This is a genomic window from Bradyrhizobium sp. LB14.3, assembly GCF_040547985.1.
Taxonomy (GTDB): domain Bacteria; phylum Pseudomonadota; class Alphaproteobacteria; order Rhizobiales; family Xanthobacteraceae; genus Bradyrhizobium.
Window position 1 is genome coordinate 56,706 of the sequence record NZ_JBEPQT010000024.1, and the last position, 42,094, is coordinate 98,799.

The 42,094-nt window shown below is 64.7% G+C and carries 39 protein-coding genes and 2 pseudogenes (1 of these 41 running past the window's edge); 15 read left to right on the top strand and 26 right to left on the bottom strand.

Going from position 1 to position 42,094, the window contains the following annotated elements:
• On the top strand, window positions 1-422 hold the 3' portion of the coding sequence (locus ABIB00_RS30705) for an LLM class flavin-dependent oxidoreductase (RefSeq protein ID WP_354106940.1). 559 nt of this gene lie to the left of the window's left edge; the window shows 422 of its 981 coding nt (coding positions 560-981); its start codon lies off the left edge, out of view; the stop codon is at window positions 420-422.
• Between the two features lie 2 nt (window positions 423-424).
• On the opposite strand, the gene ABIB00_RS30710 is transcribed toward ABIB00_RS30705, so the two are convergent.
• Genes ABIB00_RS30710 through ABIB00_RS30720 form a run of 3 tightly spaced genes read right to left on the bottom strand, consistent with a single transcriptional unit; the run spans window position 425 to window position 3,474 of the window.
• A complete protein-coding gene (locus tag ABIB00_RS30710; RefSeq protein ID WP_354106941.1) occupies window positions 425-1,258 on the bottom strand; it encodes an ABC transporter ATP-binding protein in 834 nt (277 codons plus the stop codon).
• A gap of 13 nt (window positions 1,259-1,271) precedes the next feature.
• On the bottom strand, window positions 1,272-2,072 hold the full coding sequence (locus tag ABIB00_RS30715) for an ABC transporter permease (protein ID WP_354106942.1): 801 nt from the start codon (window positions 2,070-2,072) through the stop codon (window positions 1,272-1,274).
• A 4-nt stretch (window positions 2,073-2,076) separates the two neighbouring features.
• Complete coding sequence (locus ABIB00_RS30720) at window positions 2,077-3,474, bottom strand: ABC transporter substrate-binding protein (protein WP_354106943.1); 1,398 nt, start codon at window positions 3,472-3,474, stop codon at window positions 2,077-2,079.
• A gap of 327 nt (window positions 3,475-3,801) precedes the next feature.
• On the opposite strand from ABIB00_RS30720, the gene ABIB00_RS30725 reads away from it, so the two are divergent.
• The gene (locus ABIB00_RS30725) at window positions 3,802-4,641 is read left to right on the top strand and encodes a Crp/Fnr family transcriptional regulator (protein WP_354106944.1); all 840 of its coding nucleotides are present in this window, start codon (window positions 3,802-3,804) and stop codon (window positions 4,639-4,641) included.
• 12 nt (window positions 4,642-4,653) lie between these two features.
• On the opposite strand, the gene ABIB00_RS30730 is transcribed toward ABIB00_RS30725, so the two are convergent.
• The 3 genes and pseudogenes from ABIB00_RS30730 to ABIB00_RS30740 form a co-directional block, all read right to left on the bottom strand.
• Complete coding sequence (locus ABIB00_RS30730) at window positions 4,654-5,679, bottom strand: histone deacetylase family protein (RefSeq protein WP_247348938.1); 1,026 nt, start codon at window positions 5,677-5,679, stop codon at window positions 4,654-4,656.
• Between the two features lie 126 nt (window positions 5,680-5,805).
• The gene (locus ABIB00_RS30735; RefSeq protein ID WP_354106945.1) at window positions 5,806-6,747 is read right to left on the bottom strand and encodes an SMP-30/gluconolactonase/LRE family protein; all 942 of its coding nucleotides are present in this window, start codon (window positions 6,745-6,747) and stop codon (window positions 5,806-5,808) included.
• Window positions 6,704-8,775: pseudogene (locus tag ABIB00_RS30740) on the bottom strand (PQQ-dependent sugar dehydrogenase). Before ABIB00_RS30740 ends, ABIB00_RS30735 begins: the two are co-directional and overlap by 44 nt.
• A gap of 205 nt (window positions 8,776-8,980) precedes the next feature.
• On the opposite strand from ABIB00_RS30740, the gene ABIB00_RS30745 reads away from it, so the two are divergent.
• The 3 genes from ABIB00_RS30745 to ABIB00_RS30755 all read left to right on the top strand — a co-directional run bounded on the left by ABIB00_RS30745 (window position 8,981) and on the right by ABIB00_RS30755 (window position 11,258).
• Window positions 8,981-9,214 (top strand): DUF6894 family protein, encoded by a 234-nt coding sequence (locus ABIB00_RS30745; RefSeq protein ID WP_354106946.1) that lies wholly within the window; start codon window positions 8,981-8,983, stop codon window positions 9,212-9,214.
• Window positions 9,215-9,223: 9 nt separating this feature from the next.
• Window positions 9,224-9,400: a hypothetical protein gene (locus ABIB00_RS30750; RefSeq protein ID WP_354047521.1), complete on the top strand. Its 177-nt coding sequence runs from the start codon at window positions 9,224-9,226 to the stop codon at window positions 9,398-9,400.
• 268 nt (window positions 9,401-9,668) lie between these two features.
• On the top strand, window positions 9,669-11,258 hold the full coding sequence (locus tag ABIB00_RS30755; RefSeq protein WP_354106947.1) for a gamma-glutamyltransferase: 1,590 nt from the start codon (window positions 9,669-9,671) through the stop codon (window positions 11,256-11,258).
• A 2-nt stretch (window positions 11,259-11,260) separates the two neighbouring features.
• On the opposite strand, the gene ABIB00_RS30760 is transcribed toward ABIB00_RS30755, so the two are convergent.
• The 4 genes from ABIB00_RS30760 to ABIB00_RS30775 are packed head-to-tail and all read right to left on the bottom strand — an operon-like array spanning window position 11,261 to window position 14,740.
• Window positions 11,261-12,547 carry an NAD(P)/FAD-dependent oxidoreductase gene (locus tag ABIB00_RS30760; RefSeq protein WP_354106948.1) on the bottom strand — a complete coding sequence of 429 codons (1,287 nt, stop codon included), beginning with the start codon at window positions 12,545-12,547 and terminating at the stop codon, window positions 11,261-11,263.
• Window positions 12,548-12,559: 12 nt separating this feature from the next.
• Window positions 12,560-13,291, bottom strand: a complete 732-nt coding sequence (locus ABIB00_RS30765) for an amino acid ABC transporter ATP-binding protein (protein ID WP_247441149.1) — start codon at window positions 13,289-13,291, stop codon at window positions 12,560-12,562.
• Complete coding sequence (locus tag ABIB00_RS30770) at window positions 13,288-13,941, bottom strand: amino acid ABC transporter permease (protein WP_247348947.1); 654 nt, start codon at window positions 13,939-13,941, stop codon at window positions 13,288-13,290. The genes ABIB00_RS30765 and ABIB00_RS30770 overlap by 4 nt, the downstream gene beginning before the upstream one ends.
• Before the next feature lie 40 nt (window positions 13,942-13,981).
• Window positions 13,982-14,740: an ABC transporter substrate-binding protein gene (locus ABIB00_RS30775; protein ID WP_247348948.1), complete on the bottom strand. Its 759-nt coding sequence runs from the start codon at window positions 14,738-14,740 to the stop codon at window positions 13,982-13,984.
• A gap of 181 nt (window positions 14,741-14,921) precedes the next feature.
• Here ABIB00_RS30775 and ABIB00_RS30780 point away from each other — a divergent pair, with 181 nt between their 5' ends.
• Window positions 14,922-15,578, top strand: a complete 657-nt coding sequence (locus ABIB00_RS30780) for a helix-turn-helix domain-containing protein (protein WP_354047529.1) — start codon at window positions 14,922-14,924, stop codon at window positions 15,576-15,578.
• Between the two features lie 271 nt (window positions 15,579-15,849).
• Here the strand turns inward: ABIB00_RS30780 and ABIB00_RS30785 are convergent, their stop codons facing one another.
• Window positions 15,850-17,115, bottom strand: coding sequence for a D-amino acid dehydrogenase (locus tag ABIB00_RS30785; RefSeq protein ID WP_354106949.1), 1,266 nt, complete (start codon window positions 17,113-17,115; stop codon window positions 15,850-15,852).
• A gap of 70 nt (window positions 17,116-17,185) precedes the next feature.
• Window positions 17,186-18,514: an omega-aminotransferase AptA gene (aptA, locus tag ABIB00_RS30790; RefSeq protein ID WP_354106950.1), complete on the bottom strand. Its 1,329-nt coding sequence runs from the start codon at window positions 18,512-18,514 to the stop codon at window positions 17,186-17,188.
• A 161-nt stretch (window positions 18,515-18,675) separates the two neighbouring features.
• On the opposite strand from aptA, the gene ABIB00_RS30795 reads away from it, so the two are divergent.
• Window positions 18,676-19,224, top strand: coding sequence for a cupin domain-containing protein (locus tag ABIB00_RS30795; RefSeq protein WP_247348952.1), 549 nt, complete (start codon window positions 18,676-18,678; stop codon window positions 19,222-19,224).
• A gap of 22 nt (window positions 19,225-19,246) precedes the next feature.
• Here ABIB00_RS30795 and ABIB00_RS30800 read toward each other — a convergent pair whose 3' ends face one another.
• From ABIB00_RS30800 to ABIB00_RS30810, 3 genes are read right to left on the bottom strand one after another with little or no spacing between them, the layout of a single operon-like run.
• Window positions 19,247-21,508 (bottom strand): xanthine dehydrogenase family protein molybdopterin-binding subunit, encoded by a 2,262-nt coding sequence (locus tag ABIB00_RS30800; protein WP_354106951.1) that lies wholly within the window; start codon window positions 21,506-21,508, stop codon window positions 19,247-19,249.
• Window positions 21,501-22,556, bottom strand: a complete 1,056-nt coding sequence (locus ABIB00_RS30805) for an FAD binding domain-containing protein (protein WP_354106952.1) — start codon at window positions 22,554-22,556, stop codon at window positions 21,501-21,503. The genes ABIB00_RS30800 and ABIB00_RS30805 overlap by 8 nt, the downstream gene beginning before the upstream one ends.
• The gene (locus ABIB00_RS30810) at window positions 22,553-23,050 is read right to left on the bottom strand and encodes a (2Fe-2S)-binding protein (protein WP_354106953.1); all 498 of its coding nucleotides are present in this window, start codon (window positions 23,048-23,050) and stop codon (window positions 22,553-22,555) included. Before ABIB00_RS30810 ends, ABIB00_RS30805 begins: the two co-directional genes overlap by 4 nt.
• 240 nt (window positions 23,051-23,290) lie before the next feature.
• Here ABIB00_RS30810 and ABIB00_RS30815 point away from each other — a divergent pair, with 240 nt between their 5' ends.
• Together ABIB00_RS30815 and ABIB00_RS30820 are read left to right on the top strand one after the other, a co-directional pair.
• Entirely contained in the window at window positions 23,291-23,929 is a 639-nt protein-coding gene (locus ABIB00_RS30815; RefSeq protein WP_354106961.1) for a TetR/AcrR family transcriptional regulator, read from the top strand.
• Between the two features lie 52 nt (window positions 23,930-23,981).
• Entirely contained in the window at window positions 23,982-24,389 is a 408-nt protein-coding gene (locus ABIB00_RS30820) for a DUF4864 domain-containing protein (protein WP_354106954.1), read from the top strand.
• Here the strand turns inward: ABIB00_RS30820 and ABIB00_RS30825 are convergent.
• Window positions 24,386-25,651, bottom strand: coding sequence for an MFS transporter (locus ABIB00_RS30825; RefSeq protein ID WP_354106955.1), 1,266 nt, complete (start codon window positions 25,649-25,651; stop codon window positions 24,386-24,388). The two genes, ABIB00_RS30820 and ABIB00_RS30825, sit on opposite strands and share 4 nt — an antisense overlap.
• Window positions 25,652-26,235: 584 nt before the next feature.
• On the opposite strand from ABIB00_RS30825, the gene flhA reads away from it, so the two are divergent.
• Window positions 26,236-28,377, top strand: coding sequence for a flagellar biosynthesis protein FlhA (gene flhA / locus ABIB00_RS30830; protein WP_247441161.1), 2,142 nt, complete (start codon window positions 26,236-26,238; stop codon window positions 28,375-28,377).
• Between the two features lie 294 nt (window positions 28,378-28,671).
• Window positions 28,672-28,872 carry a hypothetical protein gene (locus tag ABIB00_RS30835; RefSeq protein ID WP_247348961.1) on the top strand — a complete coding sequence of 67 codons (201 nt, stop codon included), beginning with the start codon at window positions 28,672-28,674 and terminating at the stop codon, window positions 28,870-28,872.
• Window positions 28,873-29,852: 980 nt separating this feature from the next.
• On the opposite strand, the gene ABIB00_RS30840 is transcribed toward ABIB00_RS30835, so the two are convergent.
• The 6 genes from ABIB00_RS30840 to fliI all read right to left on the bottom strand — a co-directional run bounded on the left by ABIB00_RS30840 (window position 29,853) and on the right by fliI (window position 36,055).
• Window positions 29,853-31,073: an NAD(P)/FAD-dependent oxidoreductase gene (locus ABIB00_RS30840; RefSeq protein ID WP_354047544.1), complete on the bottom strand. Its 1,221-nt coding sequence runs from the start codon at window positions 31,071-31,073 to the stop codon at window positions 29,853-29,855.
• 141 nt (window positions 31,074-31,214) lie between these two features.
• The gene (locus tag ABIB00_RS30845; protein ID WP_354106956.1) at window positions 31,215-32,174 is read right to left on the bottom strand and encodes a helix-turn-helix transcriptional regulator; all 960 of its coding nucleotides are present in this window, start codon (window positions 32,172-32,174) and stop codon (window positions 31,215-31,217) included.
• Window positions 32,175-32,331: 157 nt separating this feature from the next.
• Window positions 32,332-33,396, bottom strand: a complete 1,065-nt coding sequence (locus ABIB00_RS30850) for an anti-sigma factor (protein ID WP_354106957.1) — start codon at window positions 33,394-33,396, stop codon at window positions 32,332-32,334.
• A 66-nt stretch (window positions 33,397-33,462) separates the two neighbouring features.
• Window positions 33,463-34,008, bottom strand: a complete 546-nt coding sequence (locus ABIB00_RS30855) for a sigma-70 family RNA polymerase sigma factor (protein WP_247348965.1) — start codon at window positions 34,006-34,008, stop codon at window positions 33,463-33,465.
• A gap of 180 nt (window positions 34,009-34,188) precedes the next feature.
• Window positions 34,189-34,608 carry a flagellar export protein FliJ gene (gene fliJ / locus ABIB00_RS30860; protein WP_007606301.1) on the bottom strand — a complete coding sequence of 140 codons (420 nt, stop codon included), beginning with the start codon at window positions 34,606-34,608 and terminating at the stop codon, window positions 34,189-34,191.
• A gap of 121 nt (window positions 34,609-34,729) precedes the next feature.
• Window positions 34,730-36,055, bottom strand: a complete 1,326-nt coding sequence (gene fliI / locus ABIB00_RS30865) for a flagellar protein export ATPase FliI (RefSeq protein WP_247348966.1) — start codon at window positions 36,053-36,055, stop codon at window positions 34,730-34,732.
• A gap of 451 nt (window positions 36,056-36,506) precedes the next feature.
• Between fliI and ctrA the strand changes: the two genes are divergently transcribed.
• The 4 genes from ctrA to ABIB00_RS30885 all read left to right on the top strand — a co-directional run bounded on the left by ctrA (window position 36,507) and on the right by ABIB00_RS30885 (window position 39,347).
• Window positions 36,507-37,208: a response regulator transcription factor CtrA gene (gene ctrA / locus ABIB00_RS30870; protein ID WP_007600544.1), complete on the top strand. Its 702-nt coding sequence runs from the start codon at window positions 36,507-36,509 to the stop codon at window positions 37,206-37,208.
• Between the two features lie 167 nt (window positions 37,209-37,375).
• Window positions 37,376-37,780 carry a DUF350 domain-containing protein gene (locus ABIB00_RS30875; protein WP_247348967.1) on the top strand — a complete coding sequence of 135 codons (405 nt, stop codon included), beginning with the start codon at window positions 37,376-37,378 and terminating at the stop codon, window positions 37,778-37,780.
• 1 nt (window position 37,781) lies between these two features.
• Window positions 37,782-38,183 (top strand): hypothetical protein, encoded by a 402-nt coding sequence (locus tag ABIB00_RS30880; RefSeq protein ID WP_354106958.1) that lies wholly within the window; start codon window positions 37,782-37,784, stop codon window positions 38,181-38,183.
• A 3-nt stretch (window positions 38,184-38,186) separates the two neighbouring features.
• Window positions 38,187-39,347, top strand: a complete 1,161-nt coding sequence (locus ABIB00_RS30885; RefSeq protein WP_354106959.1) for a glutathionylspermidine synthase family protein — start codon at window positions 38,187-38,189, stop codon at window positions 39,345-39,347.
• Window positions 39,348-39,390: 43 nt separating this feature from the next.
• Here ABIB00_RS30885 and ABIB00_RS30890 read toward each other — a convergent pair whose 3' ends face one another.
• The 4 genes and pseudogenes from ABIB00_RS30890 to ABIB00_RS30905 all read right to left on the bottom strand — a co-directional run.
• Window positions 39,391-40,263, bottom strand: coding sequence for a CheR family methyltransferase (locus ABIB00_RS30890; protein ID WP_247348971.1), 873 nt, complete (start codon window positions 40,261-40,263; stop codon window positions 39,391-39,393).
• Entirely contained in the window at window positions 40,260-41,459 is a 1,200-nt protein-coding gene (locus ABIB00_RS30895) for a protein-glutamate methylesterase/protein-glutamine glutaminase (RefSeq protein ID WP_354106960.1), read from the bottom strand. Before ABIB00_RS30895 ends, ABIB00_RS30890 begins: the two co-directional genes overlap by 4 nt.
• 75 nt (window positions 41,460-41,534) lie before the next feature.
• Window positions 41,535-41,900 (bottom strand): response regulator, encoded by a 366-nt coding sequence (locus ABIB00_RS30900; protein ID WP_007600538.1) that lies wholly within the window; start codon window positions 41,898-41,900, stop codon window positions 41,535-41,537.
• 71 nt (window positions 41,901-41,971) lie between these two features.
• A pseudogene (locus ABIB00_RS30905) lies at window positions 41,972-42,094 on the bottom strand (chemotaxis protein CheW); the annotation flags it as partial.

Genomic DNA, 42,094 nt, shown 5'->3' on the forward strand with positions numbered 1-42,094 from the left:
GCATCAAGATGCAGATGCTGCCGCCCGATCTCGAAGGCGGCCTCGATGTATCAGGCATGAATTTTGGAATTTTTGCGCGCGAGGGACGCGACGAAGCCCGGCAAGCGGCGAAGGTGCGTTTCCGCGACAACCCCGACGATCGTGAGTTGCTCGCGCTCACCGTGGAGAACAGCGATTCCGTGTGGAAGCGGCGCCTCTTCGAGGGCCAGAGCGGCGAGCTCGCGGACAATGGTTACTGGCTGCTGCCGTTCCTGACCTTCCAGGCCGATTGCCCCTACCTCGTAGGCAGCTACGCCGAGGTCGGCGCGAAGCTGAAGGAGTTTGCGGCGAAGGGGCTGACCACGATCATGCTCGACATGGTCGCAGACGAGACCGAGATGCAGCACGTCTGCAAGGCGCTCGCGGCGAGCGGGATGTTTTGAGGTCAGACGCCGAGCGGACTGAGCCGTGCCAACGGCTCGCTGCCTTCCGGCCGCCGTAGAAGCTGCATGACATGCCGCTTCAGGCGCACGAACTCGGGCTCGGTCACAAGATCGTGGCTGCGTGGCCGCCCGAAAGGCAGCACGACATCCTCAATCACCCGGCCGGGCCTCGCACTCATCACAACGATGCGATCGGCGAGGAACAATGCCTCGTCGATATCATGGGTGACGAAGACCGTGGTGGTCGGGATCTTGCCCCAGATGTCGAGCAGGACCTCCTGCATCATGGCGCGCGTCTGCGCGTCCAGCGCACTGAAAGGTTCGTCCATCAGCAGCACCCGCGGCTGGTTGATCAGGACCCGCGCGATTTCGACGCGCTGCTGCATGCCGCCCGACAGTTGCGCCGGATAGAACGCCTCGAAGCCGGAAAGGCCGACCAGCTTCAGGATGGTGTCGGCGGCGCGGTCGCGCTCTCTTCTCGCCAGGCCCCGCATCTTCGGGCCGAAGGCGACATTGTCGCGCACCCGCTTCCAGGGAAACAGCGTGTGCTGTTGAAACACCATGCCACGGTCCGGACTCGGTCCCTGGACCTTCTGTCCATCGATCTCGAGTCGGCCGGCCGTAATCGGCAGATGTCCGGCCAGTGCGCCGAGCAGCGTGGACTTGCCGCAGCCGGAGGGACCGAGGATGCAGACGAGCTCGCCCGGCGCGATGGCAAAGTCGAGACCACTCACCGCCTCGAACGCATCGCTGCCTTCGCCGAGCGAGATCGAGACATCAGCAATGTCGATGCGACCGACGCTCTTCGCGTCGACATCCGCGACCCGAATATTCATCGCGCCGCGCCTTTCATCGTCTAACTCTTGAGCTGCGCCAGGGCATCAGAAGCCGCCCGGCGGTCGTCAGCAGCCAGCTGGAGCCCATGCCGAGCAGGCCAATGATCAGCATGCCGACGATGATGTCGGCATAATTCTGCAGCGTGTAAGCCTCCCAGGTATAATAGCCGATCCCGAACTGACCGGAGATCATCTCCGCGGTGACGAGACAGAACCACGACGTCCCCATACCGATCGCAAGCCCGGTGACGATGCTCGGCGCGGCGTCCGGCAGCACCACTTGCGTGAGAATCGCGAAACCGCCTGCACCGAGGCTGCGGGCGGAGGCGACCAGCCGGCGGTCGACATTCGCAACACCATGGACCGTGTTCAGCACGATCGGAAACAGGGCACCGATGAAGGTAATGTAGATCATCGACAGTTCGGACGACGGGAACATCAGGATCGACAGCGGTATCCACGCCACCGCCGGTATCGGCCGCAGCAATTCGAGCGGCGGCAGCAACAGGTCGCTCGCGGCGCGCGACCGGCCAATCGCAAAACCCAGGATGACGCCGATCACCACCGCCGCACCGTAGCCCGCTAACACGCGCCAGAGACTACTGGTGATATGCGCTGTCAGTTTTGGCGACCGAAACAAGGCGACGGCGGATCGAACGACCTCGACCGGCGGCGGCACGTTGCGGAAGGTGACGATCCCCAGATTGAGGTGCGTCGTCGAGGCGACCTGCCACAGGGCAATGCAGGCAAGGATCGACAGGCCGCGGATCACCCATCGGATGCCAGCGGGCCGCGCCTGGATTACGATGGCCATCGCTTTACCGGCTCGCAATGAGCGACTCACGCGCCGCCGTGAAGTCGAGCACCGCGCCGCCATGCTGCTTCGACCAGCGTTCGGCCGCGTCCTTGAGCAGGAACGCGCTCAGCTCGCCGCTGGACGATCGCACGAACCAGGCCTGGTTTGCGAACAGTTTGATGCCGCTCTCACGATCCTGAGCGTAGACGACGCGGATGATCTTGCCGTCCTTCTCAAGGCCGGCGAGCGCCTTGAGCGCGTTCTCGGGCGACGCGTAATGGCGCACATGAGCCTCGTCCCTGACCCAGATCTGCGCAACGCGGGTGACGTCGCCGATCTCGGCGCCCGTCGCCGCGTCCTTGGCCCGAAGCGGAAGCTGCGCATAGTTCGTCAGCTCGGAGTCGTAATCCCGCCCCGCTTGAGCGGCCGCCACGCGGATGAACTTGTCCGTGACGAACTGGTCGATATCGAGATCGCTATCCGCCCGCTTGAGCAGCTTCAGCGTCTTGATCGAGGTTGCGACTGCCTGGCGGTATTCCGGCTTCCAGGTCACGTCGCGGGTCTGAAGACCGAGCGGGCCGTGGAAGAGATAGTCGACCTCGGCGTCAATGCCGGTCACCTTCGCGATCAGCTCACTGTACTTTTCTGGTTCCTCCGCGATCAGGCGATCCGCCTCGAGCGCAGCGCGTAAATAGGCGACGACGATCTCCGGGTATTTTTCGGCATAGTCGGCGTCGACCAGTCCGCCGTGGAACGTCGGCGCGTTTGCCTGCGCGCCGTCAAAAATCTTGCGCGCAAAACCGCGCCACGGAAACAGTTCGGCGAACGGGACGAAATCGGCATGCGCCTCGATCTTGCCGGTCTGCAAGGCCGGCCCTGCAACTTCGGGCGCCTGCGTGATGATGTTGACATCGGTCTCGGGATTCCAGCCCTTGGCCTCGATGGCGCGGAGCAACATGCCGTGCGAGGTCGAGGCAAAGGGTACGGAGATGGTCTTGCCTTTGAGCTCGTCGAGCGACTGCACCGGCGAATTTAACGGCACCACGATTCCGTTGCCGCTGCCCTTGGTGCTGCCGGACAGCACGCTGATGAAGAGGCTGCGGCGCCCCGCCTTCTGGAACGCAACGCCGTTCAGCGATCCTGGAAAATCCGCCATCGCGCCGAAATCAAGCTTGCCTGCGACCATCTCGTTGGTGAGCGGCGCGCCGCTGGTAAAGTTCTTCCACTGGATGTCGTAGGCCACATCCTTGTACTTGCCGTCACGGGGTAGGAATTTCTCCAGCAGCTTCAGCTCGCGAATGAGCAGCCCGCCGGTCGCGCAGTTGATGGTCGTATCCTGCGTGCCGACCGCCACCCGGATCGTCTCGGCCTGCGACGGACCCAACATGGCGACGGTGATGGCCATGACGGCTGCACTCATTCTCACAGAGCTCAAATCGATCATCAAACTGTCCTCGGAGGCCGGCCCATGCCGGCGGCGACGCGAGCTGGGACTATCGAAGGCGTGGCGCCAGGGTTGAAGCAATTACTTGCATCGCTGTCGCAGACCGCTCACGTCGTGATTTCGTCATGCAGCGGCGCAAAGGATTTTCTCAAGACAAAGCCATCGGCAGAGGAAACGTTTCGCGGTCGATCGTCGCGCGTATCAAGCTTTGCTAAGTGATTTGGAACGATCGCAAAGAGATGGACATCGCACCACCGCCGCTCTTACCTGTTCGCAAGACCTCTGAGACCTAAACGGATTGCGATGACCATACTCAAGGAAGCTGCCGCGATCGAGCCTGCCGCTTTCACCGACCAGCCTCACCCAGGCGTTCAGTTCGACTGGACCGACCGCGAGAAGACGCATGCCGTCCGCGGCACACGTGCGAAGACGGCGAGCTCGGCGCTGTTCATGAGCGAGACAATCGACGGATTGAATGCTGGTGCGCATTTCCTCGGCCGTTTGTCGCCGCTCGAGCAATCGCGCGTTCACGCGGCCGGCCGCACGATCACGGTGCCCCAGGGCGGGATGGTATTCAGCCAGGGCGACGGCCACGACGGCATCTTCATCATCCGCGGCGGTCAGGTGCGGGTCTACTATACAGCGCCCTCGGGGCGCGAAATCACACTCGCCTACTGGACGCCTGGACATTTCATCGGCGGTCCGGAGATTTCTGGCGGCGGCATTCACATGTGGTCCGGCATTGCGATCGAGGCCTGTGAGATCACGGCACTCTCCGGCCCTGCGCTCGAGAAGTTGTTGACCGCCATGCCGAGCTTCGCGCTGGCGCTGATCGACGGCCTGATTGCCAAGGGCAAGTGCTACTCCTCGATGGCGCAGATCCTCGGCACGCGCTCGGTGATCGAACGGCTGGCGCAGTTCCTGCTCACTTTGTCGGAGCTTCATGGCGTTGCCGATGGCGACAGCATCGTCATCAACCGCAAGATCACCCATGACCAGATCGCGGCCATGGTCGGCTCGACCCGGCAATGGGTCACGATGATGCTGAAGCGCTTCCAGAACCGCCGCATCATCGCCATCGACGGCAGCAGCATCCGGATCAAGCGGATCGATCTGCTGGAGCAGATTTTGTTCAGGGATTAGAGGGCTGCCCCCTCACCGCGCCTCTTCGAATCCCGCCAATACCGAAGTCAGATTGGCGCCCAGAATATCCGAGAGATAGCCGCCCTCCTGCACGAACACGGTCGGCAGGCCCATCTTCGCGATGGCCTGGCCGATGCGGCGGAAGCCGGGCGTGGTGACGGCCAATCCCTTCAGCGGATCGTGCTCGGAGGCATCGAGGCCAAGCGCGATGACGAGGGCGCCGGGCGCAAAGGATTCGATCGCCTTGCGCGCGACGTCCATGGCCTGGATGTAACCGTCGTCGCCGGTGCCGATCGCCAGGGGGATATTGAGGTTGGTACCGAGGCCGGGACCTTCACCGCGCTCATGGGCGTAGCCCCACACGTAAGGATAATACGCGACGGGATCGGCATGGATCGAGACCGTGTAGACATCGGGCCGCGCGTAGAAGATGCCTTGCGTGCCGTTGCCGTGATGGACGTCGACGTCGAGGATCACGACACGCTCGTGCCTCTGCCGCAGATGCGCCGCCGCGATCGCGCTGTTGTTGAGGAAGCAGAAGCCGCCGGCCATGTCGCGATAGGCGTGATGGCCGGGCGGACGGCAGAGAGCATAGGTCGCATCCTCGCCGTCCAGCACCATCTGTGCCGCGGTGACCGCGACGTCGGTGGCTGCGCAGGCCGCAGCCCATGTGCCCGCCCCGATTGGCGCCGCGGTGTCGGCGGTGTGCCAGCCGAGCCGGCCTATGATGTGAGTGGGATAAGTCGCGGCATGGCGCACCGGATGGATGTTGCCGATCATCTCCGGACCGGAATCGCCAAGCGCGGTCCAGGCCTCCCAGGCTTCGCTCAGGAACGACAGATATTCCGGGCTGTGAATGCGCGCGCGGGGCCCCTGCCCGAATGTGGTCGGTTCGACCAGCTGATGCTTGCCGTCCTTCAGCCCCTTGAGCAGGCGGTCGGCACGTTCAGGCTGCTCGGTGGTGCGCTTGACGACACCGCGAACCAGGAAGAATTGCGGATCGTGGCTGCGATGCAGTTCGGTATGGACGGCTTTCACTCAGACACTCCGTGGTCGCTTTGATGGTGCCACAGTGGTCTAAATCCCTGCGGCGGCCAGACGCAAGCAAGAAGAATGCCGCCCCCGTCGCACCGCCCTGCGCCGGAAGCAGATCGCCTCTGATGCTCAGCAGCGCCCGCGCTGAAGACAGTGCTCGCGGCCCTGCTGGTCGGTGCGGAAGGACTCGACGAAGCCGCCCTGACGCTGGGTGACGAAGACGGTCTTCCCGTCGCTGCCGCCGAAGGCGAGGTTGGTCGGCTCCTTGGCCCTCAACGCGATCTCCCGCTCGACCGCGCCGTTGGCCTTCATCAACGTGATCGTGCCCTTGAGAATACGCGCGACATAGAGGCGGCCGGCCATGTCGGTGCGCAAACCATCGACGGTGTCGGGCTGAAACGCCTTGACGAGTTTTGCGCCTGTCAGCTCGTTGCCGCTGATGGTGTAGGACCAGATTTGGCCGTTGCTGGATTCGCCGACATAGAGCGTCTTGCCATCAGGGCTGAGATCGATGCCGTTGGTGGTGCCCATCGCGCGCGGCGCCGACATGACCTGTCCCTGCACTGTTCCGTCGGCAGCTTTCGCAATACGCCAGATGTGACCTTCCCTGCCCTTCCAGTTCGGATCGCTCGCATAGATCGTGCCGTCGCGGGCGATCGTGATGTCGTTGGGCTGGTTCATCTCGTCGGAATGAAACCAGATCGCGGGGTTGGTTGATCCCTTCGGGATCGCGAAGATGTTGTGCTTCTTGTAGTCGGCGATGAACATGGTGCCGTCGCGCGCGAAGCGGATGGCGTTGCCGACACTGCCCTCGGGCAGCACCGTGAACGGCTCCGACGTCGCCCTGCCCGCGGGCAGCTTGCCGATGGTGCCGGGCTTGCCAAAATTGACGACGAAGAGATTGCCGTCGAGGTCGGCGGCCGGCCCTTCGATGCCGAAGGTGTATTCGCCCGGTGGCGTCACCTGCACGCTTTCGAACAGCTTTGTTTCCGCTCGGGCCGGTGCCGTCGCAAGGACGAGAAGAACGCTACTGCACAGGCACCAGAAATTCCTGCCGGATGTAATAGCCATCGTCGTCGCTGCACTCGCCATTCAGATAGGGATCGGCCGGCCGAAAGAAGCGGCTGAAGCCGGTTTGTCTACAACGTTCCTTTGTGTCACGACGACGACCTTGGCGGCCGGTATTTCGCCGCATTCCTTGTTCGTTTTCCCAAAGAACTTGCGCTGCGGCGGGCCGGACTTGATCCGCATCCGGGTGCCCGGAACCATTTTCGCCACCAGCAGATCCGCCGTGTCGCGCAGGCCCGCATAGCCGGGCTCGGTCTTCGGCAATTTTTCCCCGCCCGGGGGCATCAGCTTCTCCGCGCCTAACCCACGAAGCCGCGTGCGCAGCTTGCCGGAATCGGGATCACCAGGATAGATCCAGCCGTCCTGCGACAGCATGAAGCGAAGCACCGTCGCGTCCTTCTGTGCGTCCGATTGGCCGGGCTTCAGCCCGAAATCCGAGTGACAGCCAACGCAGTGCTTCTCGACGAGGCCCTTACGCAACGTCGTGAGGCGGACACCGTTCTGCGCGTCCCCGGCAACGAAGTTCGCGAGTTGATCGATCAGCGCCTGGCTGCGCATGTGGCAGGGCAGCGGCGGCGTCGCATCACCCGCGGCACGGTCGATCCGGATCACGGTCTGGTTCTTGTCCTCGACCAGCCAGATTGCGCCGTCTTCCGCGACCGTCATGCCGACCGGAGCGCCCTGCGGCCGCGCGCCATTGACGCGGTGCCAGCCGGCGATCAGTTCCTCGAACGGCGCGGCGGCGACGTCGCCGGCGTCGGTCTGAAAGCTGTGGGTCGGATCGGCCGCACAGCTGACGTGGTAACGCACCGGCGCCGGGGCGGGCTTCGGGAAGCCGTGGTCGTCAACGTCGTAGACGAGGACACGGCTGCCGGTCGGACGATAGCCATGCAGGCCGACCAGCAGCTTGCCCTCGAGCTCCGGAAATTTCGCGCCGTGATAATAGAGCATCGCGAGCGGCGCGCCGTGCGGCGGCAGCAGCGAGAACGGCGCCTTGTAGAGAGCGTTGGCGGTGCACAGCGATCTGTAGACCCCCGACTGCAATACGATCCTGAACTCGGGGCTCGGCGTCGACAAATCGTAGCAATAGGGCCAGCCATAGTGCCGGCCCTGCTCGATCGCGTTGATCTCCTCGTTCGGCTTGAAGACGTCAGGCAGGTCGCGGCCGTTCTCGGCTTGCAGGAAGGCATAGCCGGCATCGGGAAAGTTCGGGTGCAGTGCCAGCGCCATCGAGTTGCGCAGGCCACGCGCATAGACGCTGTGCGGCGGGTCGGTATCGCCAGGCTTCAACGCCGGGAAGACGCCGCCCGGGGGCGGCGTGAACAGCCAGATCGATGCCATCGCGGAAGCACCCTCGGCCGCTGCGCAAGGCTTTGTGATCGGCGCCAGCGTGATGCAGTCGTCGCTGTGCGAGCCGACATTGACGAACAACCGGCCGTTCCTGTCGAACACAAACTGCTTGAGCGGATGCGCGCTCTCGTCGAGCCTGGTGCCGTCGGGCAATGTGATCCGGCGGCCCGGCATGTGACGGATGACGGTCTCGACCGTGTCGCGCGGATTGTCGGCGAGCGGATCGAACCGGAAGATCGTCTCGGCGGTCGAGGCATAGAGCTTCTTGTCCGGGCCGATCACGAGGCCGAACGGATACTCAACACCGGTCAGCAATTTCCTGAACCGCTGGCCTTGGGGGGCATGCGGGTCGAGCAGCAGCAGCCGGCCATCGGTGTGGCCCCAGCCGGCCATGTCGGCGACCACGAACAGGTCACGGCCGGGCACCTGGATGATCGAGCGCGGGAATTTCAGCCGATCCTCCTCGCTGGCGACGAGACCGGCGCAAAATCCCGCTTTCATGTCGATCTGGATTTTTGGAAAGGCGAGATCGGCGCTGCCGCAGGTCTCCGGACCGATCGCATAGCCGCTCTTGCGGACCGGTTCTGATGAGCCTACCGAGGCGAGGGTCAGGAGGACCACCAAGGCGCCCGCGCATGCGCGCAGGCTTCGGCGTTGACGCCAGAATGTGAGGTCGTTCACGGCGCCTCCCGGACTTTCCGTTCAAAGTTGTTCCATGCCGCGGCAACGCCGTCCAGTTGATCAACACCCCCTTGTGATCAAACCCGCAGGGGTCTTCGTCCCGACCAATCTCCGTAGATTCCCTTACCGGGCTCGGCCCGAATGTTTCGCGAATGCTTCGGGTGGTATTGCTTTGCCGTCCCAATCGCTTTCCGAGGAGGCGTGTATGGTTCAGATGTATTTCCATTGTTCCAATGCCGAAGGCACGCTGGTCGATCGGTACGGCACCCCCGTCGCCAATCTGAACGAGGCCCGCGACCGTGCCGCTCAGATCATGCGCTCGATGATCCTGACGCCCGGCACTGAGGACTGGCGTGACTGGGTGATCCATATCAGCGGCGACGACGGCGAGGAGATCTTCGACCTCCCCTTCGCTGCCATGCTCGGCAAGCCGCACTGAGGTGATGCCATGTTGCTCCCGTCATTGAGCCTGCTCCGCCAGCCCCTGAACTTCGTCGCCGCCAAATGGCAGACGTTGATCCGGGTCGCGGGCAATCCCTACCGCCCCGAGCTTCACTACATGCGCGGGCCCGGCCCGAAATGGCACGCCAAGTATCAGGCCAGCCGGCTGGATCGCGCCCGCTGAGCGCTGCGGCTTCTGCTCCCCACTGACCGGTCTCTCAATTGGTCATGCCCGGGCATAGCCGTCCGAAGGACGGCGTCGCTTCCGCTCGCCTATGCCCCGGCCATTCGCGTCTTGGCGTCTCCCCCGCCTGCTTCACACCAGCCATGTCGCGCCTCCCTTTCGATGTTCTCGTTGGGGGTGATGTGTCATTGTCCACGCACTCCGCCAAGTTGCGGAGCTCAGCGCAACGAAGCCCAGACAATTCAAGCCAAGACACACAGACATCATCATGCCCCACCAGTTCAGCCGCGCCCAAACCGTCCGCAAGCCCGCCGTCACATCCAAAGGCGGCATCGTCGCCTCGCAATCCCGGCGGGCGGCCGAAGTGGGGGCACAAGTGCTGGCCGCGGGCGGAGATTGCGTGGACGCGATCGTCGCGACCACCTTCGCGCTCAACGTGCTGGAGCCCTGGAACAGCGGCATGGGCGGCGGCGGCGCGATGGTGCTCTACCGCGCCGCGGAAAATCGCTATGAGGTGATCGACTACGGCATGTGCGCGCCGCAAAGCCTGCGCGCCGCCGACTATTCGCTCAGCGGCGAAGGCGCGGCCTCCGATCTGTTCCCTTGGCAGCGGGTGAAGGACGACCGCAACATCCATGGTCCCGGCGCGATTGCCGTGCCCGGCGTCGTCGCCGGCATGGAGGAGGCGCATCGCCGCCACGCCACGCTGCCGTGGAAAGATCTGGTCGCGCCGGCAGCGGCCCTCGCCGGCGAAGGCCTACTGGTCGATTGGTGGACCACGCTGATGATCACGGCATCGGCGGCGGACCTTCGACGCTATCCCGCGAGCGCAGCAACATTTCTGAAGGACGGCCTGCCACCGAGCGCGCCGTGGGGCATCAAGTCCGAGACGCGACTGCCGCTGGACACGCTGAAGGCGACGTTATCGCATCTCGCAGCCGCCGGTCCGCGCGACTTCTACCAGGGCGACCTCGCCAAAAGCATCGCTTCCGACATCAATACCGACGGTGGCTCGCTGTCGGTAGAGGACCTCGCCGCGTTCCGGGCCCATCTGCGCGAGCCGCTGGCGGTTCCTTATCGCGGCGGCAAGGTCTTTGCGACGCCCGAGCTCACGGCCGGACCGACGATGGCGCATGCGCTGCGCCTGTTGCAACAGAATTTGGAGCCGGCGAGCGCGCCGGATGCGGCCGCCTATGCCGAATATGCCGTGGCCCTGCAATCGGCCTATCGCGAGCGCCTCAAGGACATGGGCGATGCCGACGGCAAGCGCTCGCTCGGCGCGGAATATCTGGCGCCCGCCTGCACCACCCATTTCTCCGTGGTCGACCGCCACGGCAACATGGCGGCGGTGACGCAGACGCTGCTGTCATCCTTCGGCTCGAAATACGTGACGCCGCACAGTGGCATCGCCATGAACAACGGCATCATGTGGTTCGACCCGACGCCCGGCACCACCAACTCGCTCGTATCAGGCAAGCGCTGCCTCACCAACTACACGCCCGTCATCGCCGAGACCAAAGACGGCAAGCGGCTCGCGGTCGGCGCTTCCGGCGGTCGCCGCATTCTGCCCTCGGTGATGCAGCTCGTGTCCTTTGCGATGGATTTTGGCATGGACCTCGATACCGCCATCCATCAGCCGCGCATCGACGCCAGCGAAGGCGCGATCGTGATCGGCGATATCAGGCTGCCGGCGGACATACGCGAGACACTCGCGGCGCGCTTCGACTATGAAGAAGCGCGGGTGCAGTGCTTGCCGCAAAAATTCGCCTGCCCGAGCGTGGTGATGCGCGATCGCGACACGAATTTTGGCGCGGTCGAGATTTTCCAGCCCTGGGCCGATGCAGTGGCGGAGGGCTGAGCTTAGATCCCCAGCCGGTCGCGCACCCGGCCCGCGATTACCGCGGTCGTCACGCCCACAGGCCAGAACGCGTGCATCGGGATCGGCTTGATGCCGGTGACGGGCATGTCAATCGCGGCCTTGGCGCCGCCGATCAGGCGGCGCGCGAGCTGCGCGCCCATCGCGGTCGAGAGCGCGACGCCGCGACCATTGCAGCCGAGCGAGATCAGGATGTTGTCCGCCGGCTCGTGCACATGCGGATAATGATCCCCGGTGATGGCGAGCCGGCTGTTCCAGCCGTGGGTCCAGGCCACGCCCTTGAGCTGCGGCCATAGCCGCGCGGCATATCGCATGAGATAGGCGACGTCTGAGGGCGAGTTGATCCAGCGCATCGGGCCACGGCCGCCCATCAACAGCCGATTCTGCTGATCGATGCGGTAATAGACGGTGATGTGGCCGCTCTCGTAGAGGACGGGACGCGTCGGCATGATCGAACGCGCGACCCCATCCGAAAGCGGAGCGGTGGCGGCGATCGAGGAAAACACCGGCACGATGGTGCGGCGGAGCGCCGGCCAGAGATCGTCGGTGAAACCGTTGGTCGCGAGCAGCACCTTGTCGGCATGCACCACCGCACGCGGCGTTTCGATACGCCAGCGGCTGCCCTCACGGCGCAGCGACAGCGCCGGTGTCTCACCATGGACCTTCGCGCCAGCCGAGATCGCGGCGCGCGCAAGCCCGCGGGCATAGCTGAGCGGATGCAGATCGCCGCCGCGGGTGTCCAGCATGGCGCCAATGTAGCGATCGGTACCGGTCATCTCGCGCAACTGCTCGCGATTCAGGTACGACACCGGCATGCCCCGGCTGATGCACTGCTGCGCGGTTGTCTCGATCGCAGCGGCGCTGGCCTCGTTATAGGCCGCGCGCAGCGTGCCGTTCTGCCGCGCCTCGCACGGGATCTGGTAACGGCGGATCAAATCGTGGGTGAAATTCGTCGCGCCGTAGGAGAAATCGATCATGCGGCGGCCAAGCTCAACGCCGAAATCGGCCTCGATCTGATCGGGGTCGTGCTTCAGACCGGGATTGGTGTGGCCACCGTTATTGCCGGAGGCGCCCCAGCCCGGCTCCTGCGCCTCCAGCACCAGTGCCTCGACACCCTGCTCCGCCAGATGCAACGCGGTGGACAGACCGGTGTAGCCACCGCCAATGATGGCGACCGAGACCGTCTTGTCGACGTCGAGCGGCGGCGTGGCAACCGGCGCGACGGCAGTGTCGGCATAGAGCGAGGGCGGCAGAGGCAGGCGCGCATTCATGGCGAAGACCGGTCAGAGCGGATGCAGCACGCGGCGCAAAAAGTCCTGCGTGCGCGGATGCTGGGGTTGATTGAGCAGCGCCTTGGCCGGCCCCTGCTCGACGATGACGCCGCCGTCGATGAACAGCACGCGGTCCGCGACGTCGCGGGCAAAGCCCATCTCGTGGGTGACGACGACCATGGTCATGCCGTCGTCGGCGAGCTTGCGCATCACGCCGAGAACGTCGCCGACCAATTCAGGATCGAGCGCCGAGGTCGGCTCGTCGAACAGGATGGCCTTGGGCTGCATCGCCAGCGCGCGCGCAATCGCGACGCGCTGCTGCTGGCCGCCGGAGAGTTGCGGCGGATGTGCGTCGGCCTTCTCGGCGAGCCCCACTTGCACCAGCAGGGCACGGCCGCGCTCGAGTGCCTGCGCACGCGGCTCCTTCTTCACATAGAGCGGACCTTCGATGACGTTCTCCAACACCGTCCGGTGCGGAAACAAATTGAAGCGCTGGAACACCATCGAGACCTGGGTGCGGATTTTCACGATCGACGGCGCGTCGCGGTCGACCTTCAATCCCTCGACGCTGATCTCGCCGCGGTCGTAGCTTTCGAGCCCGTTGATACAGCGCAAGATGGTGGACTTGCCGGAGCCGGACGGACCGACGATGCAGACCACCTCGCCCTTCTGCACCGACGCCGTGATGCCCTTGAGCACCTCGTTCTCGCCAAAACTCTTGTGGACGTCGGTAAGCTCGATCATTTCTTGCCGGCCCGTTTCTCGAAGTGACGGACCAGCAGGATCAGCGGAATGCTCATGGTGAGATACATCAGGGCGACAAGCGTGAACACGTTGGTGTTCTTGAAGGTCGAGGACGCGATCAGCTTGCCCTGAAGGGCGAGCTCGGCGACCGTGATGGTCGAGGCCTGCGACGAATCCTTCAGCATCATGATCATGACGTTGCCGTAAGGCGGCAGCACGATGCGCACCGCCTGCGGCAGCACCACGCGGCGCATGGTGAGCCACCAGCCCATGCCGATCGACTGCGCCGCCTCGATCTGCCCCTTGTCGATCGCCTCGATGCCGGCGCGAAAATTTTCCGCCTGATAGGCCGAGTAGGCGATGCCGAGCCCGAGGATCGCGGCCTGCAACGCGCTGAGCGTGACGCCGAGATCCGGCATCACGAAGTAGAGGTAGAACAACAGCACGATGATCGGAATGCCGCGGATCACATTGATCAGGCTGGCGCTGAGCATCGACAGGACGCGGATGCCGGAGACCCGCATCATCGCCCAAACGAGGCCAAGCACCGTCGAGAGCAGTAGCGAGCCGATGGTGACGACGATCGTCAGCACGACGCCGCTCATCAGAATCGGGAAGAATTCAGCCGCGTCGTGCCAGAAGCCTTTCATCGATCAGCTTTCATCGATTGGCTCTGTCGATCAGCGTCGATCAGCCCTGTGCCTTCAGGCCCCATTTATCGAGGATCTTGTCGATGGTGCCGTTGGCCTTCAGCTTCGCGAGCGAGGCGTTGATCTTGCCGAGCAATGCGGTCTCGCCCTTGCGCACGCCGATGCCGACCGAACCGACAGTGACGGGCTTGTAGCCGTCGACGAGACGCACCTCGGGGAAACCGCCCTGCTTGAGATTGTAGGCGAGGATCGGATAGTCGGCGTAGCCGGCCTTGAGGCGGCCGGTGTTCACGTCGCGCAGGATGTCGGGGATGGTGTCGTAGGCCTTGACGTCGGCGAACAGGCCGGACTTCTTCAGCGCGTCGACGAAGGCGGTGCCGACCTGGGCACCGACCGTCTCGCCCTTCAGATCATCCTGCGTGGCGTAGGCCTTGGTGTCGCTCTTCGGCACCACGAGGCCTTCGCCATAGGCGTAGATCGGGTCGGAGAAGTCGACGACTTCCTTGCGCGGCGCCGTGATGAACATCGCGGCGGCGATGATGTCGATCTTGCTCGAAGTCAGCGACGGGATCAGCGTCGAGAATTGCATCGGCTCGATCTGCACGTTGAAGCCGGCATCCTTGCCCACTTCAGTGACGAGATCGACCATGATGCCCTGGATGGTATTGGTCTTGGTGTCGAGGAAGGTGAAAGGAATTCCAGTCGGCGTCGAGCCGACCTTCAGCACTTGCTGCGCCGAAGCCGGCAACATTGCTGCAATCGCGAGTGCCGCGACCGCGGCCAGACCAAAACGCTTCATCGCACTCCCCTTTGGGTCCGGCCGATGGCGGCGCTCGCGCGTGTCATAATCTCAGACGTTGCGGGCCAAGCCGTTTCGGCCTATTTTCACCAATATGAAAATTTGGTCACACTTTCACGAGCGATGCAAGCGGTTTTCATGCACATGAAGGAAGCGGTTTGACGTGAGCGGTGGCAAAAGAATGCGCAGACCGGCCGCCGCAAAGCCGGCAAAGAAGGTGAAGGCCAAAGCCAACACCAAGGCTATCGCCAAAGCGGCCGAGCCGGCGATGGACGTCGCGGTCGGGCGTCGTATTCGCGATCTCAGGCGCATCCGGCAATTCTCGCTCGAGACGATCGCTTCGCGCACGGACCTGTCGATCGGCTTCCTCAGCCAGATCGAGCGCGGCTTGTCGTCGCCGTCGCTGCGCGTGCTGGCGACGCTTTCCGACGTGCTCGGCGTCGGCATCGCCGCGCTGTTCGGCGCGAGCCCGAACGCCGACGGTGCATCCGACCGAATCGTGACGCGCGGGCTTCAGCGGCCCGAACTGAAACTCTGGCGCACCGGCGTGTCGAAGCAATTGCTGAGTCCGGCCAGTGCCGACAACCAGCTCAATCTGTTCCTGGTGCATCTGGAGCCCGGCGGCTCCACTGGTGATGAGCTCTACGCCCATGACGGCGAGGAAGCCGGTCTCGTGCTCGAAGGCGAGATGATGCTGACGGTGGACAGCGAGACGTGGTCGCTGAAGACGGGCGACAGTTTTAGATTCGCCAGCCGCCGGCCACACCGGTTTTCAAATCCGGCTGAAGATGCGAAGGCCGTAGTGCTGTGGGTGAATTGCGTGACGGGGGCGGGGTAGTTTCTTTTCGCTCCGCGAGCACGATCTCAGTCCCGTCATCCTGAGGTGCGAGCAAAGCGAGCCTAAGGATGCACGGCCCCGATAGAGCCGGGCCGTCGCCCTTCGAGGGCCGCTGAAGAAGCGGCCACCTCAGGGTGACGGTGATGGATGGAATACGCGGAGCCTCCAAGCCGTCATTGCGAGCGAAGCGAAGCAAATCCAGACTCTCACCGCGGAGACACTCTGGATTGCTTCGTCGCTTCGCTCCTCGCAATGACGAGAGGAAAGAGCTCTAGCCGAACCGATACTTGTATCGGTCCACCGCCAGCGCACTGACATCGACGTCCGGCTTCTTGCCCGACAGCATGTCCGCGAGCACGCGGCCGGAGCCGCAGGACATGGTCCAGCCGAGCGTGCCGTGGCCCGTGTTGAGATGGAGGTTGGCGTATTGCGTTGCCCCGATCACAGGCGGGCCGTCCGGTGTCATCGGCCGCAGACCGCTCCAGAACGTCGCCTTGGAGAGATCGCCGCCGCGCGGGAACAGATCGGTCAGCGAATGATCGAGCGTGGCGCGCCGCGCATCATAGAGCTGGCTCGAGAAGCCGGAGATTTCGGCGGTGCCACCGACGCGGATGCGATTTCCCAAACGGGTGATGGCCACTTTGTAGCTCTCGTCCATCACGGTGGATTCCGGTGCGCCGGAGGCGTCCTTGATCGGCACCGTGATCGAATAGCCCTTCACGGGATAGACCGGCAGCGAGATGCCGAGCGGCGCGACCAGACGCGACGACCAGCTTCCGAGCGCGAGGACATAGCTATCTGCCTGCAACATTCCGGCGCTGGTCGCGACACCGCTGACGCGCGCGCCGTCGGTGACGATGCGGTCGATACCGGTGTTGAACATGAAGCGCACGCCGAGCGCTTCGGCGTGCTTGGCCAGCGCCTGCGCGAACATGTGGCAGTCGCCGGTCTCGTCCTGCGGCAAGCGAAGTCCACCGGCGAACTTTTGCTTCACGCTCGCCAGAGCCGGCTCGACCGCGACGCAGCCCTCGCGGCTCAGCACCTCGTAAGGCACGCCATATTGCTTGAGCACGGCGATGTCCTCGCCAGTGCCGTCGAGCTGGGCCTGGTAGCGGAACAGCTGCAGCGTGCCCTGCGAGCGCTCGTCATACTGGATGCCGATGTCGCGGCGCAGGTCGCGCAGGCAATCGCGGCTGTACTCCGCGATCGGGATCATCCGGCTCTTGTTGATCGCATAGCGCTCGCTGGTGCAATTGCGCAGCATTTTGAGCAGCCAGACCCACATCACGGGGTCGAGCTTCGGCCGGATCACCAGCGGGCCGTGCTTCATCAGCAGCCATTTGACTGCCTTCACCGGCACGCCGGGGCCGGCCCAGGGCGACGAATAGCCGGGCGACACTTCGCCGGCGTTGGCAAAGGAGGTCTCGAGCGCCGGCTCTGGCTGACGGTCGACGACCGTTACCTCATGACCGGCACGCGCGAGGTAGTAGGCAGAGGTGACACCGATGACACCGCTGCCGAGGATCAAAACTTTCACGCTTCGTCAAACTCCCGCGGCATTACGCTCGCCGCTGCAAGAGGACACTCCGCAACGGCGAGAGCAATTATCAGGCCACCCGCTTGATGGCGTCGCCAAGGATCGAGACGATATCGTCGATGTGGCTCTTCTCGACGATCAGCGGCGGCGACAGCGCAAAGGAGTCGCCGCTCATGCGGAAGTACAGCCCGCGATTGAAGCAGTCGACCATGACGTCGTAACCACGCGCACCGACGGTGCCGTCACGCGACGACAGCTCGACCGCGCCCATCAGGCCGCAATTGCGGATGTCGACGACGTTGGGCAGGCCCTTCAGCGAATGCAGCGCATCGCGCCAGTATTCGGCGATCGACGCGCCGCGCGTCAGGAGGCCTTCGTCCTTGTAGATGTCGAGCGTGGCGATACCCGCGGCGCAGGCGACCGGATGCGCCGAATAAGTGTAGCCGTGGAACAGCTCCATCGCGTTCTCCGGGCCGACCATCAGGCCGTCATGCACCTTGCGGCTTGCGAACACTGCGCCGCAGGGAACGGTGCCGTTGGTGATGCCCTTGGCCGTCGTCATCATATCAGGCGTGACGCCGAAGAAGTTGGCTGCGAACGGGGTGCCGAGGCGGCCGAACCCGGTGATGACCTCGTCGAAGATCAGGAGGATCCCGTGCTTGTCGCAGATCTCGCGCAGGCGCTGGAGATAGCCCTTCGGCGGCGGCAGCACCGCGGTCGAGCCCGGCACCGGCTCGACGATGACGGCGGCGATGGTCTCGGCGCCGTGCAAGGCCACCAGACGCTCGAGATCGTCGGCGAGCTCGGCGCCGTGCTCCGGCTGGTCCTTGGCGAAAGCGTTGCGGGTGAGATCGTGGGTGTGGCGGATGTGGTCCACGCCCGGCAGCAGAGTGGCGAAGGCGCGGCGGTTGGCGACCATGCCGCCGACCGAGGTGCCGCCGAAGCCGACGCCGTGATAGCCACGCTCACGTCCGATCAGGCGGGTGCGGCTCGCCTGACCGTTAGCCCGGTGATAGGCGAGCGCGATCTTCAGCGCGGTGTCGACCGACTCGGAGCCGGAATTGGTGAAGAAGATGCGGTCGAGGCCCTTGGGCGCGATCTCGGCGAGGCGTTCGGCGAAATCGAACGCCAGCGGGTGGCCCATCTGGAACGACGGCGCGAAGTCCAGCGTCATCAGCTGCCGCTCGACCGCGGCGGAGATCTGCTTGCGGCCATGGCCGGCATTGACGCACCAGAGGCCGGCGGAAGCGTCGATCACCTTGCGGCCGTCGACGGTGGTGTAGTGCATGCCCTCGGCCGAGGAAAACAGGCGCGGCGCCTTCTTGAACTGCCGGTTGGCCGTGAACGGCATCCAGAACGAGTCGGTCTTGATGGTGTTCGGAATCTGATGAAGGGTCACGGGCCACGCTCCTTTGCTGACTTGCTACCAGAGCCACGGCTTTAAAAGCGCAACAAGTCCTTTTCTGATGACCTGTAAACCATTGATTTGACTGGGGCTGCCGGGCCATATTTGCGCGATCCGCAACACCTGCAACACGGGACCAGAGCAAGGACCAGGACATGAGCGTCGATATCGGTGGACGGCTGCGATTTATCCGGGCGCGGCAGAAGCTGTCGCAGCGCGAGCTCGCCAAGCGTGCGGGCGTCACCAATTCGACGATCTCGCTGATCGAGTCCAACCAGATGAACCCGTCCGTGGGGGCGCTCAAGCGCATCCTCGACGGCATTCCGATGGGGCTCGCCGAATTCTTTGCGCTGGAGCCGGAGAGCCGGCGCAAGATCTTCTATCGCTCGGAAGAGCTGACCGAGGTCGGCAAGAAGCCGATCTCCTACCGCCAGATCGGCGACAATCTGTTCGGTCGCAGCCTGCAGATCCTGAAGGAGCGCTACGAGCCTGGCGGCGACACCGGGCGCGTCCACCTCGTCCATGACGGCGAGGAAGGCGGCATCGTGATCTCCGGAAAGCTCGAAGTCACCGTCGAGGACGAGCGGCGCATCCTCAATCCTGGCGATGCCTATTATTTCGAGAGCCGTCGTCCGCATCGTTTTCGCTGCGTCGGCGGCAAACCGTGCGAAGTGATCTCGGCCTGCACACCGCCGACGTTTTGAGGCGGCGGCAGGCCGAAGGCCTTCAAAGCTGCGTCAACAGATCCTCGATCCGGATCGGGAAACGACGCACACGCACGCCGGTCGCATGCCAGACCGCGTTGGCGACCGCGCCTGCGCTGCCCGTGATGCCGATTTCGCCGACGCCCTTGATGCCGAGCGCGTTCACATGCGGATCGTGCTCCTCGACCATGACCACGTCGAGCGGCGGCACGTCGGCATTCACCGGGATGTGGTACTCGCCGAGATTGGCATTCATGATCCGGCCGCTGCGGCGGTCGGTGATGGCCTCCTCGTGCAGCGCGAACGACATGCCCCAGATCATCCCGCCGAACAGCTGGCTCTGCACCATGCGCGGATTGACGATACGCCCCGCGGCGAAGGCGCCGACCATGCGGGTGACGCGGACCTGGCCGAGTTCGGGATCGACCTTTACCTCCGCGAACACGGCGCCATGGGCGTGCATCGCATACTCCTCCATCGCCGCCGGATTCGGCGCGCCGGTGCCGCGCGCCTCGACCTCGGCAACGCCGGCGCGCGCGAGAATCTCGGAATAGCCCTCGCCGCGGCTTTCGTCGTCGCGTCGGATCAGCCTGCCATCGCGCGCGATCACGCCGGCATTGCCGGCACCGAACAGCGGCGAGCGCTCATCGTTGGTGGCGAGATCGGCGAGCTTTGCGATCACGGCCGCGCCGGCGCTGTGGATTGCAGCACCTGCGGTCGCCGTATGCGCGGAGCCACCGGCAATGCCGGCATCGGGCAGGTCGGATGAACCCGCCTTAAACTCGACGCGGTCGATATCAAGCCCGAGTTCGTCGGCCGCGATCTGCGCGAGCGCCGTCCAGGCGCCCTGCCCCATGTCATGCGCGCCGATCTCCATCGCGCCGGAGCCGTCGCGGCGAAGCACCGCACGCGCTTCGGCCTGGAACATCAGCGCCGGGAAGGTCGCGGTGCCCATGCCCCAGCCGACCAGGAGGCCGGCATCGTCGCGCGTCTGCCGCGGCTGAAGCGGTCGCTTCGCCCAGCCGAACCGCGCCGCGCCCTGCTCGTAACAGGCGCGCAGCGCCTTGGACGAGAACGGCTTGCCGGTGATCGGCTCGACCTCGGCATAATTCTTCAGGCGGAAGGCGAGCGGATCGATGCCGCAGGCCCAAGCCATCTCGTCGATCGCGCTCTCCAGCGCGATCGATCCGGTCGCCTCGCCGGGCGCGCGCATGAATAGCGGCGTGCCTGTGTTGACGCGCACGGCGTCGTGCGAGGTGCGGATTGCAGGCGCTGCATAGAGCGTGTGCGAGGCATCCGCTGCGGGCTCGTAAAAATCGTCGAACGTGCTCGACACGGTCCTCGCATGGTGATCGAGCGCGGTCAGGCGCCCCTCGCCGTCGGCGCCGATGCGCAGCCGCTGCCGCGTCGGCGCGCGATGACCGACCGGGCCGTACATCTGCTCGCGGCGCAGCACCAGCTTGACCGGTTTGCCGACGAGCTTTGCCGCCATGATGCCGAGGACCGGAGGACCAGCCATGAGCCCCTTCGAGCCGAAGCCGCCGCCGAGGAACGGGCTGCGGATGTGGATCTTGTCGTGCGCGATGCCGAACAATTCGGCAACACGCTCAAGCGACAGCATGAGACCCTGGGTCGGCATGTCGATCTGCAGACTGTCGCCATCCCAGCTTGCCACGATCGCATGCGGCTCCATCGCGTTGTGATATTGCGGCGGCGTTTCGTAAATCGCGTCGATCTGCTTCTCGGCAGCAGCAAGGCCGGCCTCGACGTCGCCGCGGTGATTTTCGGTCGGATTGCCGACGCCGACAACCGGCGGCACGAAGCTGTCGCCGGCATCGAGACCGACGAGCGCTGGTAGCGTCTCATAACGCGGCGCCAGCAACGCCGCGCCTTCCGTGGCCGCTTCCAGCGTCTCGGCGATCACGACGGCGATGGGCTGGTTGGCGTAGCGGACCTCACTGCTCTGCAATACCTCCATCCTGAACACGAATGGGTTGGTCTTGATCTCTGGGTCGATCGCGAGTTCGGGCTTGTGGTCTGATGTCATGACATCGACGACGCCGGGATGTCGCCTGGCAGCAGTGACATCGAGCGAGATCACACGGCCGCGCGAAATGCCGGCGACGGCCATCACCGCAAACAGCATGCCGGGCGGATGATTGTCGGCGGCGTAGGTCGCCTGCCCCTTGACCTTGAGGACCCCGTCGCGGCGGGTCAGAGGCTGGCCGATATTCGAGCCGTGGCGCAGATGAGCAGGCGCGCTGGTGAGATTTAGCTCAGGCATGAATGGCTCCGGACGTCGAGGCAAAGGGAGAGGCCGGCAGCGCGGGGATACGCGCGGGCGTACCGGCGGCGGCGAGGGTCAGCGCGCGCACGACGATGCGGCGCGCGAGCTCGATCTTGAAGGCGTTGTCGCCGGACGGCTTTGCGTCGGTGAGCGCGCGCCGGGCGGCTTCCTGGAAAGCGTCCACCGTAGGCGCAACATTCCTGAGCACGTCCTCCGCGGCGCGGACGCGCCAAGGCTTTGCGGCGACGCCGCCGAGCGCAAGCCGCGCCTCCATGATCTTGCCGTTCTCGATCTGCAACGCAGCCGCAGCGGAGACGACGGCGAAGGCGTAGGAGGTTCTATCGCGGACCTTGAGATAGCGCGCATGCGCGGCAAAGCCGCGGGCCGCGGGCGGCAAACGCACCGCGACGATGAGGTCGCCGGGCTCGAGTGCAGATTCATGCTCGGGCGTATTGCCGGGCAGACGGTGCAGTTCGTCGAGCGCGATCTCGCGCCGCCCGTTCCTGCCCTCGATCTCGACGATTGCGTCAAGCGCGACCAGCGGTACGCAAAAGTCGGACGGATGCGTGGCGATGCAGCTTTCGCTCCAGCCGAGCACGGCATGGGTGCGGTTCTCGCCGTCGCGCGCGTCGCAGCCGCTGCCGGCCTCGCGCTTGTTGCAACGGCTGGCCGTGTCGTAAAAATAAGCGCAGCGCGTCCGTTGAAGGAGATTGCCGCCGACGCTCGCCGCATTGCGCAGCTGCGCCGATGCGCCGGAGAGCAGCGCTTCAGCGACGGCCGGATAGGACCTTGCAAAGTCCGCGTCATGCGCCAGATCAGCATTGCCCACCAATGCGCCGATGCGCACACCGCCGTCGGCGAGGCGCTCGATCCGGTCGAGCCCTTCAAGATGCGTAACGTCGACCAGACGATCCGGACGGCTGACGCCGCCCTTCATCAGATCGAGCAGATTGGTGCCGGCAGCGAGATAGGTCGCACCCGGCTGCGCGGCGGCAGCGACGGCCTCGGCGACCGTGACAGGTCTGACATAATCAAATTGCTTCATGCGGAGCGCCTCTGATTGGATTCATCCATGCCGGCCTGGGCGTCGAGCACGGCATCGACGATGCCGGCATAGGCGCCGCAGCGGCACAGGTTGCCGCTCATGCATTCACGGATGCGCTCGGGATCGTTGCCGGCCTGCGCCTCGCTCATCATGCCGATGGCGCTCATGATCTGGCCGGGCGTGCAGAATCCGCACTGAAAACCGTCATGGGCGATGAAGGCAGCCTGCACGGGATGAAGCTGGTCGCCGCGCGCGACGCCTTCGATGGTGAGGATGTCGGCGCCGTCATGGCTGATGGCGAGCGCGAGGCAGGAGTTGATGCGCTTGCCGTCGACGAGAATGGTGCAGGCGCCGCATTGGCCACGGTCGCATCCCTTCTTGGTTCCGGTCAGATGGAGGCGCTCACGCAGGAGATCGAGCAGCGTGACGCGCGGATCGTCGAGGACGAATTCGCGCCGCGCACCGTTCACGGTGAGGCTGATGGAGTGGTTCATACAAGGCTCCGATCAGAGATGGACATGAGTGATCGCGCGGCGCGCCACCGCCGTGGCCGCCGTCGATACGCGCCGCCCGGACATTATCCGAGCCAACGTCTTCCGCGAAGATACGGAGGCAGCCTCCGCTTAACAAGGGCCGGCAGGAAATATTTGGAATTCGTCAAAAGCCCGTGCGCATCAACGCGATGCAGCTAGCCAAGGGTTCAATCTAACCAATTCGTGATCTACATTGCGTGGATGGACGAGCACACCGCCCAGACCCGGAAGCCCCGCGCCGATGCCCTGCGCAATCGCGAGCGCGTGCTCGAGGCGGCGAAAGCCGTGTTCAATGCGGGCGGCCCCGAGGCGAGCCTGGAGGCCGTCGCAAAACGCGCCGGCGTCGGCATCGGCACGCTCTATCGCCATTTCCCGACGCGCGAGGATTTGTTCGAGGCGGTGTACCGGCGCGAGGTCGAACACCTCAGCGAGCTTGCCGAGCAGTTGAAGAATGCGAAGGACCCGGTCGATGCGCTGCGGCGCTGGCTGCGCTCCAACGTCGAATTCGTTGCCACGAAAAAGGGCATGTCGGCCGCGCTGGCGCTGACGTTCCAGAGTTCGTCGGACCTGGCTGCCTTCTCGATGGACCGTCTGACCAAGGCAATCGGCTCGCTGCTCGACCGCGCGGTCGCGGCGGGCCAGATGCGGAGCGACGTCAGTCCGGAGGACCTGCTGCGGGCCCTCGTCGGCATGTGCTACATGCACGACCAGCCCGGCTGGCAATCCTCGGTGCTGCGGATGCTCGACGTGTTCGTCGACGGCTTGCGCGTACAGCCGGTCGCGAAAGCCAAGGCTCCCGCCGCAAGAGCGGCGAAGCCGGTCGCGAAACGGAAGCGATAGCTGAGCAGATGTGCTAGGATCGGCGCCGCCGGATATCAACGCGGAGCCTGTCATGCGCATCGCCGCCTTGCTTGTCTGTCTCATTGTCGCCTTCAGCTCTGTCTCGGCACGCGCCGACGATGTCGCAACGGCGCAGGGCGTGATTCGCGCCCAGGAGCAGGCGTTCGGCCGCGGCGATGCGGCAGCCGCCTATTCCTACGCCGCCCCGGCGGTCAGGGAGTTATTCCCCGCGCCCGATATCTTCATGTCCATGGTGCAAAACGGCTACGCGCCGGTTTACCGGCACAAGAGCTTTGAATTCGGTGATAGCAAGAGCGAGGGCAGCCGCATTGCCCAGCACGTCCATATCATCGATGCCAATGGCGAGGCCTGGGAAGCGCTCTACACGCTCGAGCAGCAGGCGGACGGCAGCTACAAGATCACGGGTTGTTCGCTGCTGAAGGCGGGACAGGCAGTCTAGGTCGCAAAACCCGGGCCGGTCCTGACGGCATTCATCCGCGAGCGGATCAGCAGCGTCAAGACGATGCCGATATTGAGCGCGTTCCACGCCACGCCGTTCGCGAACGCTGCGGCGTAGGAGCCGGTGGCATCGAAGATCATCCCGGACACCCAGCCGCCGAAGGACATGCCGAACACCGAGGCGAAGATCACGATGCCGACGCGCGTTGCGGCCTGGCTCGCCGGCATCGCCTCGCGCACGATGATGGCGTAGCTCGGTACGATGCCGCCCTGGAACAGGCCGAACATCGCGGAGATCAGGTAGAGAGAGGCGAGGCTGTCGAAGAACAAATAGAACACCAGCGCAAAGCCTTGCGCCAATGCCCCGATCAGCAACGTGGGGATGCCGCCGATCTTGTCGGCAAGGAAGCCCGAGCCGATCCGGCTGACGATGCCGCAGGCCATCATCAACGACAGCATCTCGGCGCCACGTGCCACGCCGTAGCCGAGATCGCCGCAATAGGCGACGATATGCACCTGCGGCATCGCCATCGCCACGCAGCAGGAGATGCTGGCGATCGAGAGCAGCACCGTCAGCGTGTTGGTCGAAAGCTTGAGATCGACCCGCGGCGGCGGAGCATTGGCATGATTGCGCACCTTGTCGTCGCCCATCTGCGTGCGCAGGACCAGCACCAGGATGGTCATCAAGCTCACGCAGACGAGGCCGATGCCGATATGCGTGTAGCGCCAGCCGATCGTCTGCATGCCCCAATTCACCATCGGCGGCCACATCGTGCCGGCGACGTAGTTGCCGCTCGCAACGATGGTCACGGCAAGGCCGCGATAGCGCTCGAACCAGTGCGAGGCCTCAGCCATCAGCGGCGCGAAGGTTGCGGAGGTGCCGAGCCCGATCAGGAAATACGCCGCCACGAACTGCCAGAGCTGGGTCGACAGACCCGCGAGCACATTGGCGACGCCGAGGAAAGCGATGCTGATCGCCATCGCCCACACGATGCCGAAGCGATCCGTGATCTTGCCGGCGATCACGCCACCAAGCCCGAAGCCGAACATCATGAGAGTGAACGCCAGCGACACCGCGCCGCGCGTGGCGGCGAATTCGGTCTGCACCGCGGGAATCATGACCACGATGGCCCACATGCCGACGCCGCCGATCGAGCCGATCAGAAGCGCAATGGCAAGCCGCATCCAGGCCTGACGCGAATCAGGGCTGAATGTCTCGGGCGTTTGTCCTGAATGATTTGGTGCGTGCACGGGCGGGACCATGGCCCGCGGATCGCCACAGGGTCAAGCATTGTGGCGCGATATTGGGCATGCACGGTGCACTGCGGTAAGAAGGCGCTTGGCGAACGCACCGTTTGCCATTAATTTGCAATCAGCGTGTGGCATCAGAAGATGCAGACGAGCCATATGCATGGCGATTCCTCGCACGACCATGCGGGCACATGCGCATCACCAGACCGCCGCGCAGGACGCGCCCGCTCCGCATCATCACCACGGCAAGGCTACGTCAGGACGAGCGCGCATCTGCGCGCGCGGACCTGTGGTCTTCAGACAGATCAGGGATGAATTGCCCGGGCCTGTCCGGACCAGCCCGGGGCATGACGATTTTCGTCCCTGACCTGCCGCGAAATACCCCGGTCCGGCCTCCTGCCGCACCCTCTGTTAACACTTTGCTAACCATACACCCGGCAAGAATTGCCGAGTGGAGTCGAGTGTCGTCAGCCGCGTAGAACGGGGAGTTCCCTGTGGACGCCAGTGCGGTGCCTCACTTTCGGAACGGCGGCCCTTCGGCCGCCGCGCAGACGTTTGGGGCGCGCGGACGGCAGTCGCGCGGAGAGGCAGCTACCATGGTCGATGTCACCGCGGGACAGGGCGCAGGCAGCACGAATGCCGGCTTCCCCACCCTTGCCGAGATCGGCAACATCCTCAGGCGCGGCGACATCGCGCTGGCGCTCGGCGTCCTCACCATCCTGGTGGTGCTGATCCTGCCGCTGCCCGCGATCGTGCTGGACCTGTTCCTGGCGATCTCGATCACGCTTTCGATCCTGATCCTGATGACGTCGCTGTTCATCCAGACGCCGCTGGAATTCTCCGCCTTCCCGACTGTCCTGCTGATCTCGACCATGTTGCGGCTGTCGCTCAACATGGCCTCGACCCGCCTGATCCTGTCGCACGGGCATGAGGGCACGGACGCGGCCGGTCACGTCATCGAGGCCTTCGGCAGCTTCGTGATGGGCGGCAATTTTGTCATCGGCATCATCGTGTTCGCCATCCTGATCATCGTCAACTTCGTCGTCATCACCAAGGGTTCGGGCCGTATCGCCGAAGTCGCGGCCCGCTTCCACCTTGACGCCATGCCCGGCAAGCAGATGGCGATCGACGCCGATCTCTCCGCCGGCCTGATCGACGAGAAGGTCGCCAAGGAGCGGCGCAAGGAGCTGGAGGACGAGAGCGGCTTCTTCGGTGCCATGGACGGTGCCTCCAAGTTCGTCCGCGGCGATGCCATCGCCGGCCTCTTGATCGTCTTCATCAACGTCGTCGGCGGCATGATCATCGGCGTGGCGCAGCAGGGCCTCTCCTTTGCCGACGCCGGCCGCAGCTACACGCTGCTGACCGTCGGTGACGGCCTCGTCACCCAGGTGCCGGCGCTGATCGTTTCGACCGCTGCGGGCCTGCTCGTCTCCAAGGCCGGCGTTTCCGGCGCCGCCGACAAGGCGCTGATGAAGCAGTTCTCCGGCTATCCGCAGGCGCTCGCGATGTCCTCGGCGGTCATGCTGGTGCTGGCCGCGCTGCCGGGCATTCCGACCATCCCCTTCCTGGCGCTCGGCGCCGGCGCCGGCGCCCTTGCCTGGAACGCGCGCAACCGCAAGCGGGCGACCGCCAAGGCCGACGAAGCCGCCAAGGCTGCGCCCGCTCCGGGAACGCCGGGCGCATCGGGCTCCGCTGCGGCGGAGGAGCCGATCTCCTCGGCGTTGAAGATCGACGACCTCAAGATCGAGCTCGGCTATGCCCTGCTGCCGCTCGTCAACGGCCCCGACGGCACCGACCGCCTCACCGAGCAGATCAAGGCGCTGCGCCGCTCGCTCGCGATCGAGATGGGCTTTGTGATGCCGGCCGTGCGCATCCTCGACAACGTCCAGCTCGAAGCCAACACCTACATCATCAAGATCAAGGAGGTCGACGCGGGCACCGGCAAGATCTGGCCAAACCAGTTCATGGTCATGGATCCCGGCGGCAGCCAGGTGCAGGTGCCCGGCATCCACACCACCGAGCCGACCTTCGGCTTGCCCGCGACCTGGGTCGATGCCAGCCTCAAGGAGGAGGCCTCGCTCAAGGGCTACACCGTCGTCGATGCCGCGACCGTGCTCTCGACCCACCTCACCGAGTTGCTCAAAGCCAACATGTCGGACCTGCTCTCTTATGGCGAGGTGCAGAAGCTGCTCAAGGAGCTGCCGAAGGAGCAGGGCGAGCTGGTCAAGGACATCGTGCCGGGACAGGTCACGGTCTCCGGCATCCAGCGCGTGCTGCAGCTGCTGCTCGCCGAGCGCATCTCGATCCGCGACCTCTCGACCATCCTCGAAGGCATCGCCGACTCGCTCGCCTTCTCGCGCAATCCCGCCACCATGGTCGAACACGTCCGCGCCCGTCTGGCACGGCAGATCTGTGCGCAGAACACCTCCTACAACGGCTACCTGCCGCTGATTGCGCTGTCGGCCCGTTGGGAGCAAGCCTTTGCCGAATCCATTATCGGCCAAGGCGAAGAGCGCAGCCTCGCGATGCAGCCCTCAAAGCTGTCGGAGTTCATGACCGGCGTGCGCGAGGCCTTCGAGCGGGCTGCGCGCGAAGGCGAGGCCCCGGTGCTGGTTACCTCTGCGGCAATTCGTCCCTTCGTGCGCTCCCTGGTCGAGCGGTTCCGTGCCCAGACGACGGTGCTGTCGCAGGCCGAAATCCACCCCCGGGCGAGGTTGAAAACAGTCGGAAGCATCTGATTTGCCTTAAGAAGCCGTGTGTTTTTTGGCCACAGGCAAATGGTTTTTCAGTTTCGGGCGCCTTGTCGACGAACGGCTGGCAAGGCACCGGACGGATACATTACCGCTTTGAAATAATTGCGAAATCGCACGAACAAGGGCCGTTTTTGATCGCGGTTCTTCACGTCTTGTCACGCTCTTGTGATCGCCTCTTGGGAACGAATCCGCCCAATACTAGGTTGTTGGGCACCGGGAGTATGAACCTGTCCAAACAAGCGGGCGACTACTTCGGGTAGATGGCGGCAGGAGCCTTCCATGAACCACTCGATTTACAGCGCAGATCGGTCGACCCACCTCAAGATCGTGGTCGTTGCGCTTGTCGCCGGCATCGTGGTGGCGGGTCTCGGCATCACGGCGCGTACGAGTTCAGACGAAGGCCTGACCCAGACCGCGCGCGTCATGAAGGCCGGCAAGCCGGTCGCTATCACCAGCTCGAACGTTTCGCTCGTTCGCTAAGGAGATTTGAGTTTCAGGAATTCACGCGGCTCTTTATCAGCCCCCCAAAGTCGCCACGTGGATATGTAGACGACCCCAACCCCAAGTCGACTACAGAAAGCGCCCGCCCCCCACGGGCGCTTTCTCATGTCTGGAGGTACCTCCGTCGCGTGACTGAATTCATCTCTCCTGTCCCGGACGCGCTGCAGCGTTCTTACGCTGCTGCGCAGAGCCGGGACCCAGAAGGCCACGCAAACCGCTGATGCATGGGCCCCGGCTCTGCAGCGCATCACTTCGTGCTGCGCAGCGTCCGGGGCACGAGACCTCTCTTCAGTAGACACACCTTCGCCCTCTCGCGGCGCATTTCGCCCGAGCTTTGCTTCGTCGCCTTGCCCTCGATTGAGGGCGCAGGGAAGACCGGGTGCCGGCTGGCACCCGCGGTCCACTGTGCGAAGTTGTCGTAAGAAAAATGCACAGCGGCATACAGGTGAAGCCAAACAACCGGCCTTCCCTGCGCAGCGGTTTTACGGCTTATGCCGTGCTCTCCTCGGGGAGCGATGCACTATTGCCCCCGTCGCCTTGCGGATGGCTGATGCGCGGACCCGGTCGGGCCGCCACATCACCGCAAGACTTGGCGCACAGACCCCGGGCGCCAGGACCACACGATTTTGCCGTACGCCGATCACACCGGTCGTGTGCGCGAGGTCTTCGCTCACGGTTGCCCGCCCTGCGAAGCCGTTCGCGCCGATGTTATCAGCGTCCGCCGCCGTCCGGCCCGCGTTCGTGACGATCGCGATACGCCCCTCTTCCTTGGGCCGGAGTGAGGCGAGACATACGCCGTTTCCGAATTTCGGTAAAGTGGAATATTATCGACGATGGTGTTGACCCACCACTCGCGTGTTTTGCCCGTCGCGCAACGCAAGGGCTTGTAGATGCAGTAACGGGGTGGCCATGACGGAGGTGCCCGGCCGTCGTGCTCTAACCGGCCACCGATCAGATGCCTACCGCGCCCCATAAGTCGGCGGCGGCGCCTGCACTGTCGGCGCTGCCGCGGCGAACAGCTCGTCCTTGCGCCCCGAGAGCGGCGGGTAGATACGCTTGCGGTTGATGGTCTGTTTGGTTGCCTTCGCGGCCGCGCCGATAGCACGGACTTCGCGGTCCCATCCTTCCGTATAGAGTGCGCCCCAGCCGCCGAGATCGAGCACGGTCACGTACCAGTCGATGCGCAGCGGCAGCATCGGCAGGCCTGCGAGATCGGCGACGACATTGTGGCCGGCAAAGCGGCCCATGGGACGCGCGAACTGGCAGGACATCACGGTCGGATGCAAGCCATCGACCACGCTCGAGGCGACGTCGCCGGCGGCGAACACACCGCCGACATCCGCAACCCGCAACAGGGGATCGACGAGAAGGCGCCCGAGGCGATCGCGTGCGTCCGGAAAGCTCGCCGCCAGGGGGCTCGCGCGCATCCCGGCACACCAGATCACCGTCCGCGTCGGAATGAACTCGCCCGAGTTCAGGCGCAGGCCGGCGGCCTCGACGGAGACGACGCGGACGCCAAGCCGTGTCTCGACGTCGAGCGAGGCCAACGCCGTCTCGATCACGGGACGCGCGTGCGCGCCGATGGTGGCGCCCACCGCCGGATTGGGATCGACGAGGATGATACGGCGGCTGCCGGTGATGCCGGCGCGCGCCAGCCTGTCGGGCATCTCGGCCGCGACCTCGATGCCGGTGAAGCCGGCGCCGACCACGACGACCGTCGAGCGCCCCGGCGAAGGCGCGCTGCGTCCGAGCGAAGTGAGATGACCCTCGAGGCGGAGCGCCGCAGGATAGGTGTCGACATCGAAAGCATGCTCGACAAGGCCAGGAATGGCGGGACGCATCACTTCGCTGCCGAGCGCCAGCACCAGCCGGTCATAAGCCAGCGTCTCGTCGCCGCTACCCGTGACCAGCGAAATCTCGCGCCGGGCCGGATCGATGGCTTCGACCTCGCCGATCCCGTGACGGACGCCGATCGGATCGAGCAGTTGCGATAGCGGAAGCGCGACCTCGCTGAGGTCGGCCTCGTAATTGCGAACGCGGATGTTGTGATAGGGATTGCGATCGACGACACAGATCTCGATGTCACGACCGGCCGCACCGATCTCGTCGCGCTTGCGTGCGGCACCGATGGCCGCCCACAGACCTGCAAACCCGGCGCCGAGCACGACAATACGCGCCATGTCCGTTGACTGCATTCCCAAGAGAGCGACGACGAAGCGACGAACGATCAAGCCGTCTGACCATTCAGACAGGTATAGCTCATCCGGCCGGGCGGACCAACTGCGGTGGCACCGGCGCGCAGCACAAATTCTCAGCGCGGCTCAGGCCTCGCGCAGTTCCGACGGCGTCGCGCCAAAGCGCTTGCGGAAGGCACGGTTGAAATAGGACAGATCGGAGAAGCCTGATGAGTGCGCGATGTCGCTGATCTTGCGGACCCTGGCGCGAGGATCGCCGAGCAGCTTGCGCGCTTGCAGCAGGCGCTGCTCCAGCACGAATTCGGTAAAGGTCGTTCCGGCCTGCTCGAACAGGCGCTGTGCCTGGCGCGGGCTCAGGCCGGAGCGCGTGGCGATCTCGGACAGGCAGAGATCGTTGCGGCCAAGCGCAGCCATCACGTCGGCGCGCATGAGATCGAGGCGGGCCGCCGCCTGCCCGCGGCCGCGCGCGAGACTTGCATGTTCGGCGTCGGTGCCGAGCAGGAGGCCGACGAGATCGACCATGTGCTGCGCGGTGAGGCGCTGGCCGACGGCATCGAGATGCGGCGCCTGATGGGCGGCAAGGGAATGGTAGCGGAAGATCGTCTCGGCGACCGCGCCGTCCGAGAGCACTTGCGACAGCTTGTCCTCGGCGCGCGGATTGATCTCGAGCAGGGCGCGACGCGGCATGCGGATGGTGGTGAAGCGATCTTCGTCGCTATGGCCGACGGTGCCGGTGATGCCCATGTCGACGAGCACCATCTGCGCGGGTGCAAGCTCCACGGCATGGCCGTTCTGCCCGACGCGGACGAGGCCCGCATGGCCCGCGATCAGGACGAGATCGTCGCTGCCGTCGGCAAGGTGGCTCTGGGTGCGTGAATATTGCGCGGAGGCACCTTCGGGAATGGCGAGCGCGATATTATCGACCACGCTGACCTGGAGCCGGCAATCGATGCTGTCGCCCCGGCTCGGCCCGATATCCAGGCCGCAGCAACCGAAGGTCCGCTCGCGCCAATGTTCGAAGGCCGGGCCGTGTGGCAGCCCTGCATATTGGTGAACGAAGATGCCCGACGTTTTCGCTGCATCCATCTGATTTCTCGCCCCTCTCCGGCACCATGATCGGCGGCGCCGACTGCAAATTCCGGGCATTTGACGCGGCGAAATGCGCAGAGGTTCAAATCGAGGGCGGATTCGGCGGGACTTGTCGGGATGCGACGGCGGGACGGACCGTGGCGACAGCGCGCGTCTACTTCTTCGCGGGCGCCTGCGGCTGGGACGGCGGCACGGTCTCGATCAGCTTGCCGGAAAATACCGGCGCCGAGGTCGGCTGCCCGTTGGGCGAGCCGCCCGTCTGCTCGACAGTGACGGCGTAGGTCGCGCCGTTGACGACGTCGGCATCGTACGAACCGAGCACCGGTCGTGCGGTGAAATCGCCTGCGCCGATCACGCCCAGCGAGCGCGGGCCCGGCAGCCTGTCGGAGATCAGCCAGAGCTCGAAACTCTTGCCGGGCTCCGGCGTCGCGCCGACCTTGCGCACGGTAAAATTCCTGGACGCACCGTCGATGGTGAGGATGAAGGCGGGACCGCCGCCCTGGCCCTGCAACAGCGCGACGTATTGCGACGAAGGCGGAAGCGACGCCGGTGTCTTCACCTCGACCGTCTGGATGCGCACGGGCGGACGCAAGCCGCCCGGCAGCGCCTCGGGCCGGAATATCTGAAGCGACAGCGTCACGAGCAGCGCGGCCGCGAGTGCACCGACGGCGGATGCGATGGTGCGCCAGCGCTTCACACGGCCCTCGAGCCGGATCACATTGCTGTTGTCGGCGACCGGCGCCGGCGGCACACGCGCGACCTGCGGGTCTGGCGCATGGACCTGCGGCATGAATATCGGCACGACGTCGGGAATCGCGTCGCGCTCGGAGCGCACCGCTTCGCCCTGCTCCGCTTCGGGAGGCTGCGGCCCCGGTTGTTGCATATCCTGCGACGGCAGCTCCGGAGGCACGGTGTCGAGCGAGGATAATTCCGGCACAGATGGCGGTAGCGGCGGCGCGACGTCCTGCAGCGCCGGCGGCTCCTGCGCAAAGTCCGTCCGCGCGAGCTCGGACCTGATGTTCTCCCACACGATCGGACGCGGCTCGATCGAGCCGACCATCTGGTTGAGCACGCCGATCCGGTACGCCCACGCCTGCACGATCTCGGCGAACGCCTCGTCCACCGCCATCATGGTCTCGACCTGCGCGCGCTCGTCGGCGTCGAGCGTACCGAGCGCATATTCCGCGGCGAGCGCGATATGGTCCTCCGTATAGGCCATCACTTGCAGTCCAGACCCACCCTCACAGTATGAGCTCTCATAGCCCAAGCCCTCATAGCCCAAGCCTCATAGTCCAAGACATGCGCGAATATCCAACATGCTGCGGCGGAGCCACGTCTTCACCGTGTTGACGGGCACCGCGAATTTCTCCGCCAATTGCTCGCGGCTCCAGCCGTTGTAATAGGCGAGAAGCACGAGCCTCTGACGGTCCGGCTCGAGCCGGCCGATACATTCCAGGAGCCGCTTCAATTCCTCGGTCATCTCCCTCCGCGCCAGCGGATCGGGGCTGTCGCCTGCGACTTCCATCGCCTGCGGCTCTTCCTCGATGGAGACTTCCGTCTTCTTGCGCACGATGTCGATGGCGCGGTTGCGCGCGATCGACGCCATCCACGTAATCGGCGACGAAAGAGCGGGATTGAACTGGCCGGCGCTGTTCCAGATCTTGACGTAGGTCTCCTGAATGACCTCCTCTGCGATATCCTGTCGGCGTAAGATACGGAGCACGACGCCAAAGAGTTTCGCGCGCGTGGCGACGTAGAGGCGTTCGAACGCGGCCTGATCGCCCTGCGCTACCGCCCCAATCAGCCCGACCAGCTCTGCTGGCGTCAGCATTCAGCCCCCCAATGCGCGGCCCGTCGCGTTCCGCGCAGGCTCTGGCACTCCGCCACCATAGCGCGCGACAAAGCCGACCACCAAGGGGGCGCGTCGCCACGCTGTGGACAGCACATGCGAAAACCCGGCCCTTCCGGGTCCGGGTTCTGCAAAATTCTCGCAGGTCTGGCGGCTAGTGCCTCAGGCAACGGCGCCCATGCGGGCACGCATCAGGCCGATGCTGTCGAGGTCGGCCTGCTCGCGGGCGTTTTCCTCGGCACGTTCGCGGGCCTGGTCGCGCTCGTCGAGGAGCTCGACCTTCTTCAGTTCCTCAAAGGCTTCGGCCAGAGCGGCCTTGGCTTCGTCGAGCTGGCCCTTCAGCTCGTCGGCCGAACGGGTCAGGTTCTCGCGGCGCTGGATCGCCGCCTTGGCATAGGTCGGATAGGCGAAGTGCGAGGGATCGTTGATCCCGGCACGCTCCTGCTCGGTCGAGATCTCGCGTTCGAGATCGGTCGACATCCGCTGGAAGTCGGCAATCATGGTCTCGATCTGGGTGACCCGGCGGCGCTTCTCGTCGACCTGAAATTTCTTCAGGCGAATGAGGGTATCACGTGACTTCATCGACTCGTACTCCCCAGAAGTCCCTTGGCTGCACGTGGGACAACACCGGTCTCCCCACGGGCCCGACTGGGGCCAAGACCGGCTCTGCTACTCTGTGGGATGGGATGATGACGGGACAAAGTTAGCGTTCCGTTTCCAAATTGCCGAGGATTAGCGCCAACTGGCGGTAGCCGTCCGCCAATGATGCATTTTCGTCCTTGCGCTGGCGCAGGAAGGCCTCCAGCGGCTCGTGCAGGCGGATCGCCTCGTCGACCTCGGGGCTGGAGCCGGCGCGGTAGGCCCCGAGCCGGATCAATTCCTCCATGTCGGCATAGGTCGCCATCACCTGGCGCGCCCGCTGGATGGTCGGCCAGAATTGCGGGTCGGCCGATTTCGGCATGGTGCGGGAGACGGATTTGAGGATGTTGATGGCGGGGTAGCGGCCGCGCTCGGCGATCGAGCGCTGCATCACGATGTGGCCGTCGAGGATGCCGCGGACAGCATCCGCGATCGGCTCGTTATGGTCGTCGCCGTCGACCAGCACGGTGAAGATCGCGGTGATGGCGCCCTCGCCCAGGCCCGGTCCGGCGCGCTCCAGAAGCTTCGGCAGCTCGGTGAAGACGGTCGGCGTATAGCCCTTGGCGGTCGGCGGTTCGCCGGCGGACAGGCCGATCTCGCGCTGGGCCATGGCAAAGCGCGTCACCGAGTCCATCAGGCACAGGACGTCCTGCTCCTCGTCGCGAAAATATTCGGCGACCGCGAGCGTGAGATACGCGGCCTGACGGCGCATCAGCGCCGGCTCGTCAGAGGTCGCGACCACGACGACGGAGCGCGCCAGGCCCTCCTCTCCGAGGTCGTCCTGCAAGAACTCCTGCACCTCGCGGCCACGTTCGCCGATCAGCCCGATCACGCTGACCGCGGCATCGACATTGCGCGCGAGCATCGACAGCAGCACCGATTTGCCGACGCCGGACCCTGCGAAGATGCCCATGCGCTGGCCGCGGCAACAGGTGAGAAAGGTGTTCATCGCGCGCACGCCGAGATCGAGCGGCGCGCCGACGCGCTTGCGCGAGTGCGCCGGCGGCGGCGAATTGCGGTACGGCATTGGCGCCGGGCCCTGCGGCAGCGGCCCCTTGCCGTCGATCGGCTCGCCCAGTGCATTGACGACGCGGCCGAGCCAGGCCGCGCAAGGCCGCACCTGATTTGCGGAATTGGCGATAACGGCCTTGCAGCCGCGCCGCACGCCATCGAGGCCGGCGAACGGCATCACGACGGCATTGTTGCCGGAGAAGCCGATCACCTCGCAGGGGATGGAACGGTTGCCGCCGGTCTCGATCACGAGCCGCGCGCCGACCGACATCGCGTGGATCGGGCCGGCCACCTCGACCATCAGGCCGCGCACGCCGACCACACGGCCATAAATATTGACGCCGTCGATATCGCCGATCTGTTCGGCCAGCGCCTTCATTCGGCAAGAGCTTTCATTAAGAGAGTGCCTTCATAAGAGGGCCTTGATGGGGTGATCGCCTGCGCGATCCCGGGGGGTTCGTGGCGAAAACCTTAAATTTCGCCATATTTCTGAACGGCGCTTAACTTCGTGTTTACCCGCATCGTTAATCATTGCGTCACTGTCTTTGTGACTGAGCGTGACTCCCCTTCAGAAGAAGGTTGAGTCGCGGGAGTCGGTTAGGCCCGTCTCTTAAAGTGGAACTTGAACGCAACCGGATAACGAAAGCTGCTTCGCACACAAGACCTTAGGGCGATTCGACCAAAATTGCATCTACAGGGCTTGCGTTCCAGAATCAGAATTTGTTAACCATCTGTTGTCAGGATCCGAATCAGTTGTTCAAAGGCGTTTTGTTGTGTGCCGCGAATGCGGCCGACCTGACGCCCAGGAGCGGCGACTATGGGGAACTGGCATGCGCGTTTTGCTGATTGAAGATGACAGCGCCGTCGCGCAGTCGATCGAGCTGATGCTGAAGTCTGAGAGCTTCAACGTCTACACGACCGATTTGGGGGAAGAAGGCGTCGATCTCGGTAAATTATACGATTACGACATTATCCTTCTCGACCTCAACCTGCCCGACATGTCCGGCTACGACGTGCTCAAGCAGCTCCGGGTCTCCAAGATCAAGACACCAATTCTGATCCTCTCCGGCCTCGCCGGCATCGAGGACAAGGTCAAGGGTCTCGGCGTCGGCGCCGACGACTACATGACCAAGCCGTTCCACAAGGACGAGCTGGTTGCCCGCATCCACGCGATCGTGCGCCGTTCCAAGGGCCACGCCCAGTCGGTCATCCAGACCGGCGACCTCGTCGTCAACCTCGACACCAAGACGGTCGAAGTCGGCGGCCAGCGCGTGCATCTGACCGGTAAGGAATACCAGATGCTGGAGCTGCTCTCGCTCCGCAAGGGTACGACCCTCACCAAGGAAATGTTCCTCAACCACCTCTACGGCGGCATGGACGAGCCGGAGCTGAAGATCATCGACGTCTTCATCTGCAAGCTCCGCAAGAAGCTCGCGAATGCCTCGGAAGGCCGCAACTTCATCGAGACCGTGTGGGGCCGCGGCTACGTGCTGCGCGAGCCGCACGAGGTCGAAGAGCGCATCCCCGCCTGATCAGTTTACGTCGCAAGCCCCAGGGGCTTGCTCCTCCCAGCCTGGACCCCGCCGCAAATGGCGGGGTTTTTGTTTTTTGGGGACACGAACGCGGCCTCATCGTCCGCCCGCCATTGAACCGCTATCCTTCCCCCGCCGACGAATGGTCGCTGCACGATGGGGGAACGATGATCCTGCAATCACTGGCCGGCTTGCCCGCCTTCCTGGTCTATTTCTGCACCGGGCTGGTCGCGATCGTGGCGTATCTGTTCGTCTACACCCGCATCACGGCGCACAACGAATTCCAGCTGATCCGCGACAACGATCCGGCTGCCGCGATCGCGCTCGGCCTCAGCCTGCTGGGCTTCGTGGCGCCGCTGGTTAGCGCCATCGCGCATTCGGCCAATGTGCTGGACTGCCTGATCTGGGCGATGATCGGGCTGCTCGTTCAGATCGTCGTGTTCTTTCTGGTGAAGGTGCCGGTGCCGAACCTGTCGGCGCGGATCGCCGCCGGCGAGCTCGCGCCCGCGATCTGGCTCGGGCTGTCGTCGCTCGCCGCGGGCCTGCTCAACGCCGCCTGCATGATCTACTGACATGGCGGACAGGCCCTCCAAAAAGGAGTTCGGCAAACGCCGGCCGGCGGCGGGACCGCCGCCTCCGCAACAGCCGGTAAAGCGCTCCGGCCATGTCGCGCTGCTGGTGATGGGCACGATCGCGGTCGGCGCCACCGCCTACACGCTGATGCCGCGGCAGAATTGCGAGCCCTCTGCTACCGGGGCGACAGTCCCCGGAGCCGCGCCGGTGCAGGCAAGCGCCGCGTGCAGCAGCAGAAGCGGATCGTCAGGCGGCGGCTCGCGCTGGTCGTCGCGATCGAGTTTCTTCAGCAGCGACTCCTCGAGCCATTCCTCGTCGGGAACGTCGTCCGATTCAGGCTCCGGCGGCGTGAGCCGCGGCGGGTTCGGCTCGTTTGGTCACGGCTTTTCGGGTGGCGGCTGATCCATGCGACGCATCGTCTGCCCCGAGCGCGACGACTGGCGGCAGACTGCCGAACAATACGGCTTCGCCTTCCACACCATCGACGGCGAGCGCTATTGGGACGAGCGCGCCTACTACGCCTTCACGCTCGACGAGATCGAGCGCGGCATCGAGACGCCGACCGGCGAGATCGACGCGATGTGCCTGGAGCTTGCCGGCCGCGTGATCGGCGACGAGCGCCATCTGCAGCGCTTGAAGATACCGGACGCGTTCTGGAGCTTGATCGCCGAAAGCTGGGCACGAGACGACCGCAGCCTCTATGGCCGGCTCGATCTGAAATTCGACGGCAAGGGGCCGGCAAAGCTGCTCGAATACAACGCGGATACGCCGACCTCGGTTTTCGAAGCCGCGGTGTTTCAATGGACCTGGGTCGAACAGGCGATCGATCGCCAAATCATCCCGTCACGCGCTGACCAGTTCAACTCCATCCACGAGCGGCTGATCGAAGCGTGGAAGCAGATTGCCGCAGGTCGCCATGTCCATCTCGCCGGCACCACAGGCAATGACGAGGACGCCGGCACGCTCGCCTATCTCGAAGACACGGCGCGCCAGGCGGGACTGACAACCACACTGCTCGACATCGAGGCGATCGGCTGGCGCGACCAGGCCGGCGGCTTCGTCGATATCGACGGCCGCGACATAGCGCTCGCCTTCAAGCTCTATCCCTGGGAATGGATGTTCCACGACGCCTTCGGCGCGAAGCTCAAGGACGCAACGACGCGCTGGATCGAACCGCCGTGGAAGGCGGTGCTCTCGAACAAGGGCATCCTGCCGCTGCTCTGGGAGATGTTTCCGAACCATCCCCATCTGCTGCCGGCCTTCTTCGAGGACGATCCGCGGGCGGCCGAGCTCGGAAGCTCCTATGTGCGCAAGCCGCTGCTGTCGCGCGAAGGCGCCAATGTCACGCTGGTGTCTGACGGCATGCCGCTCGACGAGCAGGCCGGCCCTTACGGCGCCGAAGGATTTGTGCGGCAGGCATTGTCACCGCTGCCGAATTTTTCAGGCTTCTATCCGGTGGTGGGAAGCTGGCTGGTGAATCACGAACCCTGCGGCCTGTCGATCCGCGAGGATGAAAGCCCGATCACCGGCAACGGCTCGCGGTTTCTGCCGCATGCGATTTTGTGAGTTACGCTCTTCCCCCTCACCTTGTGGGGACAAGGAAGACAGTTTACCGCGCCGCGGCGACCTTCAACGACGGCGGCATCAATCCGCCCATCGGGCGGCCGGAGCGCGTCGGGTTGAGCTGATAGAGACCGCGGCGGTCGGCGATCGGGCGGAACGCGTCGGTGATGCCGACGACGGATTCGGCGGCGCCAAGCAGCAGCGTACCGTCGACTTCCAGTCCCTTCGTCATGCGCTCGAAGATCACCGCCTTGGTGTCCTGGTCGAAATAGATCAGCACGTTGCGGCAGAAGATTACGTCGAACGTGCCGAGATGGGAGAAGTCCTGCAACAGATTGAGCTGGCGGAACTGCACCATCGCGCGAATGTCGGCATTGAGCTGCCAGATGTCGCCCGATTGCGTGAAGTATTTCATCAGGTGCTGGATCGGCAGGCCCCGCTGCACCTCGAACTGGCTGTAGACGCCGGCCTTGGATTTCTCCAGCACCTCCTGCGACAGATCGGTGGCGACGATCTCGATGCGCCAGCCGGCGAAGGCTGTGCCCATCTCCTTCACGCACATCGCGATCGAATAGGGCTCCTGCCCCGTCGACGACGCCGCCGACCAGATGCGCAGCGATCTGCGCGCGGCGCGCGCCCGAAGCAGACCCGGCAGGATGGTTTCGCGTAAGTGATCGAACGGAATCTTGTCGCGGTAGAAGAAAGTCTCGTTGGTGGTCATCGCTTCGACCACGTCGGTCGCAAGCCGCCCGTCGCCGTTCCTGATCTTCAGCACGAGATCGGGAATGCCGGGAAGACTAGCCTTGCGGGCCAGCGGCAGCAGACGGCTCTCAACCAGATACTGCTTGTCCGGGGAGAGATCGAGGCCGGAGCGCTCTTTCAGGAACTTGCGCAGATAGTCGTAGTCGACCGGCGTCACGAGCGGTCTCCTGCGAACAGGCGATTGACCCGGGCGCCGATCTGGTTGAGCGGCAGGATCGCCGCGCAGATGCCGGCATGGGCCGCCGCGCCCGGCATGCCCCAGACCACACTCGTGGCTTCGTCCTGCGCGATGACGCTGCCGCCGGCGGCAACGACGTCCTTGCCGCCGCGCATGCCGTCCGAGCCCATGCCCGTCAGGATGACGGAGAGGATGGCGCCATGCCAGATGTCGATGGCGGAGGTGAACAGCGGGTCGACCGCGGGCTTGCAGAAATTGACGGCGGGGCCGTCGTCGAGCGCGATCGCCACGTCGGCGCCGCTGCGCACGACGCGCATGTGCTTGCCGCCCGGCGCAAGGTAGATGCGGCCCGGCTTTACCGGCTCGCCATCGACCGCCTCGGCCGCTGGCCTGCGGCTCGTGCGTGCCAGATGCTCGGCAAGGATGGTCGTGAAGGTCGGCGGCATGTGTTGGGTGATCAGCACCGGGAAGCGGTCGATCACCGGACCGAGCTCGGTGACAAGCGCCATCAGCGCCTGAGGACCGCCGGTCGATGAGCCGATCAGCAGCACCTTCGGCGCCTGGGTCGAGAACGGACGCGTGGTCAGCGGACCCGACGACAGGGCATGTATGGCCGGAGCCGGTGCGGGCGTAACAGGCCGCGCGACAGCCGGTCCACGTGCGACCGATGCCGGGCTTGCGGGCGCCAGCGGCGGGCTCGCAACGGCGGGCTTCCGGCGCAGACGTGCGCCGAGGTGGCGGATCTTCTGGATCAGGTCGTGGTGGAAGATGTCCGCAGCCGACGCCTCGCGCGTCGATTCCGGCTTCGGAATGTAGTCGGCCGCGCCGAGCGACAGCGCCTTGAAGCTGATCTCCGCGTTACGGCGGGTCAGCGTCGAGGCCATGATGATGACGAGATCGCGCTTCTTCGCCAGCAATTGCGGCAGCGCCGAGATGCCGTCCAGCTCGGGCATTTCGATGTCGAGCACGGCAACATCAGGGTTGATGCGTTCGATCTGGTTGACCGCCTCGAGCCCGGTGCGCAGCGAGGCCGCGACCTCCATGTCGTGCTCGGCACCGATCCAGCGCGAGATCAGACCGCGAATGACGACGGAGTCGTCGACGATCATCACCCGCAATGGGCCGGCCTCGCGCGACGAACCCGTGGTCGAATTACCTGCGAACGCAACGCTCATTACTCACCAACTCGGACTGAAACGGTTGAGTTGAAAACAAACGCCGAAGGATCCGTTCAGCCTCCGGGCGGTCGCTCAGATAAGCCCGACTTCCTGGAATTTCGCCGTCACGATGTCTTTGTCGAACGGCTTCATGATATACTCGTTGGCGCCGGCGTGCAGTGCGCGCGCGATGTGCGCGACGTCGTTCTCGGTGGTGCAGAACACGACCTTGGGCTGGTCGCCACCGGGCATGCGCCTGAGATGGCCGAGGAACTCGTAGCCGTCCATCACGGGCATGTTCCAGTCGAGCAGCACTGCATCGGGCAGGCCGCGCTTGCAGGCTTCCAGCGCTTTCTCACCATCTTCCGCTTCGAGGATCTGGAAGTCGAGGCCTTCCAGGATCCGGCGCGCAACCTTGCGGATGACGCTGGAATCATCAACGACGAGACAAGTTCGCATGTGAACCTCTGCTTCTCCCCCTTTGCGGGGGCACTTCCAATTGCAGGTACGTCGGCGGTAGTGCCGCCGTATCAGGCCGCCATCATCTCGGGCGCGAGCTCGAGGACGCGATCGACGTCGAGGACGACCATGAGCTGTCCGTCGAGGCGGTGGACGCCGCCGGCGAGCTTGGCCATGCGGGGATCGAGGTTGAC

Coding starts and splice junctions, on each gene's coding strand:
- ABIB00_RS30710 (WP_354106941.1), bottom strand. CDS start 1,258: ATGAATATTCGGGTCGCGGATGTCGACGCGAAGAGCGTCGGTCGCATC.
- ABIB00_RS30715 (WP_354106942.1), bottom strand. CDS start 2,072: ATGGCCATCGTAATCCAGGCGCGGCCCGCTGGCATCCGATGGGTGATC.
- ABIB00_RS30720 (WP_354106943.1), bottom strand. CDS start 3,474: ATGAGTGCAGCCGTCATGGCCATCACCGTCGCCATGTTGGGTCCGTCG.
- ABIB00_RS30725 (WP_354106944.1), top strand. CDS start 3,802: ATGACCATACTCAAGGAAGCTGCCGCGATCGAGCCTGCCGCTTTCACC.
- ABIB00_RS30735 (WP_354106945.1), bottom strand. CDS start 6,747: ATGGCTATTACATCCGGCAGGAATTTCTGGTGCCTGTGCAGTAGCGTT.
- ABIB00_RS30745 (WP_354106946.1), top strand. CDS start 8,981: ATGGTTCAGATGTATTTCCATTGTTCCAATGCCGAAGGCACGCTGGTC.
- ABIB00_RS30750 (WP_354047521.1), top strand. CDS start 9,224: ATGTTGCTCCCGTCATTGAGCCTGCTCCGCCAGCCCCTGAACTTCGTC.
- ABIB00_RS30755 (WP_354106947.1), top strand. CDS start 9,669: ATGCCCCACCAGTTCAGCCGCGCCCAAACCGTCCGCAAGCCCGCCGTC.
- ABIB00_RS30760 (WP_354106948.1), bottom strand. CDS start 12,547: ATGAATGCGCGCCTGCCTCTGCCGCCCTCGCTCTATGCCGACACTGCC.
- ABIB00_RS30765 (WP_247441149.1), bottom strand. CDS start 13,291: ATGATCGAGCTTACCGACGTCCACAAGAGTTTTGGCGAGAACGAGGTG.
- ABIB00_RS30770 (WP_247348947.1), bottom strand. CDS start 13,941: ATGAAAGGCTTCTGGCACGACGCGGCTGAATTCTTCCCGATTCTGATG.
- ABIB00_RS30775 (WP_247348948.1), bottom strand. CDS start 14,740: ATGAAGCGTTTTGGTCTGGCCGCGGTCGCGGCACTCGCGATTGCAGCA.
- ABIB00_RS30780 (WP_354047529.1), top strand. CDS start 14,922: ATGCGCAGACCGGCCGCCGCAAAGCCGGCAAAGAAGGTGAAGGCCAAA.
- ABIB00_RS30795 (WP_247348952.1), top strand. CDS start 18,676: ATGAGCGTCGATATCGGTGGACGGCTGCGATTTATCCGGGCGCGGCAG.
- ABIB00_RS30800 (WP_354106951.1), bottom strand. CDS start 21,508: ATGCCTGAGCTAAATCTCACCAGCGCGCCTGCTCATCTGCGCCACGGC.
- ABIB00_RS30805 (WP_354106952.1), bottom strand. CDS start 22,556: ATGAAGCAATTTGATTATGTCAGACCTGTCACGGTCGCCGAGGCCGTC.
- ABIB00_RS30810 (WP_354106953.1), bottom strand. CDS start 23,050: ATGAACCACTCCATCAGCCTCACCGTGAACGGTGCGCGGCGCGAATTC.
- ABIB00_RS30815 (WP_354106961.1), top strand. CDS start 23,291: ATGGACGAGCACACCGCCCAGACCCGGAAGCCCCGCGCCGATGCCCTG.
- ABIB00_RS30820 (WP_354106954.1), top strand. CDS start 23,982: ATGCGCATCGCCGCCTTGCTTGTCTGTCTCATTGTCGCCTTCAGCTCT.
- ABIB00_RS30825 (WP_354106955.1), bottom strand. CDS start 25,651: ATGGTCCCGCCCGTGCACGCACCAAATCATTCAGGACAAACGCCCGAG.
- flhA (WP_247441161.1), top strand. CDS start 26,236: ATGGTCGATGTCACCGCGGGACAGGGCGCAGGCAGCACGAATGCCGGC.
- ABIB00_RS30835 (WP_247348961.1), top strand. CDS start 28,672: ATGAACCACTCGATTTACAGCGCAGATCGGTCGACCCACCTCAAGATC.
- ABIB00_RS30840 (WP_354047544.1), bottom strand. CDS start 31,073: ATGGCGCGTATTGTCGTGCTCGGCGCCGGGTTTGCAGGTCTGTGGGCG.
- ABIB00_RS30845 (WP_354106956.1), bottom strand. CDS start 32,174: ATGGATGCAGCGAAAACGTCGGGCATCTTCGTTCACCAATATGCAGGG.
- ABIB00_RS30850 (WP_354106957.1), bottom strand. CDS start 33,396: ATGGCCTATACGGAGGACCATATCGCGCTCGCCGCGGAATATGCGCTC.
- ABIB00_RS30855 (WP_247348965.1), bottom strand. CDS start 34,008: ATGCTGACGCCAGCAGAGCTGGTCGGGCTGATTGGGGCGGTAGCGCAG.
- fliJ (WP_007606301.1), bottom strand. CDS start 34,608: ATGAAGTCACGTGATACCCTCATTCGCCTGAAGAAATTTCAGGTCGAC.
- fliI (WP_247348966.1), bottom strand. CDS start 36,055: ATGAAGGCGCTGGCCGAACAGATCGGCGATATCGACGGCGTCAATATT.
- ctrA (WP_007600544.1), top strand. CDS start 36,507: ATGCGCGTTTTGCTGATTGAAGATGACAGCGCCGTCGCGCAGTCGATC.
- ABIB00_RS30875 (WP_247348967.1), top strand. CDS start 37,376: ATGATCCTGCAATCACTGGCCGGCTTGCCCGCCTTCCTGGTCTATTTC.
- ABIB00_RS30880 (WP_354106958.1), top strand. CDS start 37,782: ATGGCGGACAGGCCCTCCAAAAAGGAGTTCGGCAAACGCCGGCCGGCG.
- ABIB00_RS30885 (WP_354106959.1), top strand. CDS start 38,187: ATGCGACGCATCGTCTGCCCCGAGCGCGACGACTGGCGGCAGACTGCC.
- ABIB00_RS30895 (WP_354106960.1), bottom strand. CDS start 41,459: ATGAGCGTTGCGTTCGCAGGTAATTCGACCACGGGTTCGTCGCGCGAG.
- ABIB00_RS30900 (WP_007600538.1), bottom strand. CDS start 41,900: ATGCGAACTTGTCTCGTCGTTGATGATTCCAGCGTCATCCGCAAGGTT.